Here is a 57329-nt window from a genome sequence, read left to right as displayed (position 1 = left end):
TGAGTGAAATTTTTTTACGCAGTCTGCGAAAATCTGTCCCTGCCTGCCTCCCTCCTCGTAAAAATCCGAAACCTTTCTCTGCTAATTAAAAACGTGATATATATCTCATAATAAAAAGTAACAATTATATAACATTCCGTTCACTAAAAAATACCATTCATCATTGATAAATTCATCAGATCCTTGGCAGGGGTACAATTCTAATGGCTGATAGCAGTGTAACTGAGAATGGGGTGCTGAAGGACAGCGACACCCGTCGTCGTATATGGGCAATCGTAGGTGCATCATCGGGGAATCTGGTCGAATGGTTTGATTTCTATATCTACTCTTTCTGTTCTCTCTATTTTGCTCATATCTTTTTTCCTTCAGGAAATACCACCACGCAACTTTTACAGACCGCGGGGGTTTTCGCCGCAGGCTTTCTGATGCGGCCCATTGGCGGATGGATGTTTGGCCGGATAGCCGATAAGCACGGACGTAAAAAGTCCATGCTATTGTCAGTATGCATGATGTGTATGGGATCGCTGGTGATCGCCTGTCTACCCGGGTATGAAACCATTGGCACCTGGGCCCCTGCGCTGTTACTGCTTGCCAGGTTATTCCAGGGGTTGTCTGTTGGCGGTGAATATGGCACCAGTGCGACCTACATGAGTGAAGTCGCCGTAGAAGGTAAGAAAGGGTTTTATGCCTCATTCCAGTACGTGACCTTAATTGGTGGGCAACTTCTGGCATTGCTGGTTGTGGTGATATTACAGCAAACGTTAGAAGACTCAGCGCTCAGAGCATGGGGCTGGCGTATTCCCTTTGCGCTGGGAGCCGTACTGGCGATTGTCGCGCTCTGGTTACGTCGTCAGTTAGATGAAACCTCAAAACAGGATGTGCGTGCGCTGAAAGAAGCAGGCTCCCTGAAAGGGCTATGGCGTAACCGCAAAGCCTTCGTGATGGTGCTCGGATTTACTGCCGCAGGTTCGTTATGTTTCTATACCTTTACCACCTACATGCAGAAGTACCTGGTGAACACGGCAGGTATGCATGCCAACGTGGCCAGCGGTATAATGACGGCAGCGCTGTGCGTGTTTATGCTGGTACAACCGCTGTTCGGCGCGTTGTCAGATAAAATTGGCCGACGTACCTCGATGCTGTGTTTTGGCGCATTAGCCACGTTGTTTACCGTTCCTATTCTGACGGCATTGCAGAATGTGACCTCCCCGTATATGGCATTTGGTCTGGTCATGTGTGCCTTGCTGATCGTCAGTTTCTACACTTCAATCAGTGGTATTCTGAAGGCCGAAATGTTCCCGGCACAGGTTCGCGCGTTGGGGGTTGGATTGTCTTATGCAGTGGCGAATGCCTTGTTTGGTGGATCGGCTGAATATGTTGCGCTGTCGCTGAAGTCTGTTGGCATGGAAACCACATTCTTCTGGTACGTCACCGCTCTGGCCGTGGTTGCATTTTTTGTCTCATTACTGCTGCACCGCAAAGGTAAAGGCCTGCGCCTCTAATGGTGGGCCATTTGCCAGACGGCATAGCCGGTGGATGCGCCAGCGACATCCCAGGCAAAATCTTTCCAACTCCAACCGCTTCCTGTGGGGCGACTGTCCCACAGTTCTTTCGATGCGCCAAGGCTAATCGAGAACATGAAACCGATGGTAGCGCTGCGATCGGGGCTGTTTCCCTGATGCTGAGCGTACTCGTTACCGGCAGCGGCCAGCATGGCTGAGGCAATGAAGTGTTGCGCTTTATCTTGTCCACTCCAGTTGTCGTTTGCCATATGGCTACAACCAGAAAGCGTCAGGATACTGGTGAGAATAAACAGGCGCACCGTTGTCTCCATAGGAAAAACCCCGTCAATGACGGGGTTCAGGTTACAGAATACGGCTGATTAATCTATCGATTCGGATACGGCGAAGTCGACGAATAAGTTTACGGACTTTGACCGGGTAGTCGGCAATACTCTGCAGATCTCGATAGTGCTTAACGGCGGTCGTGTGTCTGCGGATGAGCTCCAGCTCTTTTTCTCGCTGAGGAGTCAATTCCTGCTTAGGATCGTGGATTAGGATGGCATTTTCCAGATCCAGGCGCCAGGCGCGAGGGTTAAGGTTGTTGCCGGTGAGCAGCATCCATTTATCATCCACCCACATGCCTTTCAGATGATAAGTATTGTCATCATCTTTCCATAAGCGTACGACCAGCTGATCGGTATTAACATAATACTGCAGTCGGCTCAGGAAGCGGCGCAGGTTAATTTCATACAGATAGGGCAGCGCGCCGATAATCTTAAACGGCTCATCTTCCGGGATGAAAAAGTCGTTAGCGGTCTTATCGCCCACGATAATTTCAACTTTTTTCCCTTCACGCAGAAGCTGGATAATATTGCGCACCAGTATGGCAGGCAGGTTGAAATAAGGGGTACAGATTGTGAGTTTCTGCTCCGCGCAGGGCATAAGATGGAAAATGGTCTTATTCAGCAGACTGGATTTTCCGAGCCCAACCAGAGGGGTCACTGAAAGCTGTTCGTTATCCGCATTTCCCTGGAAATGGAATGACGCATCACGTAGTTCCTGACGATACAGGCGGATGTCGTTTTTAATTTCCGGGCTTTTAGGGCGATTGGTATCATCAAGACGATTCACGCCGCGACCGTTCATCAGGTTCTGCGTGACCCAGTCAAACATGATGTCAGCCATTTGCGCATTGCGAATCAACTGATAGCGATCGTAGCGATATTTATCATGCTGGTGCAGGTAAACATCGTTCAGGCTGGCACCGCTATACAGGACGCTATCATCAATGATAAAGCCTTTGAAATGCAGAACGCCGAGCGCTTCACGAGTGTTAATCGGTACGCCGTAGACCGGAATATCGATCCCCGGGTTTTCTTGCGCCATTCGGCAATACCAGTCAGCGTTGGTATTGGACGCTGCTGCGCCAATGCGTCCACGCTGGGCACGATGCCAGTCGACAAGCACCCGGATATTAAGCTCAGGACGCTGCCGCTTAGCCGCATAAAGCGCGTCGAGGATGCCTTTGCCACCGTCGTCCTGTTCCAGATACAGGGCGATGATGCAAATACGTCGCGTCGCGCTGGCTATTTTCTCCAGCAGAGTCTCCCTGAAATTAGCGGGAGCATAAAAGAAATCTACATCATCAACTGATTGAGAAATCTTAGGTAGTTGGGCAAGGTGTTGTTGATGTTTATTACGCTTAAATTTTGACAACATCACAGTGCATTTCTTCTCTGTTCATTGAAGGGTCCTCTGTGCTATGCAGACGACATAAGCGAGCAATGATAACACCAGTGCCCGTTAAAGTGGTCAACATTTCCAGTACCTTACTCACGATTCCTCATATTGGGCCAGATTAAGCGTTAGCCCAACAATTCCCTCTTCGAGCTGGATGTCTACAGCAAACCCGAGTTTTCGGGCCAGGGCGACCATCCCCCGATTGTTCGGCATCGTAATACCATTTAGACGTCTCAGTCCGTGATCTCGGGTATAGGCAATTAATTTTTCCATTAATCGCCGCCCGAGTCCCAGTCCTTTGAGATCCGATCGCACCAGCACGGCAAATTCGGCATCGACGTTATCTGGATCGGAAATGGCGCGCGTTACGCCGAGGATCTCTTCAGTGTTATCACTGCAACGTACCGCCACAAAGGCCATTTCCCGATCGTAGTCGATCTGCGTCATATTGGCTAAATCTTCATGGGTAAATTCATTGATCTCACTGAAATAACGGTAATATAGATCTTCTTTCGTCACCTGCGAAATGAACTGCTGCAGATGGGGTTCATCCTCCGGCAGAATAGGGCGAAACAGACAGCGTTCGCCGTTCTTCATCTCGACCCACTCTTCAAGTTGATGAGGATAGGGACGCACGGCCAGTCTGCTTTCGTTGTCGCCCGTGAAGGGGGCTATGTCCAGCGTAACATCGAGGGCGGTAAATTCACCCGCAGAGGCCAGTAGCGGGTGGATATCCAGACGTTGAATTTCCGGGCAATCGACGATCAGATTGGACACCTGAACCAGAAGCTGGCTTAAACCTGCGACGTCTAAGGGACGTAGCGCACTGCGGGCGCGGATCTTTTTATTTTTGATCCCCTGGATCACCAGATAACGCGCGAGGTTCATGTTCAGCGGCGGTAATGCCACCACAGCTTGCTCTTCCGGCCGCCACTCTACGCCACCTTCTCCCAACATAATGAGCGGTCCAAATACCGGATCGTGTTCGACAACCACGCGCAGTTCCTGAGCTCCCGCGCGATTAGCCATACTCTGGACGAGCAAACCGTGGATGCGCGCCTGAGGCCAGGCCATTTTCACCCGATCAAAAATCGCATTAGCGGCCTGCTGCACTTCGGTTGCCGTTCGCAGGTAGAGCATAACCCCCTGAACTTCTGATTTATGCGGGATATCAGGAGAACGTAGCTTGAGCGCTACCGGATAACCAATTTGCTCGGCGATGTGTACAGCTTCTGCGCTGTCGCTGGCAATCCAGGTGGGCAGCGTGTGCAAGCCATAGGCGTGCAAAATAGGCTGAACTTCATGCGTATCCAGCGATGTCGCCCCGTCAGCAATCGCCCGCTGTAACAGACTATGCGCCTCGGCGGTGTTGGCCGTTAGGTTGTCGGGGAGCACCGGCGTTTCACGCAACTGCTTCTGGTTACGTCGATATTCAACCATATGCATAAACGCGGTGATGGTGCCTTCCGGTGTACGATAGGTGGGTAATCCCGCTTCACTAAACAACCTGCGGGCTTCCTGGGATGAAAACTCTCCGCACCAGTTAGTGAGTAAGGAGACAAATTTGCCTCGCGGATGCTGTTTCACCGCTTCGATTAGCGCCTGCGCGCTTTCGGTGCCAGGTGCGGCTGCGCTGGGCGAATGGATGACCATCAGGGCGTCAAAATCCTGACTGGCGAGTAAAATATCCAGAGTTTTAACGTAATGCTCGCTGTTGGCGTCGTCGCGCAGATCCAGCGGGTTGGCAATATCAATGTGGACGGGTAACGCATCGCGTAATTTCTGGCAGGTCTCTTCACTAAGCGTGGCCAGTTTGCCGTTTCGCGACCATAGCTCATCTAAAGCCAGTGCGGCAGGTGCGGCACCGTTGCTGATGATCATCAGCCTGTCGCCACGTAAGGGGCGCATGTGGCTGAGGGTTTCTACCGCTGAGAAAAGCTCGTGCGTGTCCTGCACGCGCAGCAGACCGGCACGTTGGATGGCGGCGTCCCAGGCTGGGTCCATCCCGGAGCTGGTATGCAGCAAACGCTGAGCCGCCGGGCTGCGACCGCTTTTAATCACCAAAATAGGTTTGTTGCGCGATGCACTACGTGCCGCCGAGACGAAGCGGCGGGCATCGCTCAAATGTTCGAGGTAGAGCAAAATCGCACTGGTTTTACTGTCGCGGGCCAGGTAATCAAGCAGCTCATCAACGTCAATATCCAGGCTGTCACCCAGGGCAATAAAATAGGAAAAGCCCATTTCTCTCTGTTGCGCCCAGTCAAGAATCGTATTAGATACGGCGGCAGACTGAGAGATAAACGCCAATTTACCGCGTTTAATCGGTACCGGTGAAAAACTGGCGTTAAGCCCCTGCCAGGGGGCGAGAAGCCCCAGACTGTTGGGGCCGAGCAGACGTATTTTATAGCGTGAAGCACAGGCCAGCAGTTCCGCGTGCTGCGCCGCGGGTGCTGACAAAATAATACAGGTTTTGCAGCCTTTCTCGCCCAGCTCCTCCAGCAGCGCCAGGTTGCGGCTGGCATTGGTGCACAAGACGGCGAGATCGGGAGAAAAAGGCAGACTGGCGATAGTGGGCCAGGCCAGCACGCCCAACACCGCTTTCCAGGCAGGTGTCACCGGTAAAACCGGTCCGTTGAAACCTCCGGCCAGTAAGTTACGCATCATCAGGTAACCCGCACGATTGGGCTTCATTGACGCCCCAATCACCGCAATGGATTTTGGTCGCAGTAGCGCTTCCAGACCACGTTGACTCATATCGGCTTCCTTAATGACACCAGTGACCGAATGATTTTAAACGCTTTCTGTCGAGTCTGCTGTGACGCTTCCCTGATGTTGGGTTTTTCCTGCCAGGTAGCGAGTTTTAAAAAGCGTGAAGTGCTCGCCTAATCCTTCGGCTGCCTGCGTGTCTCCAGCCAGATCCAGTAAGGCAATCGCCACTTCGGCGGTGCAATATTGCCCCTCGGCATGCACCTCGCGCAGGTGGTAAGCGGAAAGGCGTGATAAATCGACGGAGATTACCGGTAAGTTATCGAGATACGGGCTTTTGCGGAACATTTTGCGCGCTTCCGGCCAGGTGCCATCGAGCATAATGAATAGTGGTGGCTTACCCGTCGGTGGCGTGAAAATGACCTCACGGCCCTCATCGGCATAAGATGCCGGGAATACCACCATCGGCTGATAATCCGGGTTTTTCACTAGCTCAAGCAATGCTGACGGCGGCTCGGTGCGAGACCACTGAAACGCGGCGGTATCCGGCAGAATATCGGCAATCAACCGCCCGGTGTTGCTTGGCTTCATCGGTTCAGTGTCAAACATCACCAGGCAAAAACGGCTGTTCGCCTGGACAGGTCTCAGTGTTTCGCACAGGCACAGTTTCAGCGGCAGTAAGCAGCGCTGACAGCGGCGAATACGGTTACCTCGGGCAAGAAAAGGGCGCGTGGCGCGCGCAAGGCGCTCGGCACGTAACTGGAGAACAGCGTTATTGGTCATCGGGAAGCACGTTGAAAAACGCTATTGTCGCAGAGGACAAAACGGGGCACAAGGTGTGCCCCGCAGAGATTATAATGATTCGTTAAGCCAGCTATCAAACGGGGCTTTAGGCACTGCGCCATTGAGCATATCGACGACTTCACCTTTCTTGAATATCATAATGGTCGGAATACTGCGGATGCCGAAACGAGCGCTGAGTTCGCGTTCAGCTTCGGTATTCACTTTAACAAAACGTACTTTACCGCTACGCTCTTCTGCGACATCTTCAAAAATGGGGGCGAAGTTACGGCATGGGCCACACCATGGCGCCCAGAAATCGACCACCACCGGAAGATCGTCTTTTAACAGCTTATCCAGCGTAGCACCGGTCGCATTGATCACCTCACCGTCAAACAGGTCGTGACCGCAGCGTCCGCATTTTGCCGTATCCTGAATGCGATCTTCGGGGATGCGGTTGATAGCCTGGCAGCTGGTACAAACGGTATTCATAACTAACCTCTGGATGAGTAGGGTGGACTTCGCGGCAATCACGCCGATATGTTTCTGTTATGTTACATATTATCGGAGAGACTGTTTTAAACAGCAATGCGTTTTATTCAATGAGTACAATAGTCATAAGCTTTTAAATGAAATAATGGCTAACGACGTGCACATCGGGTAATCTGCGCGCTTCGCGCAGAGCAGGTGGAGAAAAGAAATGAGCGACGAACTGAAGAACAAAAACGGCAAGGTCAAAGTGATGTACGTCCGCAGTGACGATGACTCGGACAAGCGCACCCAAAATCCACGTACCGGTAAAGGCGGCGGTCGCCCAGGTACTTCCCGAGCCGAAGGCGGTCGTCGCCCTGCCCGTGATGACAGAAAGGGTCCGAACAGTGAACGTGGCCGTGAACGGGGTCGTGACCGCGATGTTGAACGCGACCGTAAACGTGAAGACTCACCGTGGCGTACCGTATCCCGCGCGCCGAGCGATGACGTAGCGGAAAAAGCCGATCACGGTGGGATCAGCGGCAAGAGCTTTATCGATCCTGAGGTATTACGTCGTCAGCGTGCGGAAGAAACCCGCGTTTACGGCGAGAATGCCTGTCAGGCGCTGTTCCAGAGCCGTCCGGACGCCATTGTCCGCGCCTGGTTTGTCCAGAGCGTGACGCCACGATTTAAAGAAGCATTACGCTGGATGGCGGCAAATCGCAAAGCCTACCACGTGGTTGACGAAGCCGAACTGGCGAAAGCTTCCGGTACTGAACACCACGGCGGCGTGTGTTTCCTGATTAAAAAACGTAACGGTACAACCGTTAAACAGTGGGTTGGTCAGGCGGGGGCGCAGGATTGCGTACTGGCGCTGGAAGATATCGCCAACCCGCATAACCTGGGCGGCATGATGCGCAGCTGCGCTCATTTCGGTGTGAAAGGCGTCGTGGTTCAGGATGCCGCGCTGCTGGAATCCGGTGCGGCTATCCGTACCGCGGAAGGCGGTGCCGAGCACGTGCAACCGATCACTGGCGACAGTATTGTTGATGTGCTGGATGATTTCCGCAAAGCAGGCTACACGGTCGTGATGACTTCCAGCGACAAAGGTAAGCCGTTGTTCAACACCACGCTGCCAGAAAAAATGGTGCTGGTGTTAGGCCGCGAACGTGATGCGCTGCCGGAGGCGGCATGTTCTGCAGATGATCTGTGCGTCGCCATCGACGGTACGGGCAATGTAGAAACGCTCAACGTCTCCGTTGCGACGGGCGTCCTGCTCGCGGAGTGGTGGCGTCAGAACAAAGCCTGATAGTAAAAATGCCAGCGAATTGCTGGCATTTTTTTACTCGCTCTCAGCCGGCAGTACCGGCATCCAGTCGATCGGTTTTTCACCGCGTTTTTCCAGCCACTCATTTGCCAGAACAAAGTGGTTGCAGCCAAAGAATCCGCGGTGTGCCGAGAGCGGAGACGGATGCGGCGCTTTCAGAATATGGTGACGCTGTGCGTCAATAATGGCCCCTTTCTTCTGCGCGTGCGCGCCCCAGAGTAAAAACACCACGCCTTCACGGTGCTCGTTAATCAGGCTAATGACTTTATCCGTAAAGGTTTCCCAGCCCAGACTGGCATGCGAATGAGCCTGTCCGGCCCGGACGGTAAGGACGGTGTTCAGTAACAGTACCCCCTGACGAGCCCAGCTTTCCAGATACCCGTGCGTGGGGCGTGTAAAGCCAGGGACCGTCGCTTCCAGCTCTTTATACATATTCAGTAATGACGGTGGGGTGGCAATGCCCGGGCGCACAGAAAACGCGAGGCCATGTGCCTGGCCGGGACCGTGGTATGGGTCCTGGCCCAGGATGACTACCTTTACATCGCCAAGCTCAGTAAAGCGAAATGCGTTAAACACATCTTTTTGCGGGGGGTAAATCGTCATACCCGACTGGCGTTCACCGGCAACGGTATGCAAAGTGTTAACAAAATAGGGTTGCTGTTTCTCATCGGTCAGCACATCGTGCCAGGTTAATTCGGTAGTCATCTCGCTCTCCTGCGAATTTCATTCCCCCTAGCTTAACTGCTTCTCTCTGGGGCGCAAAATTCTCTACGCTTCTCAAGGGACTACCCCTTAAAGATAGTTGAAAATTTATGTAAAAATTTTATCTGCACACATGGCGTAAGTTGATGTAAAACAATAAAATCCACTCATCACCACTTAGTGCGTGTGGTTTTTGTTGATTTAAATCAAGGAATCAAGGGGGTGCGAGGGGTATATATACACTCAAGCAACAATGGTTTTACCAATTGGCCGCGCGACGGCCAACCGAGATCAAATAATTTTGCCGGGGAGGCATCAACATGATTACAGGTATCCAGATTACTAAAGCTGCAAATGACGACCTGCTGAACTCTTTCTGGCTGCTGGACAGCGAAAAAGGCGAAGCACGCTGCATCGTTGCGAAAGCAGGTTTCTCTGCTGATGAAGTCGTTGCCGTCAGTAAACTGGGCGAAATCGAATACCGTGAAGTACCGGTAGACGTGCAGCCGGAAGTACGCGTGGAAGGTGGTCAGCACCTGAACGTTAACGTTCTGCGTCGTGAAACGCTGGAAGATGCGGTTAAGCATCCGGAAAAATACCCGCAGCTGACAATTCGTGTTTCTGGTTATGCAGTGCGTTTCAACTCACTGACTCCAGAACAGCAGCGCGACGTTATTGCCCGTACCTTTACTGAGAGCCTGTAAGGCTCGCGGGGTCATACCCCGGTAATCAGATAATAAAAAAGCGGAACATGCCAGTGCATGTTCCGCTTTTTTTGTCGTTGAAAGAAGGTAAAAAATGCCGGGTTCATTAATCCGGCATACGCTTTACTCTTTGTCAGACTGCGGCGCGGCAGCTGCGCTCGGCTTACGACGCTTGCCGATATTTTTGGCGTCGCGGTGACGTTTCTTCACGCGCGGCTTCTCTTTATCTTTCTCTTTTTTCTCGGCGCGTTTCGCCAGCACTTTCTTAGATGGCTTACCGTTCGATTTCTCACTTGGCGCGCGCGTTGTTGGACGCAGTTCGTCAATCACGCGCGGCTTCAGCGGCTCGTCGACATAGCGACTCGCTTTGCCGAGCAGCAGGTGGTCGTGTGCTTCAACCAGAGAAATGGCGGTGCCTTTACGGCCCGCGCGACCGGTACGGCCAATACGGTGCAAATAGGCATCGCCACTGCGCGGCATGTCGTAGTTAAACACGTGGCTGACGTCAGGTATGTCGATACCGCGTGCCGCAACATCGGTGGCAACCAGCACATTCACACGACCATCGGTCAGACGTTTGATCGCTTCGTTACGCTTGCTTTGTACCATCTCGCCTTCGAGATAGCAGTTGTTGATCCCCGCCTGGCGCAGCCAGCCAGCCAGTTCGTGCACACGCTCGCGTTTACGCACAAAGACAATGGAGCGGGTCGCATCAGGTTGTTTTAACAGGTGGATCAGCAACGCCGTTTTATGTTCAATATCATCGGCACGGTAGTACCACTGATGGATCTTCTTGCGTTCGCGGGTGGACGGATCCGCAGAAACCTCGACCGGATCTTCCAGCAGACGCTCGGCAAAATCTTTAACCGCATTGCCTTCCAGCGTGGCAGAGAACAGCATAGTTTGCTTACGCCAACGGGTTTCACCAGCAATATGCTCGATATCCTGCGCGAAGCCCATGTCCAGCATACGGTCGGCTTCATCGAGGATCAGCGTTTCGACCGCGTGGCAGTCGAAGTTCTCTTCTTTAATGTATTGCAGCAGACGTCCGGTGGTCGCGACCACAATGTCCTGGTTTTCGCTGAACACTTCCATGTGGTTCATATAGGCCACGCCGCCGGTAATGGTGGCGACATCCAGGTGCGTATTCTTCGCCAGTTCACGGGCGTGATCGGCAACTTGCATTGCCAGTTCGCGGGTCGGTGTCAGAATTAAAACGCGCGGCGGGCCCGATTTTTTGCGCGGGAAGTCGAGCAGGTGCTGCAACACTGGCAGCAAATATGCCGCCGTTTTACCGGTGCCTGTCGGCGCAGAACCGAGTACATCACGGCCATCGAGCGCAGGTGGAATGGCGGCTGCCTGAATAGCTGTCGGGCGAGTGAAACCTTTTTCCTGGAGGGCATCCAGAAGGCTTTCATCGAGTTCAAGTTCGGAAAAAGTCGTTACAGTCATGTTCTACCTCTGTGTGGGGCGCTGATTATAGACGTTACGGCTGCAATCTTCATCTGTTTGTATGGATATACCTTCTCAGGTATTGTTTTTATCCTATGTTATCGTTTTTTTTCCAGTAAGGTTGTTTTTCATGTCCCAGTCTACCTCCGTGCTTCGACGTAATGGGTTTACCTTTAAGCAGTTTTTTGTGGCACACGATCGTTGTGCAATGAAGGTCGGGACTGATGGTATTTTATTGGGGGCCTGGGCTCCTGTCGCAGGTGTAAAGCGGATCCTTGATATTGGCACCGGGAGCGGCCTGTTGGCGCTGATGTTGGCCCAGCGCACTGATGAAAAAGTCATCATTGACGCCGTGGAGCTGGATGTCGATGCGGCGCAACAGGCAGAGGAAAACATCGCGCAATCTCCGTGGGGGCAGCGTATCCGGGTCCATACTGAAGACGCTCAACGGTGGTTACCTCGCCAGACCGTACGTTTTGATCTGATTATCAGTAACCCGCCTTATTATGAGCAGGGCGTAGAGTGCGGGACACCACAGCGTGAGCAGGCACGTTATACCACGACGCTCGATCACGCGGCGTTATTAACGCTGGCGGCGGACAGTATTACTGAAGAGGGTTTTTTTTGCGTGGTACTGCCGGAGCAGATTGGCAACGCTTTTACCCGGCAGGCATTAAGTATGGGATGGCATCTGCGTCTGCGTACGGATGTGGCAGAAACCGAAGCCCGGCTACCGCATCGGGTACTGCTGGCTTTCTCCCCGCAAACCGGGGAGTGCTTTAGCGACAGATTAGTGATCCGTGGGCCAGACCAGCGTTACTCAGAAGGTTACACCGCGCTGACCCAGGCATTTTATTTGTTTATGTGATGGCTAAGCGGCGAAAGAATTGAAGGGCCGGATTCAGGTAACTGCTCTGGATAATCCAGCGTGTAGTGCAGGCCCCGGCTCTCTTTACGCATCATTGCGCAGCGCACAATCAGCTCGGCAACCTGCACCAGATTGCGCAGCTCCAGTAAATTGTTCGACACGCGGAAATGGGCGTAATACTCATCGATTTCCTGTTGCAGCATGGTGATACGCCGCAGGGCGCGCTCCAGACGTTTGGTGGTGCGCACAATGCCAACGTAATCCCACATAAATAACCGCAGTTCATGCCAGTTATGTTGGATGACAACCAGCTCATCCGGGTTTTCTACCCGGCTTTCATCCCAGCCTGGTAGCGTGCTGACACTGCGGGCGTAGGGCATTCTACGATCAATATCTTCAGCTGCAGACCAGCCGTATACCAGACATTCCAGTAGTGAGTTAGATGCCATACGGTTTGCGCCATGCAGACCGGTGTAGCTCACTTCGCCGATGGCATATAGACCGTCGACGTCAGTCCGGCCAAAATCATCGACCATCACGCCGCCGCAGGTATAGTGCGCGGCCGGCACGATCGGCACTGGCTCTTTTGTCAGGTCGATCCCAAGACCCAGCAGCTTTTCATAAATCATCGGGAAATGCTGGCGGACAAATTCTTCGGGTTTATGGCTAATGTCGAGGAACATGCAGTCCGCACCCAGACGCTTCATTTCATGATCGATAGCACGAGCGACGATATCGCGCGGTGCCAGTTCGCCACGCACATCAAAGTCGGGCATAAAGCGTGAGCCGTCCGGGCGCTTCAGGTGGGCACCTTCGCCACGCAGCGCTTCAGTCAGCAGAAAATTGCGTGCCTGAGGGTGATACAGCGCGGTGGGGTGAAACTGATTAAATTCAAGGTTGGCGACGCGACATCCAGCGCGCCAGGCCATCGCGATTCCATCACCTGAGGAGATATCCGGATTGGTGGTGTACTGATACACCTTCGATGCGCCTCCGGTGGCCAGCACGACCGATTTTGCATGGCAGGTTTCGACGGCTTCCTTATTACGGTTCCAGATCCATGCGCCAACTACCCGGCGCGTGCCCGGTAGGCCGATTTTATCGGAGATGATCAGGTCAACGGCGTTGCTACGCTCCAGAACCTGGATATTGGGATGGTTTTGCGCCTGGCTGACCAGCGTGGTTTCAACTTCTTTGCCGGTGGCATCTGCCGCATGCAGGATGCGTCGGTGGCTATGGCCGCCTTCGCGAGTCAGGTGATAGCTCTCTTCACCGTTGGGCTGAACCTGCGTATCAAACAAGACACCTTGATCAATGAGCCACTGGACACATGTTCGTGCATTGCTGGCGACGAACTCAACCGCATGGCGATCGCACAATCCCGCGCCTGCAATCAGCGTATCCTCGACGTGAGAATCGATACTGTCGGTTTCATCGAAAACGGCGGCAATGCCGCCCTGGGCATAGAATGTAGAGCCTTCACTCACAGGCCCCTTACTCAGGACAATAACCTGGTGTTTCTCAGCCAGGCGCAGAGCCAGTGAGAGTCCGGCAGCTCCGCTGCCAATAATCAGCACATCACAGGATAATTCAGGCGTCGTATTCATGATTTTTGTTTAATTTACTAAACAGTGTTTGGTCACCATAGCACCACAATGCGCGAAACTGCACGTTTTATTTTTGAATGTGTTGCAATGGCTAAACATAAAGAAAATTCATTGCGCGGGGTAAAATATGAAAAATATTTTGTGTAGCAGGCCGTTAGCGTCAGATTAGGAGATGAAATAAAGCGCCCGTTGGGTTACTCTGCAAGCGGTTTAATGGGCATTTCTGTACAGATAGTGCGTTGATCGGGTTATGTAGACTTATAATGAGAGATAAGACCTGTCTACATCATGACAAACAAAAACAAATGCGTAACGGAACTTTACGAAACTTGAGCACTCTAAGTCGTTGCTTGCTCATATTGCAGCTGATGGAGTGGCGTTTCGAAAGCGCGTGGAAATTTGGTTTGGGGAGACTTTACCTCGGATGAGCGAGCAGTTAACGGACCAGGTCCTGGTAGAACGGGTCCAGAAGGGAGATCAGAAAGCCTTTAATTTACTGGTAGTTCGCTATCAGCATAAGGTGGCGAGTCTGGTTTCCCGCTATGTACCGTCGGGCGATGTTCCCGACGTCGTACAAGAAGCATTTATCAAGGCCTATCGTGCGCTGGACTCGTTCCGGGGAGATAGTGCTTTTTATACCTGGCTGTATCGTATCGCAGTCAATACAGCGAAGAATTACCTGGTCGCTCAGGGGCGTCGTCCACCTTCCAGTGATATAGATGCAATTGAAGCAGAAAATTACGAAAGTGGCGGTGCGCTGAAAGAAATTTCGAACCCTGAGAACTTAATGTTGTCAGAAGAACTGAGACAGATAGTTTTCCGAACTATTGAGTCCCTCCCGGAAGATTTACGCATGGCAATAACCTTGCGGGAGCTGGATGGCCTGAGCTATGAAGAGATAGCCGCTATCATGGATTGTCCGGTGGGTACGGTGCGTTCTCGTATCTTCCGAGCGAGGGAAGCTATTGATAATAAAGTTCAACCGCTTATCAGGCGTTGACGGTAGCGGGATACTGGAAAAGGTATTAGGCATGCAGAAAGAAAAACTTTCCGCTTTAATGGATGGCGAAACGCTGGATACTGAGTTACTCAAAGAGCTGACTCACGACCCGGAAATGCAAAAAACCTGGGAGAGTTATCACCTGATTCGTGATTCCATGCGAGGTGATACTGCCGACGTTCTCCATTTCGATATTTCCGACCGCGTAATGGCAGCTATCGCAGATGAGCCAGTACGTCAGACGGCGCCACTGATTCCTGAGGCCCAGCCAGCACCGCATCAGTGGCAGAAAATGCCATTCTGGAAGAAAATGCGTCCGTGGGCTGCTCAGCTCACTCAAATGGGTGTGGCTGCGTGCGTATCGCTTGCAGTTATTGTTGGTGTCCAGCACTATAATGGGCAATCTGAAACGTCCCAGCAGCCCGAAACGCCGGTATTTAATACATTACCGATGATGGGTAAAGCCAGTCCGGTGAGCTTGGGTGTACCTTCTGATGCGACGGCCAGCAGTGGCGGTCAGCAACAGCAGGTGCAGGAGCAGCGTCGTCGTATCAATGCTATGTTGCAGGATTACGAACTGCAGCGCCGACTGCACTCCGAACAGCTTCAGTTTGAGCAGGCACAAACACAGCAAGCAGCTGTACAGGTGCCAGGAATTCAAACTTTAGGAACGCAATCGCAGTAATGAAGCAACTTTGGTTTGCCATGTCACTTGTGGCTGGTAGCCTGTTCTTCTCTGTCAACGCCTCGGCCACACCTGCGTCCGGGGCGTTATTGCAGCAGATGAATCTGGCCAGCCAGTCGCTCACCTATGAGCTGTCATTCGTCAGCATCAATAAACAGGGTGTTGAATCCCTACGTTATCGCCATGCTCGCCTGGATAACCGCCCGCTTGCGCAACTATTGCAATTGGATGGACCACGCCGGGAAGTCGTACAACGTGGAAATGAAATCAGCTATTTTGAGCCTGGGCTTGAGCCGTTCACGTTGAACGGTGATTACATCGTTGATTCTCTGCCATCCCTGATTTACACCGACTTCAAACGTCTTACACCCTACTATGATTTTATCTCGGTAGGCCGGACCCGTATTGCCGACAGGCTTTGTGAAGTGATCCGCGTCGTGGCGCGTGACGGTACCCGTTACAGCTATATCGTCTGGATGGATACCGAAACCAAGTTGCCGATGCGCGTCGATCTTCTCGACCGGGATGGTGAAACGCTGGAACAGTTCCGCGTGATCGCTTTTACCGTGAATAGCAGTGTCGGCGACAGCATGCAGACGCTGGCAAAAGCCAACCTGCCGCCGTTACTGTCCGTTCCTGTGGGTGAGAAAACCAACTTCAACTGGAGTCCATCGTGGTTGCCACAAGGATTCAGTGAAGTTTCCAGCAGCCGTCGTCCTCTGCCGACGATGGACAATATGCCGATTGAATCACGTCTTTATTCTGATGGTTTGTTCAGCTTCTCTGTGAATGTGAACCGCGCACAGCAAAACAGTGCCGATCAGCTCCTGCGTACCGGACGCCGCACGGTCAGTACCAGTGTGAGAGATAATGCCGAAATCACTATCGTCGGTGAACTTCCGCCGCAAACGGCGAAGCGCATCGCGGACAATATCAAGTTCAGGGCTGCACAATGATCAAAGAGTGGGCAACAGTTGTTTCCTGGCAAAATGGCCTGGCGACGGTCAGCTGTGACGTCAAAGCGTCGTGCAGCAGCTGTGCCTCAAGGGCAGGATGCGGAAGCCGCGTACTGAATAAACTGGGGCCGCAGACAACGCACACTATCGTGGTTCCCAGCGTTGAACCGCTGACTTCCGGCCAGAAAGTTGAATTAGGTATTGCCGAAGGCAGTCTGTTGGGCTCCGCAATGCTGGTTTATATGTCTCCGCTGGCGGGATTATTTGTTTTTGCTGCCTTGTTCCAGGTGCTGTTTGGCAGCGATATCGCTGCGTTAAGCGGTGCGATACTGGGCGGTGTGGGTGGATTCCTGATTGCTCGCGGTTATTCGCGCAAACTGGCTGAACGTGAAGCCTGGCAGCCGGTGATTCTCAACGTAGCTCTCCCGCCTGACCTTCTTCGCGTCGAAACACACCAGTGATATACATGCCTGATGGCGCTGCGCTTATCAGGCTTACATGACAGTTACTACGTAGGCCAGATAAGGCACTTACGCCGTACTTCAGTAAAAGTTTCACTGACTTTGCTAAGTTGTTTCCAGTTCCCGCTATCCTTGCTCTATGAACATTTCCTCGCCTCCGCGTTGTAGTGTAGAATGCGGCGTTTCACTTAAACCGACGTTAAGCTCAGAACAGCGACTTCTCAAAGCCTGCCCAGGCAGGCGTAAGGCACAATAATTACACTATATGAAGAACATACGTAACTTTTCAATCATAGCTCACATCGACCACGGTAAATCGACGCTGTCTGACCGTATTATCCAGATCTGCGGTGGCCTGTCTGACCGTGAAATGGAAGCGCAGGTTCTCGACTCGATGGATCTTGAGCGTGAGCGCGGTATTACTATCAAAGCGCAGAGCGTGACGCTCGACTTCAAAGCATCTGATGGTGAAACCTACCAGCTTAACTTTATCGATACTCCGGGCCATGTGGACTTCTCGTATGAAGTTTCCCGCTCGCTTGCCGCCTGCGAAGGTGCTCTGCTGGTGGTTGACGCCGGGCAGGGTGTTGAAGCGCAAACACTGGCTAACTGCTATACCGCCCTGGAAATGGATCTCGAGGTGGTGCCGGTACTGAACAAAATTGACCTGCCGGCCGCCGATCCTGAGCGTGTAGCGGAAGAGATTGAAGATATCGTCGGTATCGATGCGACAGATGCGGTTCGCTGCTCGGCGAAAACCGGCGTCGGCGTGACCGACGTTCTGGAACGTCTGGTGCGCGAGATCCCGCCGCCGGAAGGTGACCCGGAAGGTCCGCTGCAGGCGCTGATCATCGACTCATGGTTCGATAACTATCTGGGCGTGGTCTCGCTGGTGCGTATTAAAAACGGCACCATGCGTAAAGGCGATAAAATCAAAGTGATGAGCACCGGGCAGGTGTATAACGCTGACCGTCTGGGGATCTTCACGCCGAAACAAGTTGACCGTACCGAACTCAAATGCGGTGAAGTGGGCTGGCTGGTTTGTGCGATTAAAGACATCCTCGGCGCCCCGGTTGGTGATACGCTGACTCAGGCACGTAATCCGGCAGATAAAGCACTGCCAGGTTTTAAAAAGGTCAAACCGCAGGTTTACGCGGGTCTGTTCCCTGTCAGCTCTGACGACTACGAAAACTTCCGCGATGCGTTAGGTAAGCTAAGCCTGAACGATGCCTCCCTGTTCTACGAACCGGAAAGCTCTACCGCGCTGGGCTTCGGCTTCCGCTGTGGCTTCCTCGGTCTGTTGCATATGGAGATCATTCAGGAGCGTCTGGAACGTGAATACGATCTGGACCTGATCACCACTGCACCGACCGTAGTGTACGAAGTCGAAACTACGGGCAAAGAGACTATCTATGTCGACAGCCCGTCAAAACTGCCGCCACTGAACAATATCTATGAACTGCGTGAGCCGATCGCCGAGTGTCATATGCTGCTGCCTCAGGCATATCTCGGCAACGTTATCACGCTGTGTATCGAGAAGCGCGGCGTACAGACCAATATGGTTTACCACGGTAACCAGGTTGCACTGACCTATGAAATTCCGATGGCGGAAGTGGTGCTCGACTTCTTCGACCGCCTGAAGTCAACGTCTCGTGGCTATGCGTCACTGGACTACAACTTCAAACGCTTCCAGACCTCTGACATGGTGCGTGTTGATGTTCTGATCAACAACGAACGTGTTGATGCGCTGGCGCTGATCACCCACCGTGATAACTCGCAGAGTCGTGGCCGTGAGCTGGTGGAAAAGATGAAAGAGCTGATCCCGCGCCAGCAGTTTGATATCGCGATTCAGGCAGCCATTGGTACGCACATCATTGCGCGTTCAACGGTTAAACAGCTGCGTAAAAACGTCCTGGCCAAGTGCTATGGCGGTGATATCAGCCGTAAGAAAAAGCTGCTGCAGAAACAGAAAGAAGGTAAAAAACGCATGAAGCAGATCGGTAACGTCGAACTGCCTCAGGAAGCGTTCCTCGCCATTCTGCATGTTGGTAAAGACAGCAAATAATCCTAAGGAGTTGGCATGGCGAATATGTTTGCCCTGATTCTGGTGATTGCCACACTGGTGACGGGCATTTTATGGTGCGTAGATAAGTTTATCTTTGCGCCAAAACGCCGGGAGCGTCAGGCCGCTGCACAAGCCGCTGCGGGTGATTCACTGGATAACGCAACGCTGAAAAAAGTTGCTCCTAAGCCGGGCTGGCTGGAAACTGGGGCATCCGTGTTCCCGGTACTGGCGATTGTGCTGGTGGTGCGCTCATTTATTTATGAGCCATTCCAGATCCCATCGGGTTCGATGATGCCTACGCTGTTAATTGGTGACTTTATTCTGGTGGAGAAATTTGCCTACGGAATTAAAGATCCGATTTATCAGAAAACACTGATCGAAACGGGCCATCCGAAACGCGGAGATGTTGTGGTATTTAAATACCCGGAAGATCCGCGCCTGGACTATATCAAACGCGCTGTCGGTTTACCGGGAGACAAAGTGACGTACGATCCGGTGGCGAAAGAGGTCACGATCCAGCCAGGATGCAGCTCCGGTCAGGCGTGTGAAAACGCGTTGCCGGTCACGTACTCTGATGTTCAGCCGAGTGATTTCGTGCAGACGTTTGCACGTCGTAACGGCGGTGAAGCGACCAGCGGTTTCTTTGAACTTCCGCTGAGCGAAACGAAAGATAACGGTATTCGCCTGACCGAGCGTAAAGAGACGCTGGGCGAGGTGACGCACCGCATTCTGACCGTGCCAATCGCGCAGGATCAGGTGGGGATGTACTACCGCCAGCCGGGTCAGCAACTGGCGACCTGGATTGTTCCGCCGGGACACTACTTCATGATGGGTGATAACCGCGACAACAGCGCGGATAGCCGTTACTGGGGATTTGTACCGGAAGCGAATCTGGTGGGTAAAGCGACCGGCATCTGGATGAGTTTCGACAAGCAAGAAGGTGAATGGCCGACCGGTGTTCGTTTAAGCCGTATTGGTGGCATTCATTAATTGCTAATAATCGTTCACGTTGTCGTCATAATGACGGCAGCGTGAATTATTTCTCGGATAAATTCCCGCAGACTAACGACATCCCTTGTCGTTGTGTATAGAATATTCCCCCGTAGTTTTAGGTTGGCACCGTCAGGTTGCCACGGCACACGAAACAGCGTTGATTCGTATACAAGAGCATTCAGGCGAGGCAGAAATAGCTAACCGAATGACGTATATCAGGTCTGTTTCGTGTGCTGGATTGTTGACGCATTCATTTATTGGTATCGCATGAACCCCATCGTAATTAATCGGCTTCAACGGAAGCTGGGCTACACTTTTAATCATCAGGAGCTGTTGCAGCAGGCATTAACTCACCGCAGTGCCAGCAGCAAACATAACGAGCGTTTAGAATTTTTAGGCGACTCCATTTTGAGCTTTGTTATCGCCAATGCGTTGTATCATCGTTTCCCGCGTGTGGACGAAGGTGATATGAGCCGCATGCGCGCCACGCTGGTGCGCGGCAATACGCTGGCTGAATTAGCCCGTGAGTTTGATCTCGGCGAATGTTTACGTTTGGGGCCGGGCGAACTGAAAAGCGGCGGCTTCCGTCGTGAATCTATTCTGGCTGATACCGTCGAAGCACTGATCGGCGGCGTCTTCCTCGACAGTGATATTCAGACTGTTGAGCAACTGATCCTTAACTGGTATCAAACCCGCCTGGATGAAATTAGCCCGGGCGACAAACAAAAAGATCCTAAAACGCGTTTGCAGGAATATTTGCAGGGTCGCCACCTGCCGCTGCCGTCTTACTTGGTAGTACAGGTCCGTGGCGAAGCGCACGATCAAGAATTTACTATCCACTGCCAGGTTAGCGGCCTGAGTGAACCGGTGGTTGGCACAGGTTCGAGCCGTCGTAAGGCTGAGCAGGCTGCCGCCGAACAGGCGTTGAAAAAACTGGAGCTGGAATGAGCGAAGAGAAAACTTACTGCGGATTTATTGCCATCGTCGGTCGTCCGAACGTCGGTAAATCCACCCTGTTGAATAATCTGCTTGGGCAGAAGATTTCCATTACCTCACGTAAGGCGCAGACAACACGTCACCGTATTGTTGGCATCCATACCGAAGGCGCGTATCAGGCGATTTATGTTGATACCCCTGGCCTGCATATGGAAGAAAAACGCGCCATTAACCGCCTGATGAACAAAGCAGCTAGCAGTTCTATTGGTGACGTTGAACTGGTTATTTTCGTTGTGGAAGGCACGCGTTGGACGCCGGACGACGAAATGGTGCTGAACAAACTGCGTGACGGTAAAGCTCCTGTGATCCTGGCGATCAACAAAGTTGATAACGTACAGGAAAAAGCCGATCTGCTGCCGCACCTGCAGTTCCTGGCAAGCCAGATGAACTTCCTCGACATTGTGCCGATATCTGCCGAAACCGGCATGAATGTCGATACCGTTGCGGGCATCGTGCGTAAGCATTTGCCGGAAGCGATTCATCACTTCCCGGAAGATTACATTACCGACCGCTCGCAGCGCTTTATGGCCTCTGAAATCATCCGTGAAAAGCTGATGCGTTTCCTCGGCGCTGAGCTGCCGTATTCCGTGACCGTTGAGATTGAGCGCTTTATCCCTAACGAACGTGGCGGCTATGATATCAATGGCCTGATCCTTGTCGAACGCGAAGGGCAGAAGAAGATGGTAATTGGCAACAAAGGGGCCAAAATTAAAACCATCGGTATTGAAGCACGTAAAGACATGCAGGAAATGTTTGAAGCGCCTGTGCACCTTGAACTGTGGGTGAAAGTGAAATCTGGCTGGGCCGATGACGAACGCGCGCTGCGCAGTCTCGGTTACGGCGACGACGTCTAAACCCTTCCTCTGAAAGACGACGAGTATTATGATGGATGGATGGCAACGCGCATTTGTCCTGCATAGTCGCCCCTGGAGCGAAACCAGTTTAGTTCTGGACGTCTTCACGGAAGAGTCGGGTCGCGTGCGCCTTGTGGCTAAAGGCGCACGTTCCAAACGCTCCAATCTGAAAGGCGCACTCCAGCCTTTTACCCCATTATTACTTCGCTTTGGTGGACGTGGTGAGGTCAAAACCCTACGTAGCGCTGAAGCCGTCTCTCTGGCACTCCCGCTTAGCGGAATCACGCTGTACAGCGGTCTGTATATCAACGAACTCATTTCTCGCGTGCTTGAGTATGAGACCCGCTTTTCTGAACTCTTCTTCGATTACCTGAACTGCATCCAGGCGCTGGCAGGCACATCCGGTTCACCAGAGCCCGCCCTGCGTCGCTTTGAGCTGGCGTTGCTCGGTCATCTGGGCTACGGCGTGGATTTTGCCCACTGTGCGGGCAGCGGTGAGCCGGTGGACGATACCATGACCTATCGCTATCGGGAGGAAAAAGGGTTTATCGCCAGCATTGTTATTGATAACAACACCTTTACCGGACGCCATCTCAAAGCGCTTGCGTCGCGTGAATTTCCGGATGCCGATACGTTACGTGCCGCGAAACGCTTTACCCGCATGGCGTTAAAGCCGTATCTTGGTGGTAAGCCCCTAAAGAGCCGCGAATTATTCCGGCAGTTTATGCCGAAGCGAAAATAAAAAACGAGGATTGTCATGGCCGAATTACTGTTAGGCGTCAACATTGACCACATTGCCACTTTACGTAACGCACGCGGCACCGCATACCCGGACCCGGTTCAGGCGGCATTTATCGTTGAGCAAGCGGGGGCGGACGGTATTACCGTTCATCTGCGTGAAGACCGTCGTCATATTACCGACAGAGATGTCCGCATCCTGCGTCAAACGCTGGATACGCGTATGAATCTGGAAATGGCTGTGACAGAAGAAATGCTGTCCATCGCGGTTGAAACAAAACCACATTTTTGCTGCCTGGTGCCAGAAAAGCGTCAGGAAGTCACCACCGAAGGCGGCCTCGACGTCGCGGGTCAGCGCGACAAAATGCGTGACGCCTGCAAGCGTCTGGCGGATGCGGGGATCCTGGTCTCGCTGTTTATCGATGCCGATGAAGAACAAATTAAAGCGGCTGCTGAGGTTGGCGCGCCGTACATTGAAATTCACACCGGCTGCTATGCTGATGCGAAAACTGACGCAGAACAAGCCAGCGAACTGGCACGTATCGCCAAAGCTGCGACCTTTGCTGCCAGCCTGGGTCTGAAGGTGAACGCTGGTCATGGCCTGACTTACCATAACGTCAAAGCCATTGCGCGGATCCCGGAAATGCACGAGCTGAACATTGGTCATGCGATCATCGGGCGTGCAGTAATGAGCGGTCTGAAAGACGCCGTGGTGGAAATGAAACGTCTGATGCTGGAAGCGCGTGGCTAATGGCGATTCTGGGATTAGGCACCGATATCGTGGAGATTGCCCGCATTGAAGCGGTGATCTCCCGTTCCGGCGATCGTCTGGCCAGGCGCGTCCTCAGTGACAATGAATGGGCCATCTGGGAAACGCATCAGCAGCCGGTGCGTTTTCTGGCGAAGCGCTTTGCAGTGAAAGAAGCTGCGGCAAAAGCCTTTGGTACCGGCATTCGCAACGGGCTGGCATTTAATCAGTTCGAAGTGTTTAACGATGAACTCGGCAAGCCACGTCTGCGGTTATGGGGAGAGGCGTTAAAACTGGCGGAGAAGCTCGGTGTTATGCATATGCACGTGACGCTGGCCGATGAACGTCACTACGCCTGCGCCACGGTCATTATTGAGAGTTAAAGCTTGTCTGCGTGATGCATTAACACAAACTTATCCCACAGCTGTTCTTCTGTTTCGAGATGTGCCGGATCCTTCAAAATGGTATTGGGGATCGGGCACACCTTCTGGCAGGTTGGTGTGTCGTAATGACCAACGCATTCCGTACATTTATCGCTGTTAATCTCGTAAATGCTGTCACCCATTGAAATGGCCTCGTTCGGGCATTCGGGTTCGCACATATCGCAATTGATACACTTTTTAGTGATTAACAGGGCCATCAGGAAACTCTCAAAACATCACAAATCGGGCGGGCATTATACGCGCATTCTTTGCTCAGACCAGTTTTTTTACCAGCGCTTCGCTGTGGCGAATCCGTTCCGGGGCATGCTCGAGATCCTGCTGCACCAGTGCCATAAACAATAAATCGGTTAGCATCATTTGTGCATGCGTTGATGAAATCGCGGCGCTGCGCGTCGCCTGTTCTTCGGCAATGGTGTACAGGCAACGAGTGGCACGCTGCTGCAGGGCATTGGGAGTAAAACCGGTGATGGCGAGGATTTTTGCCCCGGTGCGTAATGTTTCATCTGCGGCCAGATTCAGTTCTCGCCGTTCTCCACTATACGAAATAGCCAGCAAAAGATCGTTTGGATCCAGCGCCTGTACGGTCGCCAGCAGGGCATGCATATCGCGTTCAACGACTGCATTAAATCCAATCTTCAATAGCTTCCAGGCAAAATTTTGCGCCACCAGGCCAGAGGCACCAATCCCGGTGAGGATAATGCGTCGGGCAGATCGTAGCATCGTGACGCTCTCCATCAATTTCTCCTCGCTATTGATGTCCAGAGAGGCATGCATTGCCGCCACGTTCTCCTGAATTAGCTTCTCACCCACCAGTCGAATGGGGTCGTCACCGCGGATTTGATTGTGCACCGGAACCGAATGCGGATTGGGATTACTGGCCAGAGCTTCGCTGATGGCCAGTTTGAGCGCCGGAAAGCCTTTAAATCCCATTTTTTGTGCGAACTTCACGACGCTGGACTGGCTAACACCGGCTTCAAAGGCCAGTTGTTGTGAGCTGAGATGACGTGCATTATCCGGCTGTGCAAGAAGATAATCCGCAAGTTTTTTATCGCTCTGCGCGAGGTCCGGGTAACGCTGACGAATGCGAATCAAACAGTTCATGCTGTCTCCTGGCGAAAACGTGTTGGCGATTACAAAACAAAATTTCACTCGCCTGGGTGAATATAATATTCCATTATGGCGGATTGTTATGAATTAAAAATTCCTAAGGAACAAAAAATGAATCTCGGTGCATTAGTGTCAGAAACCCGCAATCCACAAACGATGGATCTTGATGCGTTATCCACACTTGAGCTGGTACATCGTTTTAATCAACAGGATACGCTGGTAGCGGAAGCAGTAAAAGCGACACTGTCTGAAGTTGCGCAGGCGGTCGATGCTGCTGCGCAGGCGCTAAAAGCAGGTGGGCGGATTATTTACATGGGGGCGGGGACCAGCGGGCGTCTTGGTGTGCTGGATGCCTCAGAATGTCCACCGACGTTTGGCGTACCGCACGGACTGGTGGTTGGACTGATTGCCGGTGGGCCAGGGGCGTTGTTAAAGGCGGTTGAAGGCGCAGAAGATAATTCGCAGCTTGGAGAAGACGACCTGCGGGCGCTGAATCTGACCGCACAGGATCTGGTTGTCGGTCTGGCGGCATCTGGCCGTACACCGTATGTCATTGGCGGCCTGAAATATGCGCATGCGGTGGGCTGCACGACGGTAGCGATTTCCTGTAATCCGGACTCGCCGATTGCCCGCGAAGCGGATATCGCCATCTCTGTAGTGGTCGGCCCGGAGGCGCTGACAGGCTCAACCCGCCTGAAATCGGGCACCGCGCAGAAACTGGTGCTAAATATGATTTCCACCGGTGCGATGGTGAAGTTTGGCAAGGTGTATCAGAACCTGATGGTGGATATGAAAGCGACCAACGCCAAGCTGGTCGATCGGGCGTGTCGTATGGTGGTGGAAGCTACCGGTATTACGCGTGAAGAAGCTGAAACGTTACTGAAGCAGACTGACTTTGACGTTAAGCCCGCTATTTTGATGGCGCTGACCGGGTTAGACGCAACGGCAGCCAGGGCAAAACTCTCCGCTCACCAGGGGTTTTTACGCGCGGCGTTAGAACACTAATAGGTGTATATGGATAAAATGGCGGCGCTTGCCAGCGATATTCTGCTGGGGAGTGGCGGAGAAAAAATATTCTGCGCCAGGAAACTGTAGACCGCGTCAGGGTAGAATTCCAGGATGACGAGTAACTGAACATTCCCCGGCAGAGGCAGCTATCCGGCGTCAACGGCTATGTGAAGCAGGGGGCGTAAGTACCAGTAATTGTTGGTCAGATTGACGCTGCAATTGCTATTCTGATGAAAACCCGCAACGTGCGGCTGAGAAAAGTGATCAAAGGGGCGATACGATAGGGGGACTGGGCATTGGCGAGCCGTTGATTTCTGGCGTGATGTTGCCGCTGACGATTGTTGCCGGAAAAGTGATGTTCTATCTGTTAGGCTATCTGGTAGCGGTTATCGCCGGGTTCTTGTTTACCTGGCTATTGGGGTTCAACGATCCAGAGGACTAAGGTTTGACCAATCACGAGCGTCGCGTTGTTTTTTTTGATTTGGACGGTACGTTACACCAGCAGGATATGTTCGGTAGTTTTCTGCGTTATCTGCTGCGCCGCCAACCGTTGAATGCGCTGCTTGTACTGCCACTGTTACCGATTATCGCGGTGGCGATGTTGATCAAAGGACGCGCCGCCCGTTGGCCAATGAGTTTGCTCCTGTGGGGGTGCACTTTTGGTCGACGTGAAGCGCGCCTTAAAGCCCACCAAGCTGATTTTGTGCGTTGGTTTCGCCATCACGTGACGGCGTTTCCGCTGGTGCAGCAGCGCCTGACGACCTATCTGTTAAGCTCTGACGCGGATATTTGGCTGATCACCGGTTCCCCGCAGTCGCTGGTCGAGCAGGTTTACTTCGACACCCCGTGGCTGCCACGGGTGAATCTTATCGCCAGTCAAATGGCGCGCGGTTACGGTGGCTGGGTGCTGCCTTTACGCTGCCTCGGCCATGAGAAAGTCACCCAACTGGAACGCCAGATTGGCGCCCCGCTGGCGCTGTATAGCGGATATAGCGACAGTAAGCAGGACAATCCGCTGCTCTCGTTCTGCCAGCATCGCTGGCGCGTCACACCGCGTGGAGAGCTGCAGCAACTCGAATAGAGTAAACGATAGCGTCTGTGTATAATGCGCCCGCTTTGATTACTGGAGTTCTGCCTTTGTCTGATGTTGAATTTAGCCACGAACACTGGATGCGTCATGCGTTAACGCTGGCAAAACGCGCCTGGGATGAGCGTGAGGTTCCGGTGGGCGCGGTTCTGGTGCATAACAATCATGTGATTGGCGAAGGCTGGAACCGGCCGATTGGTCACCACGATCCCACCGCTCACGCGGAAATCATGGCGCTGCGTCAGGGCGGGCTGGTCCTGCAAAATTACCGTTTACTGGATGCCACACTGTACGTCACCCTTGAGCCATGCGTGATGTGTGCGGGTGCAATGGTACACAGCCGTATCGGTCGGGTGGTATTTGGTGCGCGTGATGCGAAAACGGGGGCCGCGGGTTCGTTAATGGATGTACTGCATCATCCGGGCATGAATCACCGGGTTGAGGTGACAGAAGGCATATTGCGTGATGAATGCGCCACGCTGCTCAGTGACTTCTTCCGTATGCGTCGTCAGGAAATTAAAGCTCTGAAAAAGTCAGCCACGGAGTGATTGCAGCGGTAGGCCGGATAAGGCTTTTAAGCCGCCATCCGGCATGAGTATGCTACTACTTTTCCTCCTTCTTCTGCGGGGAAAACAGCAGTGAAGGGGTGTGCGTCAGATAGTTCGACGAGGTTTGCGAGAGAAACGCAGAGAGCGGGAATTTCTCTTTCCCTAACAGCTCCGCTGGCGAAACCGCCGGATAATCCTGCGCCAGTTGCTGCGTTTCGATCGCCTGCTTTTCTTTCTCCTGCAGGTACCCCACCAGGCTTATCTGATACTTACGGATATTCTCTACGTAGGCATAGGCTTCGTGGCCGCGCGCATAGCCATAGGTCAGTTTTTTGTACCAGGGCTTTTGGCTGAGCAGCGGCAAGCGCTGTTTTACGTCGGCCCAGCTGTCCGGGTTGCCTTTGGTTTTTACCGTCAGCGCGCGGGCATCCAGCATATGCGCATACCCCATATTATAGGCGGCAAGCGCAAACCAGATCCGTTCTCCCTCAGGGACGGTATCCGGAACTTTACTCATCATATCCTGCAGATAGCGCGCGCCCCCGCTGATGCTTTGCTCGGCGTCGGTTCGGTCAGTTAATCCCAGACTCTGGGCAGTATTTTTAGTCAGCATCATCAGACCACGTACACCCGTTGGGGAGGTGGCCTGTGCATCCCAGTGCGATTCCTGATAAGAGATGGCTGCCAGCAGTCGCCAGTCTATCTCCTGCGCATATTTCTCAAACAGTGGTTTGAGATCTGGTAATACGCTATCGACTGCCCGTAAAAAAGTACGGGTATCGACATAGTCAAAATCATTGCCATGCCCGAGATATTTTTCTTCCAGCCGTGCCAGTAACCCGTCTTCATTGATGGTATTAAAGAAATCCAGCAGGGCAGCGGAGAGCGTATTGTCGTTATCCAGCGGGCTAAACCAGGTTACCGGCTGTTCGTCGGAAACATCCAGCGCCACGGCCAGTTCAGGATGTACGCGCTGGTACAGGCTTATCGCCACAGAATCGGCAATGGTGTAGTCCAGCTTACCGTTGATGACATCATCAAGCAGTTCCGTGGTGCCCTTTTTGTCATCGACCTTCCAGCTTAGTTCAGGATATTTTGTCTCTTTCAGGTGTTGCAGGTCATTCACCACCACGTGCCCGGGGGCGATAGTCAGTTGTTTATCGGTCACGCTGGCCAGGGTGCGCGGACGATATTGCCCGACCCGATACACCAGTTGCTGGGAAACCGAGTAGTAGGTGGGGCCGGGTTGGTAATTTTTAACCCGTTCACTGTTATACACCAGACCGGCGGCGAGCAGATCGGCTTCGCCGTTATCGAGGTCGTCAAAAAGTTGGCTGATGTTCTGGCGCACCGTGATTTTTAACTTCACGCCTAAATAGCGGGCAAACTGTTGGGCCAGCTCATAATCCAGCCCGAAACGTTTCCCGGTAAGGGTGGAATGCGTTAACGGAGAGTCAATGGTACTGACGCGCAGCTCTCCCCGCGATTGAATGGCGGCGATACGATTGTCGGCTTTACCGAACCAGGGAATAGATGGCCACAAGGCCGCTGCCAGCAGCAACGTCAAAATGCCGATAAACAGATAATTAATCTTTAATTTTTTCAATTAGTTAATTCTCTGAACCGTGCGTTGTTTCAGTCTGCTATGGTCGTGATTAGGACGTGAATTCATCATCAATGAGCGGCATTTTGCTTAAACTTGCGTCAATTGGCAACTCATTCAGAATGGCGGCCGCATTAGATGATAACTACAGGTTGTGATTTTATTTCGACGCAAACGGTTTCGTCGGCGCGGCAGATTCTTTATAATGATGCCCGTTTCCCCCCTTGCGCACACTTATAAGCGCCTCCGGCGCTTCGAAGACGAGAGACTTATGATGGAAATTCTGCGTGGTTCGCCTGCACTGTCTGCATTCCGTATTAACAAATTGCTGGCGCGTTTTCAGGCGGCCAATCTTCAGGTCCACACGATTTACGCCGAGTATGTCCATTTTGCTGACCTGAATGCCCCGTTAAACGAGGATGAGCACGCGCAACTTGCACGCTTATTGCAATACGGTCCAAGTCTCAGCAGCCGCACCCCAGAGGGCAAGCTGCTGCTGGTAACGCCTCGCCCGGGCACCATCTCCCCCTGGTCTTCTAAAGCGACTGACATTGCCCACAATTGCGGCTTGCAGCAGATTAGCCGTCTGGAACGTGGCGTTGCCTGGTATGTTGAAGCTTCCACGCTGAGCGCAGAACAATGGCAGGAAGTGGCTGCCGCGCTGCACGACCGCATGATGGAAACGGTTTTCTCTGCGCTGGACGATGCACAAGCGCTGTTTGCTCATCACCAGCCGGCGCCGGTTTCCAGCGTTGACCTGCTGGGTGCTGGCCGTCAGGCGCTGATCGACGCGAACCTGCGTCTGGGTCTGGCACTGGCAGACGATGAAATCGACTATTTACAGGATGCGTTTATCAAACTGGGACGCAACCCGAACGACATCGAGTTGTACATGTTTGCGCAGGCTAACTCTGAGCACTGCCGCCATAAAATTTTTAACGCCGACTGGGTCATCGACGGTAAACCGCAGCCGAAGTCGCTGTTCAAGATGATTAAAAACACCTTCGAAACCACGCCGGATCACGTCTTGTCAGCCTATAAAGATAACGCGGCGGTGATGGAAGGTTCTGAGGTCGGGCGCTACTTCGCTGACCATCAAACCGGTCGTTACGATTTCCATCAGGAGCCTGCGCATATCCTGATGAAGGTCGAAACCCACAACCACCCGACCGCAATCTCTCCGTGGCCGGGCGCAGCAACTGGCTCCGGCGGTGAAATCCGCGATGAGGGTGCCACCGGACGCGGTGCGAAGCCGAAAGCCGGGCTGGTGGGTTTCTCCGTGTCCAACCTGCGTATACCTGGCTTTGAACAGCCGTGGGAAGAAGATTTTGGTAAACCGGATCGTATCGTTACCGCACTGGATATCATGACCGAAGGCCCGTTGGGCGGCGCGGCGTTTAACAACGAATTTGGTCGTCCGGCGTTGACTGGCTACTTCCGTACCTATGAAGAGAAAGTGAACAGCCACAACGGTGAAGAGCTGCGCGGCTATCATAAACCGATCATGCTGGCAGGTGGGATCGGCAATATCCGCGCCGATCACGTGCAGAAAGGTGAGATTGTCGTTGGTGCGAAGCTTATCGTTCTCGGCGGTCCGGCAATGAATATCGGGCTTGGCGGCGGGGCGGCTTCTTCAATGGCCTCCGGCCAGTCCGATGCCGATCTGGATTTCGCTTCCGTACAGCGCGACAACCCGGAAATGGAACGCCGCTGTCAGGAAGTTATTGACCGCTGCTGGCAGATGGGGGATGCGAACCCGATTCTGTTCATCCACGACGTGGGTGCGGGCGGTCTGTCTAATGCGATGCCTGAGCTGGTCAGCGACGGCGGGCGCGGCGGTAAATTTGAGCTGCGCGATATCTTAAGCGATGAGCCAGGCATGAGCCCGCTGGAGATCTGGTGTAACGAATCTCAGGAGCGTTACGTCCTGGCGGTTGCTGCCGATCAGTTGCCGCTGTTTGACGAACTGTGTAAGCGCGAGCGCGCACCGTATGCGGTGATCGGTGAGGCCACCGAAGAGCAGCATCTTTCGATGAATGACCGTCATTTCGATAATCAACCGATCGATCTACCGCTTGATGTACTGCTGGGCAAAACACCAAAAATGACCCGCGATGTGCAAACGCTGAAAGCGAAGGGCGAGCAGCTTGCGCGGGAGCAGATTACGCTGGCCGATGCGGTCAACCGCGTGCTGCACCTGCCCGCCGTCGCAGAAAAAACGTTCCTCGTAACCATCGGCGACCGTACTGTCACCGGCATGGTAGCGCGCGACCAAATGGTCGGGCCGTGGCAGATCCCGGTGGCGAACTGCGCGGTGACCACCGCCAGCCTGGATAGCTATTATGGTGAAGCGATGTCTCTCGGTGAGCGTGCGCCGGTTGCGCTGCTGGACTTCTCTGCCTCTGCCCGTCTGGCAGTGGGGGAAGCGCTGACCAACATTGCGGCGACGCAGATTGGCGATATTAAACGAATCAAGCTCTCCGCCAACTGGATGGCCGCAGCCGGTCACCCTGGCGAAGATGCCGGGTTGTACGAAGCGGTCAAAGCGGTAGGGGAAGAGCTATGCCCGGCGCTTGGCCTGACCATCCCGGTGGGTAAAGACTCCATGTCGATGAAAACCCGCTGGCAGGAAGGCAACGAACAGCGCGAAATGACCTCGCCGCTGTCGCTGGTGATCACCGCGTTTGCCCGTGTGGAAGATGTCCGTCACACCATCACCCCTGAACTCTCAACCGAAGACAACGCCCTGCTGCTGATTGACCTCGGTCTGGGTCATAACGCGTTGGGTGCGACTGCCCTGGCGCAGGTCTATCGCCAACTGGGCGACAAACCGGCGGATGTCCGCAACGTTGCGCAGCTGAAAGGCTTCTATGATGCCATGCAGGCGCTGGTTGCTGCGCGTAAGCTGTTGGCCTACCACGACCGTTCTGACGGTGGTCTGCTGGTGACGCTGGCGGAGATGGCCTTTACCGGTCACTGCGGTATTCAGGCGGATATCAGCACGCTCGGCGATGACCGCCTGGCGGCACTGTTTAACGAAGAGTTAGGCGCGGTGATTCAGGTTCGCGCGGCGGATCGTGAGGCGGTAGAAGCGCTGCTGGCACAGCATGGCCTCGGTGACTGCGTTCACTATGTTGGCCAGGCTGAAGCCAGCGACCGTTTTGTGATTACTGCCAACGGTCAGACGGTGTTCAGCGAAAGCCGCTCCACGCTGCGTATGTGGTGGGCCGAAACCACCTGGCAGATGCAGCGTCTGCGCGACAACCCGGAATGTGCCGATCAGGAGCATGACGCCAAAGCCAACGATGCCGATCCAGGCCTTAACGTAAAACTGTCGTTTGATATCAACGAAGACGTTGCAGCCCCGTATATTGCGACCGGCGCACGCCCCAAAGTGGCCGTGCTGCGCGAGCAGGGCGTTAACTCCCACGTTGAAATGGCTGCGGCGTTCCACCGTGCGGGCTTTGATGCCATCGACGTTCACATGAGCGATCTGCTGGGTGGGCGCATTGGTCTGGGGAATTTCCAGGCGCTGGTGGCCTGTGGCGGCTTCTCTTACGGTGACGTATTAGGTGCCGGTGAAGGTTGGGCGAAATCCATTCTGTTCAACAACCGCGTGCGTGATGAGTTTGAAACCTTCTTCCATCGCCCGCAGACGCTGGCGCTTGGGGTGTGTAACGGCTGTCAGATGATGTCTAACCTGCGTGAACTGATCCCGGGCAGCGACCTGTGGCCACGCTTTGTGCGTAACCACTCCGATCGCTTCGAAGCGCGCTTTAGTCTGGTAGAAGTCGCCAGCAGCCCATCTTTGCTGCTGCAAAGTATGGAAGGCTCACGTATGCCAATCGCCGTTTCTCACGGTGAAGGTCATGTCGAAGTGCGTGACGGTGCGCATCTGGCTGCGCTTGAAAGCAAAGGGCTGGTGGCGTTGCGTTTCGTCGACAACTTCGGCAAGGTCACCGAAACCTATCCGGCTAACCCGAACGGTTCGCCAAATGGGATCACCGCGGTGACTACCGAAAATGGCCGCGTAACGATCATGATGCCGCACCCGGAACGCGTGTTCCGTACCGTGAGCAACTCCTGGCACCCGGAAAATTGGGGTGAGGACAGCCCGTGGATGCGCATCTTCCGTAACGCGCGTAAACAACTTGGCTAATGCGCCCGAGTGATGTCCCTGGCCCCTCCACGTGAGGGGCTTTTTTATGTTGTAGGCCGGATAAGGCGTTTACGCCGTCATCCGGCAATGTGCGCGATACTGCCTGATGGCGCTGCGCTTATCAGGCCTACGGGGAAGAGCGGTTGTAGGCTGGATAAGGCGTTTACGCCGCCATCCGGCAATAAACTCAGTGCTTGCGCCGCAAAATTAAAGTGTCGGGAATTCCCGACATCGAGGGTAGGGTAGCGTCGTCAAAAAGAGACATTTAATTAATTGATTTATAAGTGTTTTGTGTTTAAGTGCTACAGGTGTTGCTAATTAGCGACACATGGCGCAAAAAACGGTCAAAATCATTCATCGCTCAAATAAGTATATTTTGTATATTTATCATTGTGTTAATAATTTGTTTTGATTATTGGCACGCTTGCTGCATAATACTAAGCAGTGGCTCATTCACCTTCTTATGTCAGCCCCTTCGGGACGCGCTACATAAACTTCGAATGACGCACAACAAGGTGCCTGCCGTCCAACTTCTGATATTAGCCTCGCTATATCAAACTCCGGGCGAAACGTCGAGTTAGGCACCGCCTTATTCCATAACAAAGCCGGGTAAATCCCGGCTTTGTTGTATCTGGCGTTCCCCTCAGTTAGCATCTTCTTATTCGTTTCCGTTGAGAGTAACGCCTTGAAGCGCTGGTCTGTTTTCCCCCGGTCTTTACGTCAGTTGGTTACGCTGGCATTTTTGCTGATCCTGCTGCCCTTGTTAGTTCTGGCCTGGCAGGCGTGGCAAAGTCTGAATACCCTGAGCGCCCAGGCGGCGATGACTAACCGCACCACGCTGATTGACGCCCGGCGGAGCGAGGCGATGACCAACGCGGCGCTGGAGATGGAACGTAGTTATCGGCAATACTGCGTGTTAGATGACCCGACGTTGGCGAAGGTTTATCAGGGACAGCGTAAACGCTACAGCGATATGCTGGATGCCCATGCGGGCGTGTTGCCGGACGTTAAGCTCTATCAGGCGCTGCGCCAGGATCTGAACGATCTCGCGCAGTTGCAATGTCAAAACAGCGGCCCCGACAGCGTGGCGGCAGCGCGCCTTGAGGCCTTTGCCAGTGCCAATACTGAGATGGTGCAGGCCACGCGCACCGTGGTCTTCTCGCGCGGCCAGCAGCTGCAGCAAGAAATTGCTGAACGTGGTCAATTCTTTGGCTGGCAGGCGCTGGTGCTGTTTCTCGTCAGTCTGACGATGGTACTGCTGTTCACGCGGATGATTATCGGTCCGGTAAAAGCCATTGAACGGATGATCAACCGTCTGGGGGAAGGCCGCTCGCTGGGTGATACCGTGTCGTTTACCGGTCCGCGAGAGCTGCGATCGGTGGGGCAGCGTATTGTCTGGCTAAGTGAACGCCTCTCGTGGCTTGAATCTCAGCGACATCAATTTTTACGCCATCTCTCGCACGAACTCAAAACGCCGTTAGCGAGCATGCGTGAGGGAACTGAACTGCTGGCCGATCAGGTCGTTGGCCCGCTGACGCCGGAACAAAAAGAAGTTGTCGGGATCCTCGATGACAGCAGCCGCAATCTGCAAAAACTGATTGAACAACTGCTTGATTACAACCGCAAGCTGGCTGATGACGTGATCGAACTGGAAAGAGTTGAAATCGCGCCGCTCGTCGAGAGGGTGGTTTCTGCACATAGTCTGCCCGCGCGCGCCAAAATGATACATACTGATGTGGCGCTGGTAGAAAGCGCCTGTCTGGCAGAGCCAGTGCTGTTAACGAGCGTGCTGGACAATCTTTATTCCAATGCGGTGCACTATGGTGCTGAATCCGGTACCATTTGTATTCGCAGCATGTTGCATGGCACGACGGTGTACATTGACGTAATGAATACCGGTACGCCGATTCCGCAAGCAGAAAAGACCATGATCTTCGAGCCTTTTTTCCAGGGGAGCCATCAGCGAAAAGGGGCGGTAAAAGGAAGCGGATTGGGGCTCAGCATCGCCAGGGATTGTATCCGCCGTATGCGGGGAGAACTGTACCTGGTCGACGATCATGCGCAAGGCGTTTGTTTCCGCATAGAGCTGCCGCTATCTGCAACGAAAAACCATTAAAATGAATCTAAGTTTGGTGAGTATGCCACACGTTGTTGTCCGAATGCTTAAACGACATTTTTTCCGCCGCGTATTATTGCTGAGTTTGCCGTGCCTGGTGCTGGCGGGGTGCGTACCACACTCGGTGGATCATATTATCGGCGATCCCTCGCAGGAAAAAATCCCGCCCTATCAGCTGGCGGATTACCTTTCAACCGAGTGCGTGGATATCTGGTCGCTACAGGGGCAGACTACAGATACCAATCCCCTGTACTGGCTGCGAGCCATGGATTGTGCCGATCGTCTGATGCCGGTTCAGGCCCGTAGCGAGGCCAGTACCCAGTTGACGGACACCTGGCAGGGCGCATTTAAGCGCGGGATCCTGCTCGCCAGCGCTAATATCACACCGCCAGAAAGACGGGACGTGGTGACGCGACTTGATGCGCTCAGCCCACAAATTCCGGCGCAGGTACGACCGCTGTATCATGTCTGGTTTAGCGGGCAAACTCTGCAGCTACAGTTAGCTGAAGAGCGCATGCGCTACAGCAAACTTCAACAGGCGTCAGACAGCGATCTTGATACGCTGCGTCAACAGCAACAGCTTTTGCAGGCGCAGCTCGATCTCACTACCCGCAAACTGGAAAATCTGACTGATATTGAACGCCAGCTTTCAACGCGTAAGCCTGCCGGTAGTTACAATCCTGATGCGCTGCATGGGAATGATAAACTTACCACACCTGACGACGCCGTCGGCTCAGCGTCCTCGAACGATGAGGTAACGCCATGATAAGCCGTAAGCCCGCGCATTTATTGCTGGTCGATGACGATCCGGGATTATTAAAATTACTCGGCATGCGTTTAACCAGCGAAGGTTACAGCGTCGTGACCGCAGAAAGCGGCCAGGAAGGGTTACGGGTGCTTAACCGTGAGAAAGTTGATCTGGTTATCAGCGATCTGCGTATGGATGAAATGGACGGCATGCAGTTGTTTACCGAAATCCAGAAAGTCCAGCCGGGCATGCCGGTGATTATTCTGACTGCGCATGGTTCAATTCCGGACGCCGTGGCAGCGACCCAGCAAGGTGTTTTTAGCTTTCTCACCAAGCCGGTCGATAAAGACGCGTTATATAACGCCATTGACGGGGCACTGGAACAATCTGCTCCGGCGACTGATGACGGATGGCGCGAATCGATAATCACCCGCAGCCCGTTGATGCTGCGCCTGTTAGAGCAGGCTCGTATGGTGGCACAATCGGACGTCAGCGTATTGATCAACGGCCAAAGCGGTACCGGTAAAGAAATTTTTGCTCAGGCTATCCATAATGCCAGCCCGCGCGGCAGCAAACCTTTTATTGCAATTAACTGCGGCGCATTGCCGGAACAACTGCTCGAGTCTGAGCTGTTTGGTCATGCGCGTGGCGCGTTTACCGGTGCGGTGAGCAATCGTGAAGGGCTATTTCAGGCCGCCGAGGGTGGGACCCTGTTTCTGGATGAGATAGGTGACATGCCCGCACCGTTGCAGGTTAAATTGCTGCGCGTGTTGCAGGAGCGAAAAGTCCGCCCCCTTGGTAGTAATCGTGATATCGACATTGATGTGCGGATTGTCTCCGCGACGCACCGCGACTTACCCAAGGCGATGGCGCGTGGCGAATTCCGCGAGGATCTCTACTATCGCCTCAATGTGGTGAGTCTAAAGATCCCGCCTCTGGCTGAGCGTGCGGAAGACATTCCCCTGTTGGCTAACCATCTGCTGCGTCAGTCAGCAGAACGGCACAAACCGTTTGTGCGTGCATTTTCAACCGATGCCATGAAGCGTTTAATGACCGCCAGTTGGCCGGGCAACGTGCGCCAACTGGTCAACGTAATTGAACAATGCGTGGCGCTCACCTCATCGCCAGTGATTAGTGACGCGCTGGTGGAGCAGGCGCTGGAAGGTGAAAATACCGCCTTGCCAACCTTTGTTGAAGCGCGTAACCAGTTTGAACTGAACTACCTGCGTAAGCTGCTGCAAATAACCAAAGGCAACGTGACCCACGCAGCGCGAATGGCGGGGCGCAACCGCACCGAATTCTATAAATTGCTTTCTCGACACGAGCTGGATGCAAACGACTTTAAAGAGTAGCACCGTAAATACGACTGATTTATGATACGGTGGGCAGCCGGTTACGCGATAAAAACGACAGGAAAACCATGAAAAAGATTGATGCGATTATTAAACCCTTCAAGCTCGACGACGTCCGCGAAGCGCTGGCAGAAGTGGGCATTACCGGTATGACCGTAACGGAAGTGAAAGGCTTTGGCCGTCAGAAGGGCCATACCGAGCTGTACCGTGGTGCGGAGTACATGGTGGATTTTCTGCCGAAGGTAAAAATTGAAATTGTGGTTACCGACGACATCGTGGATACCTGTGTCGATACCATTATTCGCACGGCTCAAACGGGTAAAATTGGCGACGGTAAGATTTTTGTCTTTGACGTGGCTCGCGTGGTGCGTATTCGTACTGGCGAAGAAGACGACGCGGCAATTTAAGCCGCGCCGTGCTTGCCGGATGGCGGTGTGAACACTTCATCCGGCCTACAAAATCCTGTAGGCCTGATAAGCGCAGCGCCATCAGACATGACGTAATTACAGGACTTTATGCGGGCCGAAGCATTCGTAATGAATGTTTTCGTTCTTCACGCCCAGACCGACCAGCTGCTTCGCGGCAAACTGCATAAAGCCGACCGGACCACACAGATAAAACTGCATCGCCGGGTCGCTGATTGCGCCTTCCAGTTTATTCAGATCCATCAAGCCCACGCTGTCATACGCGCCTTTTTCACGGTCTGCTTCATTCGGTTCACGATACCAGGTGTGGGCGCTAAAGCGCGGCAGTGAGTTGCCCAGCTCATTCACTTCATCAGCAAAGGCGTGCACATCGCCGTTTTCTGCCGCGTGGAACCAGTTTACCTGCGCCGTGTGTCCGGCTTTCGCCAGCGTATCCAGCATTGCCAGCATCGGGGTCTGACCAACGCCTGCGGAAATCAGCGACACCGGAGTATCGGTGGCGACATCCATAAAGAAATCGCCTGCCGGTGCGGCTAAATGAACGATGTCACCGACTTTCGCATGGTTATGCAGCCAGCTTGAAACCTGACCGCCGTCTTCACGCTTAACGGCAATGCGGTAGCCCTTGCCATCCGGTTTGCGGGTCAGAGAGTACTGACGAATTTCCTGATGCGGGAAACCTTCCGGCTTCAGCCAGACGCCCAGATACTGCCCCGGATGGTATTCAGCCACCGCACCGCCGTCGACCGGCTCAAACTCAAAGCTGGTGATTAATGCGCTACGCGGGGTTTTTGCCACAATGCGGAAAGGACGAGTACCTTCCCAGCCGCCGTTTTTATTGGCGTTTTCACTGTAAATCTGCGCTTCGCGATTGATGAAGACGTTAGCCAGCACACCATACGCTTTGCCCCACGCGTCCAGCACTTCCTGCCCCGGGCTGAACATCTCGTCCAGTGTTGCCAGCAGGTGACCACCCACGATGTTGTACTGCTCGGGCTGAATCTGGAAGCTGGTATGCTTCTGGGCAATTTTCTCGACCGCAGGCAACAGCGCCGCCAGGTTGTCGATATTGCTGGCGTAAGCGGCGATGGCGTTAAACAACGCTTCACGCTGATCGCCATTACGCTGGTTACTCATGTTGAAAATTTCTTTGAGTTCAGGGTTATGCGTAAACATGCGATCGTAGAAATGGGCGGTCAGTTTCGGGCCGGTTTCGACCAGCAGGGGAATAGTGGCTTTCACTGTAGCGATGGTTTGTGCGTCAAGCATACGGTCTTCCTTTATCTGAGGCTTTAATGATGTATGTCAAATACATCTTATAAAAAATACCCCTGCATTGTAAATGGTTCTTTGTAACTTTGCGTTGTAAAGGTTACAACTTGAAAAATCTGCATCACAAACCTGAAAAGAAATCCGTTGAAATTTGCCATGTCATTATTCTCCAAAGCCTTGTGTGCTGTGAAGGTAATCGTTTGCGTAAAATCCTTTGTCAAGACCTGTTATCGAAGATTGATTCGGTTATACTGTTGGCCGTCGTCCAACAGGACTGCCTTTTTAGGCCGAAATTCTATTGTTAGCTGAGTCAGGAGATGCGGATGTTAAAGCGTGAAATGAACATTGCCGATTATGATGCCGAACTGTGGCAGGCTATGGAGCAGGAAAAAGTACGTCAGGAAGAGCACATCGAACTGATCGCCTCCGAAAACTACACCAGCCCGCGTGTCATGCAGGCGCAGGGTTCTCAGCTGACCAACAAATACGCTGAAGGTTATCCGGGCAAGCGCTACTACGGCGGTTGCGAATATGTGGATATCGTTGAGCAACTGGCGATTGACCGCGCGAAAGAGCTGTTTGGCGCAGACTACGCTAACGTCCAGCCGCACTCGGGTTCTCAGGCTAACTTCGCGGTCTACACTGCGTTGCTGCAGCCGGGCGATACCGTTCTGGGTATGAACCTGGCGCAAGGCGGTCACCTGACTCACGGTTCCCCGGTCAACTTCTCCGGCAAGCTGTACAACATCGTCCCTTACGGCATCGATGAATCCGGCAAGATTGACTACGAAGACATGGCTAAGCAGGCTCAGGCCCACAAACCGAAGATGATTATCGGTGGCTTCTCTGCGTACTCCGGTGTGGTTGATTGGGCAAAAATGCGTGAAATCGCTGACAGCATCGGTGCATACCTGTTCGTCGACATGGCGCACGTTGCCGGTCTGATTGCTGCAGGCGTATACCCGAACCCGGTTCCGCATGCACACGTTGTTACCACTACGACCCACAAAACCCTGGCGGGTCCGCGTGGCGGCCTGATCCTGGCAAAAGACGGCAGCGAAGAGCTGTACAAAAAACTGAACTCCGCTGTGTTCCCAAGCGCACAGGGCGGCCCGCTGATGCACGTGATCGCGGCAAAAGCTGTGGCGCTGAAAGAAGCGATGGAGCCAGAGTTCAAAGTTTACCAGCAGCAGGTTGCGAAAAACGCCAAAGCGATGGTTGAAGTGTTCCTGAACCGCGGCTACAAAGTGGTTTCTGGCGGCACTGAAAACCACCTGTTCCTGCTGGATCTGGTCGACAAAAACTTGACCGGTAAAGAAGCCGATGCGGCGCTGGGCCGTGCGAACATCACGGTTAACAAAAACAGCGTACCGAACGATCCGAAGAGCCCGTTCGTGACCTCCGGTGTGCGTATTGGTTCTCCGGCAGTGACCCGTCGCGGCTTTAAAGAAGCGGAAGTGAAAGAACTGGCTGGCTGGATGTGTGACATTCTGGACAACATCAATGATGAAGCCACTATCGAACGCATTAAAGCCAAAGTGCTGGATATCTGCGCTCGCTTCCCGGTTTACGCATAAGTCATACGGATTGCCGGATGGCGGTGTAAACACCTTATCCGGCCTACATATGAGTTACTTGTAGGCCGGATAAACGCAGTGCCATCCGGCAGCAGCTATATTGACTTAAGCAAGATTGTTTCATCGATTAAAGCCGCCACTGGCGGCTTTTTCTTTGTCTGAATCCACTTGCGCAGCTGCCGCATTTCTCGTCCCTGGTTGAGCGTTACCGCGCCGACTATCACCTCGTTTTGCAGGTTAAACCAGATAGCCTTGCCGTCATCTGAATCGCCGCGAACGACCCAGCTATCACCACGCATATCGCCAATAAACTGCAGATTGTCGCTGAACTGATCGGTCCAGAACCAGGGCGGAGGTAGCATCGGGAGCGTTAGCCCCAGCATGGCTGCCGCGGCAGTTTGCGCCTGATTATTGGCGTTTTCCCAGCTTTCGCAACGTTGCAGCGTACCGTCTGGTAAACGCTGTACTGCCACATCCCCGGCGGCAAAAATGTTCGGGTCCACGGTTCTGCACGACGCATCGATGATAATGCCGTTTGCCACATCAAGACCCGCCTCACGGGCAAGCCCGTCGTTGGCGACAATCCCGATACCGTAGATCACGCTATCAACCTGAAGCTGTTCGCCACGTTGCAGCGTGAGGGCGATGCGTTCTCCGCCCGCCACCTGTTCAATCGCATTATTCAGCAGCAAATGTACGCCAGCCTGCTGGTGGCGAGCGGTCAGATAACGTTGTATCGGCGGCGGAGCGTTGCGACCCATCACCGTGGCGGCCAGTTCAATGACGGTGACCTGACAACCACGCTGCGTGGCGCTGGCAGCCAGCTCAAGTCCGATGGTTCCGGCTCCGACAATGGCGATCGATTGCCCGGGACTGAGCGCGTTTCGCAGACGCGCCGCATCCCCGGCGTGGCGCAGCGTGAAGCCACGGTCACCGAGCGTATCCAGCAACGGGAACGGGCGCGCCGCTGCACCTGTGGCAATCAGTAATTGATCCCACGGGTAGGTCTGTCCGTCAGCCAGTACCAGCGTTTGCGTTTCTCGCCCGAGCGTTTGAACGGTGACGCCCAGATGCAGCTGAACATTATTATCCCGCCACCAGTCCGCGCTCAGCACCGGCTGCAGCTGCGGCGCGTCGTCTAACAACATGGCTTTGGAAAGTGGAGGGCGTTCGTAGGGCAGATGCGGCTCATCGGAAAACAGATGGACCTCGCCGTCAAACCCCTGTTGACGCAGTGCGGCTGCCGCCATTGCCGCGGCCTGTCCGCCGCCGACAATGGCGATGATATTGTAGTACATAATGCCTCCTCAGAGATCCAGTCCGGCGGCAACGTGACGAATCCCACGAATGCCCAGCCCGGCGTCGGCATTGATCATCACGCCGCTTAGCGTGCGGTTATTGCGCCGTGACGCCAGCATCACATACGGGCCGGTAAAATCTTCCGGCTCCGGGAAAAACTGCAGCGGCAAAATAGCGGCAATTTTTTCCGGCGTTAGCGACTGCATAATCGATGTATCGCTCTGACCCAGCGCCTGCGGGCCGCGCAGGTCGGTCGCCATACCGCATGGCCCCACGCCGTTGACGCGAACTTTGGGTGCCAGCTCGTAGGCTAACTGGCGAATCAGACCGGTTGCTGCATGCTTGCTGGCGGTATACAGCGGACCGCCGCCGCCGGGGTACCATGCCGCGTTGGACAGGGTAAAAATGATGCTGCCTTCGCTGGCGATAAGCGCGGGGGCGCAGGCTTTGGCCCCCAACAGATAACCCAGCACGTTGACATTGAATAACTCGTGAAAACCGGTCTCCAGCGCCTCGGCAGAGGTGTTTACCAGCGAGGCGTTATGATCCCAGATTCCCGCATTGCCGATAAAGCAATCGAGCGTACCGTACCGCGTGAGAATGTTCTCCACCGCGTGCTGATAGTCGTCGTAGCAGGTGACATTCCCCTCCACCGCCAGCACATGTTCACCAAAACGCTGGCGCAGGTAGGCGACTTTGGCGGCGGAGAGCTCCAGCGTCGCGACCCGTGCACCTTCTTCAATAAAGCGCTCGACCAGCGCCAGGCCCAGGCCGGAACCGCCGCCGGTAATAAAGACGACGTTATCGCGTAAATCGCTCATCAGGTCCCCTCAGGCATATCAATAAATACCTCGCCGCCTTCCACGTGCACCGCATAAGTGGTCAGCGGATCGGTGGCGGGCAGGCACAACGCTTTGCCGGTTTTCAGGCAGAAACTGGCGGCGTGCAGTGGGCACTCCACGGTGGCATCGTCTTCCTGATACCCTTCCGACATCGAGGCATTACCGTGGCTGCAGCGGTCGTTAATGGCATAAAACGCACCGCCAACGTTAAACAACGCGATGACCGGCGAGGTGTCGAGCCGCAGCGCTTCACCTTCCGGCAAATCCCCTACGGGGCAGGCAAATACACGATTCATCAGAACAGTACACTCAGGTTATGGGAGGAGATCACCGCCTGATCCAGCACGATCTCACGCTCCAGTAAACGCCACTCATCGCCCGGCAAGCGGCGTACTTTGTCTACGCGCATGCCAACGTATAAGGTTTCATCCCGCTCTTTTTGCGCGCGAGACAGCAGGTAGTTCAGCCGGACGCGAAACACATCGGGAACGTCGGTTTCACTGACCTGACAGTTAGTGATCAGATGCCGGGTGCGCGACGGCGGCTCTTCCGCCCAGGCCATGCCGGTTTCCAGACGTGCAATGCGGCGCTCGAGCTGATCTTTGTTGTCGTTGAAAATCCAGGTGGTCGGCGGCTGCACCCCTTTGCGGCGGTCGCGAGTCTGGGCATTCACCGTCGTACGCATGGTGTAACGGATCTCGTCGTCAAGCTGCGCCAGCCAGTCGCGAAACTTCCAGTCATCCAGCAAGCTGGCTTCGTGGTAGAGAAACTGGGTAATGCGATGATGCAGTTCCAGAGAAACTAACGCGCTCATTTCATTACCTCCTGCTGGTAAGCGGTGGTTTTTTCCTGCACTTCCTGCCAGCTTTCGCTGCTTAGCAAATCGGCCCAACGCTGGTACATGCCGCGTGCGGCGGTTTCCGAGAAGATGTAGTTGGTGATCCCCGGAATGCCGTCTTCACGACGTTTTTCCTGACCTAAGCCCATTTCCAGACACAGCTGGCTGTTCCGCGCGCGGTGGCCTTTGAGCAGCTTCTGGATCTCGCACCAGTTTTCTGAATCATCTTGTTCAAGAAAACCGGCCGGGCCGAAGGCGCGCGTGGCGCTGTTTTCAAAGGCCGCTTTAACCTCATCGGAAGCGGCTTTGTCTGCGATACAGAACGCCCATACTTCAACCTGGTCCGGCCCGCGAGGGTGCCAGATACGCAGCGTGGCGGTACCGTTCAGCCAGGACAGAGTCGGGAAAATGTTGTTATGACCCGCCAGACGCAGGGCGCGAACCTTGCCCAGACGCTGCTCGGCTTCGGGGTAAGTGTCGCGGTAGTAGCTGGAGACGTCGCCGTCGACCCAGACGTTGGCATCGGGATTTTCAGTAAAGAAAAATCCGCTGCCGTGCCCGTCCTGACCGAACTGCAGTGCATCTTTGGCTGTTTCCCATACCGGACGTGCGGTTTGCCCGTCGCCGAGGCGTTTATCACTGCCGTCATCTTTGGCGCCGAGCACCTGCACGGCAGAAGCGTGGCTGAACAGCGCGTGATACTGGTCGCTGGCGAACTGCTCAGCGGGGAATTTCCAGTTGCAGTCGATCACCCATTTCTGTACGCCGCCAACGATTTCAGTGCCGCCTTCGCGACGATCCAGTACGCCGTCCAGGTACCAGGCGATGTCGCCGAGATAATCACGCAGCGCAGGCGCGGTGGTGTCCCAGTTGCCGAAGATTAGCCCCTTGTAGCTCTCGACGCCGGGCACTTCGTTCAGCCCCCAATGGGACTTGCACAGCCCTTGCGGGTAGGCGCGTGGCTCCAGCGGCACGTCAATCAGCTCGCCGTTAATGCCGTAAGACCAACCGTGATACGGACAGGTAAAAGCGCGGGTATTGCCGCAGTCGGCGTAGCTGACACGCATGGCGCGGTGTCGGCACTGATTGAGAAAGGCTTTGATGCTGCCGTCTTTTTGTCGCACGACCACCACCGCATCCTCGCCCATCCAGGTATTGAAAAAGTCACCCGGCTTCGGGATCTGACTTTCGTGAGCGAGAAACAGCCAGCAGCGTCCGAAGATGCGTTCCAGTTCCAGTTGGTAAATATCAGGGTCGGTATAAATCCGTGGGGTTACGCGACCATTTTGCGTGTCGATCAGTGAGTAGATGTCTAAATTTGAGGGTGTGGTCATATTTTTTAATCCCGAAAGCTAAGATGTATTGACCTTCTTTTTTTGTACCCCAAGGATGTTGCTGGTTAGTTATCAATCTGTGAAATAGTAAATTTCTACCAGCTGAGACGTTTTTTCGATAACAAGGAGCAGGGTATGGAACTGAGGCACTTACGCTATTTCGTCGCGGTGGCGCAGGCGCTGAATTTCACCCGTGCGGCAGAGAAGTTGCATACCTCTCAGCCGTCGTTAAGCAGCCAGATCCGCGATCTGGAAGCCTGCATCGGGGTGACGCTGCTGGTGCGGGATAAACGCAAAGTCGCGCTGACGGCAGCAGGGGAATGCTTTTTGCAGGATGCGCAGGCGATCCTTGAACAGGCGGAAAATGCCAAAATTCGCGCCCGTAAGGCGGTGCAGGAAGACCGTCATTTCTCAATTGGGTTTGTCCCTTCCGCGGAGGTGAATCTGCTGCCGAAGGTTCTGCCGCTGTTTCGTTTAAAACAACCGGACACGCATATTGAACTGGTGAGCCTGATAACCACTGAGCAGGAAGAGAAAATCCTGCGCGGCGAGCTGGATGTTGGCTTAATGCGCCATCCGATTTACAGCCCGGAACTCGACTATCTGGAACTGATTCATGAACCGCTGGTCGTGGTACTGCCGGTTAACCACCCGTTAGCCAGCGAGAAAACGATTTCAGCCCAGCAGCTGAACGGCGTGAAGTTTGTCAGTACCGATCCGGCCTATTCCGGCGCGTTGGCGAAGATTGTCAAAGCGTGGTTTCAACAGCAGGAAAGCCAACCCAATATTGTGCAGGTCGCCACCAATATTCTGGTGACTATGAACCTGGTTGGTATGGGGCTGGGGGTGACTTTGATACCCGGTTATATGAATAATTTTAATACCGGCCAGGTGGTTTTTCGCCCTATTGCCGGTGATGTACCGACCATCGCGTTGCTAATGGCCTGGAAAAAGGGCGAGTTGAAGCCCGCCCTAAGGGATTTTATTGAGCTGGCGCAGCGTAGCCAGCTAGCGCCGGTTGAGGCCGTAGGCTGAAAACTGGCGATGTCCGGCCCAGATGCCGTTGGTTAATCCTTGATAGACGATTCGCAGAAAGCGCGTTTCTACGTCGAACTCATCCTCGTGTGTCTGTTGGGCCGTAACCTGATGGGTTTTATTCACCACGACGTCCCATCTTTCGCCGTCCAGTGAACTCTGGATGACATAGGCGTAAACGGCGTTTTCGTTGAAAACAATTTTGCTGGACGTGACGGGCAAAACGCTGCCGAAATCCACCTGCCAATAATGTCCCGCCTCGGCGTCGGCGGCGATCCATGATGTTGATGGGTTGCCGTCATTGCCGCGTAAAGGCCCATAGTTCATTGACTTCATACTATCGGTATGTGCGGGTTGCCCTAAGGCCAGATCCGTTTTGGCTTCCTCGTCAGGGTTAGCCGTCGTGAACAGCGCGCGAATTTCCGCAATACCTAGTTGGGCGCATGGCATGAAGTCAGCAGAGGCCAGATAACGGTAAAGCGCATTTTTTAGCTGCTCGCTAACGCCATTAGGTGAATTGGCCTCAATATTTAGCGTACAGACCATCAGCCGACCCTGTCCCACCCGGCATTCGAAGAGGTTAGTGCTTTTGTGATTATGGAAAAAGTTAGGCGTCAGTAGCGTTAAGGGAGCGCAGCATTCCAGTGAATCAATATTCATCGCAAAGCTATTTTCCAGCAATGATTTCCATTCTAGAGTCGCATAGTTTTCACAAGGGAAATAGCGGCTAAACAACGGGTGTTGATTATCAATGACCATCCCACAGGGATCTTTACTGGCAAAATGTACCGGGCTCCAGAAGACCGGGAACCAGGTGCTGGTTGCAAGCTGCGCCACCTGATTTGGCGTGGGCAGCAGCAGGATATTGTCCCCATTCTGCAAACGCGCCTCTACGGCTTCAGACCATTCATTACACAGATTTATTGATGCTGGCAGTGAGGTTGATTCAGTCTTGCCATAGACCCAAATATCCCATTGATTTTGGTAAGGAGTGTCACGAATTTCAGCTTTGACCTGCAGCGCCTGCCTTCCTGTGACTTGACTGAAAGGGGTAGCATAAATCGTCAGCGGCTGCTTCAGCAGCCCGAGGGGCACTTCGTCAATATAGATGTCCTGGGTAAACAGTACCTGTTGATTTTCACCAATAATATGTACTTGTAGCGTCACCTGATGAAGCGGCTCTGCGCCATAATGAGCAATTTGTACCTCCGCGACAAAATCATCATTGTTGGTATAGAACAGCGTGGGCATCATCACTAGTGGTACGGTTTCACAGCAAAAATAGCGGAAGGTTTCTGCGGGGACAATATTTTTACTGGCATAAAACGCGTCAAGAAGACCGACGGTTGCGGTACTCTGCCCCGGAAAATCATGCAGACTCAGCAACTGTATGCCACCCATATTTCGGGTGCGCAGTGCGGCTTCTATTTCCATTTTATACAGTAACAAAGCCAGCTTGCCGGATGAGTGAACAAAGTCATTAAGGTACGGCAGCAGATTTTTTTGCTCGAGGTCATCACGAATACGCTGCAAATTCACTGGCGTTAAACAGCCCGTATAATGGGGAATTTCGGCCACGTTAGGGTAAACAACGTATTGTCCCACCTCGTGAGAAATCACCGGTATCTGCTGGGCCTGGATCCCGGTCGAAAAATTCAGCGTGGTGGTTTCTGCCAGTTGGTCGAGAAAATATTGCCCGCGAACCCCTATTCCCGCTGATGATTGGGTGATGAAGAGATCGTCCTCTTCTGCGACCGTACGATCCCAGTTGCTGGTGAGGGTATAGAGGATCTGGGGCTGAATGTTTTTTAGCCGCTGCACGATGTCACGCAAAAGCTGAAAATCACCGTTTAATTCGTTGCCATTACTGAAAATACAAAATGAAGGGTGAATGGACCATGTACTGATAATTCGTTCTGCCTCTTCGGGAAGCCAGTGGTAATGTTCGGGATGTTTACCGACCGGAAAATCCATCCAGTTATCCATCCATACCGGACCTTCAACCTGAAGATAGAGTCCTTCGCGGTCAGCGCAGATAAAGGCCGCCTCGGGCGGGCACCAGGAGTGAAAGCGGACGTGGTTAAGTCCATGGTTTTTCAACTGCTTGAACACCTGTGTCCATTCAGTTTCCGTTGTTGGCGGATAGCCGGTAAGTGGATATATACAGCAGTCGATATTGCCGCGTAAGAAACGGGGGGTACCGTTAATTTTTAACACGCCATCGCGGCTGTTGAGTTGACGGAATCCGGTTGTTTTTTCTACTACGGCGCTGACGGAAGATACGTCAGCGAGGTTCTGAATTTCAACCGCTAATCTATACTGCTGTGGTGTAAATTCGTCCCACAATATGACGTGGTCGGCGAGTAAAAAATTGAGGGTAATCGTTGGTTGATCGGGCTTAGTCTGTAGAGATTGGACTTCTTGCTGAACGACGCGGCCACCCAGTTCGCGAAGGGTCAAAGTGAGCATGATATTCTGCCAGCCAGCAATGACCAGCTCTTTGCCGATGCGAATTTGTGTCTGACGGCTTTGGCTATCCATGGTCACCAGCAGATGATTCAGACGATGGCGGTCCTGAATTTGTAGCTCAACTTTACCGACCATGCCGTTCCAGATAGTTTGCGTTTGATCGGTGCGAGCGCTGGGCCAATCGCCGATATTCTGGATATCTCGATTGTCGATTCTCAGCGTAATCTGCTGCGTTTTTCCTTCGCTGATATAGCGAGTGATATCAAATTCATGCGGGATCGAGAGGCTATCCTGGCGACCCACGTGAACACCATCGATCCACAGCTGTGTTTCACCCATAATGCGTTCGAGAAACAAAATAATGTGCTTATCGACATGGCTGTCTGTCAGGCAAATATCCGTTTGATACCAGACCGCCCCTTGGTACGTATATTCAGTTCTCAGGCATTGTACGGCTTCTTTCGTTAGGCCTGGTGCGAGTACGTGATGCTCGCCCAGTTTGTGTTCAGCACAGGTACCGGGAATGCGAAAGCCAGTAATGTCTAAGCGGTTTTCGAACCATTTATCATCGATTCCAGTATCCTGAGGGTCTATTTTAACGCGCCACTCGCCCTGTAGATTTACTGTCTTTCCATCATGTAGCAGCATATTTTTTCCTTCGTGGGTTGAACTCATCTGGAAAGAAGGCGGCTTTTATCCCCTGGATAAATACCGCCTTTTGCAGGTCATTTAGCGAGTTTCTTTTAGTATCTTGTCGCATTTTTCATTGTATGCCTGACCGTTGCCGGTCATTGCCGCCTGGATGCACTCCTGATACGCCATGGGAGAGAGGGGGTCATCGTTGCTGTGCGTCTGCGGCGCAGGCGATGAACTGGCACATCCAGCAAGGAAGAGGGCGACGAATATCGGTAGGTACTTTTTCATGATCTATCCCTATTGTTATTTTTCACTGCGATAAAGGGTGAATAACAGAGCTTGCGAAGGATCGTCTTGCCAGTTTTTGCCTCCATCGGAAGTACGGCGAAGCATGCCACCGGTGTCGTGTGCCTTGTTGCTGCTGAGCGTGCCGTAGCTGTTTGTGCCAATCGTATCGCTGGGCGAGGAGTCCTGTGAGCTGAATATCATGGCGTACTGTTTGTGAGTATCAAGCCCCGTCAATCGTGGCCACAGTGAAAAAATAGCTGGCTCAGCAGGCAGGTTAAACGGTGGGAGGGAAGCGCTGAACAGCGTTTTCTCCGCTGTACCGTGCGCATCAAGTTGCACAATTTGCACCCGGAAATTATCGCCTGGCACCGCGTTGACGTAGTTTTCGAACAGCCAGAAGTCAATTTTTGGCAACGAGGAGTGGTTGAGGGTGAAGGTCTGCATTAGCTGATTTGGCCCTTGCAGATCAAAGCGCTTCTCTCCGGTCTGAGGGCTATCGTTCACAATATGCATCGACGGTACCGCTGAGACAGCGTGATAGGCCTTGAGCTGTGGCACCTTCACTTTGCCCTTGTGAGCCAGATAGCTCAGGCGGATCTGGGTGGCATTGACCGCAGAGAAGGCAAGGGTGCGATTATCACCAACTAAATATCCCCGGCTCAACGGATACCACTGCGTCCCGTCAGACCATGACAGCGTGTAGTTACGTATGACGAACGGCGCAGGTTCCTGAATAACCAACTGATTCAGGCGGGTAGGTCGCGGGAAGGTTAAGGTAAAGTTGTTCTCCCCTGTACTCAGCGTCAGCCCTTTAGCCAGATTACGCGGCAACGAAATATCGGGCTGCGTGGCGTGGCTAAAGTGCAGGATCGCCGTCTCGCCCGCCGCGAGCTGATAATGAATATCGGCGGTTTTTTGCTGCCAGCGTACGCCATCGTACAGGCTACTGACCTGCCATGGTGCCTGACCTGTCAGCCCTAACTCAGACGCTGACAATTGCCATGCTTTTTCTGTATCGCTCCAGTTGGTGAAAGCGACATAGACACTGCTATCGCTTGCCCGCTGTACCAGTACTTCCGGGCTATGTTCACCCTGATGATAAACGTTATTTAGCTTAAGCGGACGGGCAGCGATGCCACTGGACGCCAGCGTCAGCAGCGATTTATTCTCCAGCCACGCGCTGCGGTCTTCATCGACAAACGGCAGATTATCGCCCACCAGCCAGTGCCCACCATCCATCGCTACAGCGGTTGCCAGGCGTAGCGCAGCACGCTGTCCGGAACGGGCATCGCCCTGTAGCAACTGTTCCGGCACAAACATATCCGCATCGTTGTAACGGTACAACGTGCCGTTGCTCCACCAGGACAGCGCGCTATTAAACGCCTGGCGTTCGATACCGCTATAGTCAGCCACCCCCAGCGAAGTGTCACAGGCGGCACGTCGGCCTTGGGTAAACGCGGCGGGTAGCAAAGGGGAAATTGACGCATCAAGGAATATTGGCCGGCCGGCTTTTAATACCTCGTCACGCATAATCTGCATCCCGAGGCGGTAGTTTTGAATGCCGTTCACGTGTGGGTCATGGTGCTGGCCTTCATACAGCCCCATATCGAGAAAATCGAGTTTGATATAGTCAAAGCCCCAGTCGATATAGTTTTTGATATTGCGCCGCACAATGTACTGCGCCGCCGGGTGCGACATATCCAGCGCATAGCTGCCGAGATAGGTTTTGATAAGCTTGCCGTCTTTATCTTTCAGGCAGGCGTCCCGGTGGGTATATCCCGTATTATCGACCGGCAGATCCAGCCAGTTTTCATAGATGGCAAAAGGCGTCAGGTAACCGCCCGCCTTAAGCCCTTTCTGGTGCACGTTGTTGGTGAAGGTGGTCATTCCTTGCGGATAGCCATCAGGCTGAAAACCGCCGTCCATATTGATGTATTCATAACCGAGCGGTTTGAGGTGCTGGGCGATGTAGTCAGTCATGGCGTACATATCGCGGGCTTTGCCGTAGCTGTCGTGGGAATAGAAGGCGTTAAAGCCCACCGGCACCTTGCCCTGCCAGTGCATCCTTGGTTCGCCTTGATTGTAGACGGTGCCGTAGGTCTCCAGCCCGTCGCGGTAATCGGAGAAGTAGCCGATAAAAAACATATCGGAGGCAACTTGCGTGCCGCGCTGCTCGCCACCCCAGTTGTATAGCGCAAAGTGACTTAACGGCGCATTGGCACGTATCGCTTCGCCCAGTTGCTGGCTGCTTTTCCATTTCTGTACCGTCGCCGCCCCGGCCACCAGACCGTGGCGATTGTCGTTATCAAACAGCGCCGTTACCCAGTGGCTGATGCCATTGAACTTCACCATCGGTTCCTGTGGGTTGGCGAACCGGTCAGTGCCGTTCTGGCTCAGGCCAAATCGGTCAACCGGAGCGACGCCAAAGTCAAAATTGTTGGTGTAGGGCGTGGTGTAAATGCGTTTATCGTGACCCTCGCCGATATCCGCAAAGGCAGCGGTAATTGGCGTGAGCTGGGTGACTGTCAGCGGCGTTGGTGCGGAGACGGCCATGTCGCTGAGTAACCAGGGTTGATTATCGAAGAACCAGAAATCGTTGGTCAGCGTGCGTCCATCGGCGAAGCGGGCGGTCAGCACCAGCTTGTTACCCTGACCCCAGCGTCTGTCGTTTACGGTTTGCCATTCGGGCGTGCGCTGGCTGGGCTGCTGACTGTTTAGCGTCAACCCTTGTAGCTGCGCTTCGCTGTGAAAACCGCTAACCAGCGGGGTGTCGCGCCACAGTATGTCGCCTTCGCCCGCGTTGAGGTTATAACGCAACGTATAATCACCATGCTGAACGGTGATCTCATTACCCTGCTGGCTGAACTGCGCCGCGTGGACGCAGGGGAGCAGGGCGACAAGCAGTAGCCCGGCCCATTTCAGTTGTTTATTCATCGAATTCTCACTTTGCGTCCGGATTAGAAGATAGTGAACGGTGCGATCACGTTGAATTTAATATCAATTTCATCCTGGAACATGTTGTTGTAGCCGTTGCTGTAATTCGGGTTGCTGCCGTGGTTGTCGTAGTCGATGTAATGGAGGTTAAACAGCGTTCCTTTGAGGCGACCGGTTTGCACGGTGTGGGCGATGTTAAGCGTCCATGCGGACTCGTCGATACTCTGGTTCTGGTCTGCCAGTTCGCCGTTAACGGTACAACTGGTACATGGCTTGGCGTTCCAGCCGTAAACATAGCCGACACCGATGGCCCAGCCGGGGAGATCGTAGTTTTTCAGATCGTAAGTGACAGCAGCGAAAGCAGAGGTTTCTCCGTTGGCGTCAAAGTCAGAAGCCGCGTCCCACCAGATATCCAGACGACCGTTGGAGCTGGCGTAAGCCGGGGTAATACGTTGCAGGAAGAAGCCCTGATTACCTTCCGCTTTAACGGTCTGTGCTTCCAGACGGAAGTCCAGAGTATCGACGGTATAACCGAGAGTGACCCCCTGTAACCATGCCAGACCGGAGTATTCATCATTGATGGAACCGTAGGCGCCTGGCGTGCCGTCACCCACCTTATCTTTTGCGCCATAAAACTGATAGCTGGTGCGCAGCATATTGCCCGCAACCGGGAAGCTGTAAGACACTTTTCCCATATACTGATCCATAAAACCTTCAGCCTGTGCCCATGATGCTTCCAGCAGCAGGTTATTTTTAAAGTCGTATTTCACCCCCAGCGCCTGTACGTAGTCGATTTTGGTTTTATTATCGGCGGCGCGGAATTCATACATTTCGGTATACCACGGGGCTTTATATTTATCTGACCATAAATAAGAACTGGAGAGTGCGCCATATTTTCCAAAATCCCAGGAACCGCCAACTTCGCTTCCCTGATAAGCGCCAGGAACAAAGCCCCAGTGCACAGCTAATAGAGTTTGTCCGGATGGCTGGATATAACCGGAGCGCATCCAGTAATCGTCATATTTTAGTTTCATCGCGGCTTTGTAGAGATTAAAACCTCCCTTGTCGCCGGACCAGTCTTCGCCCCAACGTTGATTGGCCGAGCTAAGACTGATTTCGTTTGGGTGAGCGCCGTTGCCGGTCGCCAGGTTGGCAGCGGCAAAACCTGCCACATCGAAACCAATAAAATCAGCCGCGTAGCCGGAAATAAAATCGAGGTTGGCGTTAAAGGTGCCGTGATGGAGGTCTTCCACATAATCGCCGTAGGTGGCGCTGCCCGGTGTCATATCGCGTTTATCGCGATAGCGTTGGGAATAATAGATCCCGCCGGTTAAATGCGAGTCATCCCAGAATCCAGCAGCCTGTACCGAATCAATAAAAAAAGGTGAAATGAAAACGACACTAATAAGACTAAGCAGAGGAATATTATTGTTTTTAGACATGAGGAAGTCCTTCTTCATAGCGAAGAATAAAAAGGTTGTTTTATTAGATGGGGGCATTGCCCCCACATTTTTATATGACTATATACGCGTCAGATGCCAGATGCGGCTGGTGTAGTCGCGGCTTAGCGGCGGATTAATCCACATCCCGCGATACAGCAACTCGTCGCCGCCAACCGGGTTATCACCCTCATCAATGCGATAACTTGCACTTTCATCCAGACCGGCAAGACGCAACAGGCGTAGTGGTGCGGAGGCCTGACTGACCAGAGAAAAAGCCATCACTAACGCTTCGCTTTGATCGGGTGCAACAAACATCCACGCGGCGAAATCGGCGTTATCCCACGGGCTGAGCAGCCGCCAGAAGGTGCCGAACTGCAATAGTTTGCGATGTTGCTTGTAGAAGGCAATTTGCTGTTTCACCGCGTTGTCACGTTCGCTATCGCTGCGCATTAAGTCCAGCATCAGGCCGTAGTTACCGCTCATGGCTACCGCACCGCGCATATCCATGGTTGTGCTGCGGCCCATCTGGTGATTGGGCACCTCTGATACGTGGGCGCACTGCATAATTGGCGGGTAGAGCAGGCTGGTAGAGTACTGAATATGCACGCGTGAAGCGGCATCGGTGTTATCGCTCACCCAGGCCTGTGGCATGTAGTAGAGCATACCAGGGTCAAATCGACCGCCACCGCCTGCGCAGCATTCAAACAGAATATGCGGAAAACGGGTCGTTAGCGCGTCAAGCAGGGCGTAAACGCCGAGAATATAGCGGTGGGCCGTTTCCTGCTGGCAGGCCGGATGTGCGGTACTGGAGCCGACTTCGGTCATATTGCGGTTCATGTCCCACTTGATGTAATCAATGGGATGGCTGGCAAGAAACTCACTCATTTGGGTGAGAATATTGTCGCGTACTTCTTCGCGCCCCAGATCCAGGATGTATTGGTTACGACCTTCGGACAAAGGCTGCTCACCCGCGTTGAGTATCCAGTCTGGATGCTGGCTGAATAGCTCGCTGCGTCGGGAGATCATCTCTGGCTCAAACCACAGGCCAAACTTCATTTCCATCGCGTGAACGCTATCAATCAGCGGCCTTAGCCCTTGCGGAAATTTCTGCGTGTTAACAAACCAATCGCCTAACGATGAGGTATCCCCGTTACGTTCGCCAAACCAGCCGTCGTCCAGCATCAATAATTCCACCCCCAGTGCTTTAGCATTGGCGGCAAATTTCAGCAGCTTCTGCTCATTGAAATCAAAGTAGGTAGACTCCCAGTTATTCGCGAGGATGGGGCGAGACTGGTGGCGATGTGGTCCGCGTGCCAGATTGTCGCGATACAGATCATGCAGCGCCTGCGACAGGCCGTTTAAGCCTTTATCGCTCCAGGCCAGTATCGCTTCAGGCGTCTGGAACTGTTCGCCCGATGCCAGCCGCCAGCCGAAGCCGTGTGGGTTAATACCCAGCAGCAGACGAGTCTGGCTGTAGGCGTCTACTTCGGTACGAGCGGTAAAGTTGCCACTATAAGCCAGATGTATTCCGCAGGCTTCACCCTGCATTTCGGTGGTTTCTGGACGCACTAGACCAATGAATGGCTGTTGATGGGTGCTGCTGGCACCACGCTTGCTATCGAGAACGTTGATGCCGGGGTTCAGCGGCTGACGATGCCACTGACGTTCGCGGGCCCAGGCCCCAGGAAACTGGATCTGCTGCCAGCGGGCATCCGGTAAATCAATGCCGCAGCTTAGAGCCCGCAGTATACGCAGTGGCTGTGTCGAACGATTGGTTAGCATTGCGGCGCGGGTGATGACCGGATGCTGACGGAAAATCGTATAGCACAGCTCAACTTCCAACTGTGTTAGCGGGTCGGCAAGGGTGATAAACAACGTTTCGGCATCGTTATCGTCTTCCACCCAAGTGGCAGGCAGGTCGGTTAACTCCGGTTTACCCGCGACAATGCGGTGTGAAACATAGTGTAGATTGCTGACCTGATGCCCATCGGCATGGCGCACCTCAAAGGCTGGCTCACGATAATCTCCCGCACCGTGCCCTGGATATTCCTGAGGGGCGGTATCCAGAGAAAAGGATCTGTCTGGCCATCCGGCTGGCGTTGGCGAAAATGAGGAACGATCCTGCGCCGGATAGTCGTACCCTTGACTCCATGCGCTAAGCCGCTTGCCCCAATAGCCGTGCGTCAGATAACGACCATGGGCGATAGCCATCACGTAGCTAATGCTGCCATTTTGTAGGTGAAAAGTCTGTGTGCTTTCGTTCCAGCTAATCATGGCATCACTTCCTGCGCTGTTTTATTGCGGTTGTGAATATCATCGAGAATTTCGAAAAAGCGTTTTTCCGTAATTTCATATTTCGCCAGAGGAAATAGGCTTAATATAGTGAGAACGCCTGGGATTAAAGTGAAGAATAATCCAATCCATAACGCAGCTTGTGGTGTTTGAATCGCATGCGGAACATATCCGGCCCATGATAAACAAAATCCACCAATTGCTCCGCCGATTGCGCCGGAAAGCTTGGTCTTGAAGATATTAAGAGAAAAAACCATTCCTTCAGAACGATTACCGCTGACCCATTCACCATATTCGACACAGTCTGCCACCATCGAATAAAGCGCAATTTGACCAACGCCTCCGAAGAAGGGCGCTAATGTACCGATGATAAATATCACCGGAATATTGCTCTGGAAGAAAAACAGGCACATACAAGAAAGGGACATTAAGAAACTGCTATAAATTGCGGTGTTCTTTTTACCTATTTTAGCTGAGATAAATGGTGAGGCTATGGCACCGGCAACCTGTGCAATTTGAGATACCGTCAGAAATGCCGCGAGTGCGACTTCAGCATTTAAATTATAAATAAAGAAATATAGTTGAAAAGTGCCACGGATGATGCCGATAAGTTCCAGCATAAACATGCCGATTAACAGATATCGTAATGGGCGGTTTTGTTTCAATAGCGTCCAGAAACCTTTAAAACTTTGCCTCTCTTTACGCGGAACGGTATGTTTTTCTTTCACGCCAAAGAACGTTATTAACATACAAATCAGGAAAATGGCACTGAAAATAAGCGATACTCCCCACCAGCTACCAACAAATTTTACCAGCCATAACGTGGAGGCACTGACTGTCAAAAAGCCAAAGGTAGCAATGGTTCTTGGGATGGTAATGACTTTTGTGCGCTCGGTTGGATCCTGCGTAATAGCTGCCGAAAGTGACCAATAAGGAATATCAATAACTGCGAAGCAAACGCTCCATAATATATATGTGGCATATGCGTAAACTAATTTCCCAGCCTCGGAAAAATCAGGGCTAATAAAACAGGCTACGGTTGTCAATGAAACAAGAATACTGCCTACAAGTATCCATGGACGAAATTTACCCATTTTTGTATGAGTGTTGTCTACCAGGA

General features: G+C 53.3%; 49 protein-coding genes and 1 pseudogene. 27 read left to right on the top strand and 23 right to left on the bottom strand.

Annotated features, from left to right (window positions below):
• Positions 1-203: 203 nt before the first annotated feature.
• Positions 204-1502: an MFS transporter gene (locus IMQ48_RS21035; RefSeq protein WP_196210518.1), complete on the top strand. Its 1299-nt coding sequence runs from the start codon at positions 204-206 to the stop codon at positions 1500-1502.
• Here IMQ48_RS21035 and IMQ48_RS21030 read toward each other — a convergent pair.
• From IMQ48_RS21030 to trxC, 5 genes are all read right to left on the bottom strand, one after another.
• Complete coding sequence (locus IMQ48_RS21030) at positions 1499-1834, bottom strand: YfiM family lipoprotein (RefSeq protein WP_230326504.1); 336 nt, start codon at positions 1832-1834, stop codon at positions 1499-1501. The genes IMQ48_RS21035 and IMQ48_RS21030 overlap by 4 nt on opposite strands.
• Before the next feature lie 31 nt (positions 1835-1865).
• Positions 1866-3221, bottom strand: coding sequence for a CDP-diacylglycerol--serine O-phosphatidyltransferase (gene pssA, locus IMQ48_RS21025; protein WP_196210522.1), 1356 nt, complete (start codon positions 3219-3221; stop codon positions 1866-1868).
• 114 nt (positions 3222-3335) lie between these two features.
• Positions 3336-5996 (bottom strand): protein lysine acetyltransferase, encoded by a 2661-nt coding sequence (gene pat / locus IMQ48_RS21020; RefSeq protein WP_196210517.1) that lies wholly within the window; start codon positions 5994-5996, stop codon positions 3336-3338.
• Positions 5997-6032: 36 nt separating this feature from the next.
• The gene (gene tapT, locus IMQ48_RS21015) at positions 6033-6731 is read right to left on the bottom strand and encodes a tRNA-uridine aminocarboxypropyltransferase (RefSeq protein ID WP_196210516.1); all 699 of its coding nucleotides are present in this window, start codon (positions 6729-6731) and stop codon (positions 6033-6035) included.
• 69 nt (positions 6732-6800) lie between these two features.
• A complete protein-coding gene (trxC, locus tag IMQ48_RS21010; protein WP_196210515.1) occupies positions 6801-7220 on the bottom strand; it encodes a thioredoxin TrxC in 420 nt (139 codons plus the stop codon).
• A 208-nt stretch (positions 7221-7428) separates the two neighbouring features.
• Here trxC and IMQ48_RS21005 point away from each other — a divergent pair, with 208 nt between their 5' ends.
• Positions 7429-8508 carry a tRNA/rRNA methyltransferase gene (locus tag IMQ48_RS21005; protein WP_196210514.1) on the top strand — a complete coding sequence of 360 codons (1080 nt, stop codon included), beginning with the start codon at positions 7429-7431 and terminating at the stop codon, positions 8506-8508.
• Between the two features lie 33 nt (positions 8509-8541).
• Here IMQ48_RS21005 and ung read toward each other — a convergent pair whose 3' ends face one another.
• On the bottom strand, positions 8542-9231 hold the full coding sequence (gene ung, locus IMQ48_RS21000; RefSeq protein ID WP_196210513.1) for a uracil-DNA glycosylase: 690 nt from the start codon (positions 9229-9231) through the stop codon (positions 8542-8544).
• A gap of 317 nt (positions 9232-9548) precedes the next feature.
• Here ung and grcA point away from each other — a divergent pair, with 317 nt between their 5' ends.
• Complete coding sequence (gene grcA, locus IMQ48_RS20995) at positions 9549-9932, top strand: autonomous glycyl radical cofactor GrcA (protein WP_096756118.1); 384 nt, start codon at positions 9549-9551, stop codon at positions 9930-9932.
• 123 nt (positions 9933-10055) lie between these two features.
• Here the strand turns inward: grcA and srmB are convergent, their stop codons facing one another.
• Positions 10056-11384, bottom strand: coding sequence for an ATP-dependent RNA helicase SrmB (gene srmB / locus IMQ48_RS20990; protein WP_196210512.1), 1329 nt, complete (start codon positions 11382-11384; stop codon positions 10056-10058).
• A gap of 130 nt (positions 11385-11514) precedes the next feature.
• On the opposite strand from srmB, the gene trmN reads away from it, so the two are divergent.
• A complete protein-coding gene (trmN, locus tag IMQ48_RS20985; protein WP_196210511.1) occupies positions 11515-12252 on the top strand; it encodes a tRNA(1)(Val) (adenine(37)-N(6))-methyltransferase TrmN in 738 nt (245 codons plus the stop codon).
• Here trmN and nadB read toward each other — a convergent pair.
• Positions 12237-13859, bottom strand: coding sequence for an L-aspartate oxidase (nadB, locus tag IMQ48_RS20980; protein WP_196210510.1), 1623 nt, complete (start codon positions 13857-13859; stop codon positions 12237-12239). The two genes, trmN and nadB, sit on opposite strands and share 16 nt — an antisense overlap.
• A 263-nt stretch (positions 13860-14122) precedes the next feature.
• Here nadB and rseD point away from each other — a divergent pair, with 263 nt between their 5' ends.
• The 12 genes from rseD (at position 14123) to acpS (ending at position 23738) form a co-directional block, all read left to right on the top strand.
• A complete protein-coding gene (gene rseD / locus IMQ48_RS20975; RefSeq protein WP_137398945.1) occupies positions 14123-14287 on the top strand; it encodes a rpoE leader peptide RseD in 165 nt (54 codons plus the stop codon).
• Complete coding sequence (gene rpoE, locus IMQ48_RS20970; RefSeq protein ID WP_003037573.1) at positions 14284-14859, top strand: RNA polymerase sigma factor RpoE; 576 nt, start codon at positions 14284-14286, stop codon at positions 14857-14859. The genes rseD and rpoE overlap by 4 nt, the downstream gene beginning before the upstream one ends.
• A 31-nt stretch (positions 14860-14890) precedes the next feature.
• Positions 14891-15544: an anti-sigma-E factor RseA gene (gene rseA / locus IMQ48_RS20965; RefSeq protein WP_196210509.1), complete on the top strand. Its 654-nt coding sequence runs from the start codon at positions 14891-14893 to the stop codon at positions 15542-15544.
• On the top strand, positions 15544-16500 hold the full coding sequence (gene rseB, locus IMQ48_RS20960) for a sigma-E factor regulatory protein RseB (RefSeq protein ID WP_096756123.1): 957 nt from the start codon (positions 15544-15546) through the stop codon (positions 16498-16500). The genes rseA and rseB overlap by 1 nt, the downstream gene beginning before the upstream one ends.
• Positions 16497-16961, top strand: a complete 465-nt coding sequence (rseC, locus tag IMQ48_RS20955; protein WP_196210508.1) for a SoxR-reducing system protein RseC — start codon at positions 16497-16499, stop codon at positions 16959-16961. Before rseB ends, rseC begins: the two co-directional genes overlap by 4 nt.
• Positions 16962-17226: 265 nt before the next feature.
• On the top strand, positions 17227-19026 hold the full coding sequence (lepA, locus tag IMQ48_RS20950; RefSeq protein WP_196210507.1) for a translation elongation factor 4: 1800 nt from the start codon (positions 17227-17229) through the stop codon (positions 19024-19026).
• A gap of 15 nt (positions 19027-19041) precedes the next feature.
• Entirely contained in the window at positions 19042-20016 is a 975-nt protein-coding gene (gene lepB, locus IMQ48_RS20945; protein WP_196210506.1) for a signal peptidase I, read from the top strand.
• A 270-nt stretch (positions 20017-20286) separates the two neighbouring features.
• Entirely contained in the window at positions 20287-20967 is a 681-nt protein-coding gene (gene rnc, locus IMQ48_RS20940; protein ID WP_003037579.1) for a ribonuclease III, read from the top strand.
• Entirely contained in the window at positions 20964-21869 is a 906-nt protein-coding gene (gene era / locus IMQ48_RS20935) for a GTPase Era (RefSeq protein WP_196210505.1), read from the top strand. Before rnc ends, era begins: the two co-directional genes overlap by 4 nt.
• A gap of 31 nt (positions 21870-21900) precedes the next feature.
• Positions 21901-22611, top strand: coding sequence for a DNA repair protein RecO (recO, locus tag IMQ48_RS20930; RefSeq protein ID WP_196210521.1), 711 nt, complete (start codon positions 21901-21903; stop codon positions 22609-22611).
• Between the two features lie 15 nt (positions 22612-22626).
• Positions 22627-23358: a pyridoxine 5'-phosphate synthase gene (gene pdxJ / locus IMQ48_RS20925; RefSeq protein ID WP_196210504.1), complete on the top strand. Its 732-nt coding sequence runs from the start codon at positions 22627-22629 to the stop codon at positions 23356-23358.
• Positions 23358-23738 carry a holo-ACP synthase gene (gene acpS, locus IMQ48_RS20920; RefSeq protein WP_135324724.1) on the top strand — a complete coding sequence of 127 codons (381 nt, stop codon included), beginning with the start codon at positions 23358-23360 and terminating at the stop codon, positions 23736-23738. The genes pdxJ and acpS overlap by 1 nt, the downstream gene beginning before the upstream one ends.
• Here the strand turns inward: acpS and IMQ48_RS20915 are convergent.
• Both IMQ48_RS20915 and IMQ48_RS20910 read right to left on the bottom strand, forming a co-directional pair.
• A complete protein-coding gene (locus tag IMQ48_RS20915) occupies positions 23735-23995 on the bottom strand; it encodes a YfhL family 4Fe-4S dicluster ferredoxin (RefSeq protein ID WP_196210503.1) in 261 nt (86 codons plus the stop codon). The two genes, acpS and IMQ48_RS20915, sit on opposite strands and share 4 nt — an antisense overlap.
• Before the next feature lie 55 nt (positions 23996-24050).
• On the bottom strand, positions 24051-24899 hold the full coding sequence (locus IMQ48_RS20910) for a MurR/RpiR family transcriptional regulator (protein WP_196210502.1): 849 nt from the start codon (positions 24897-24899) through the stop codon (positions 24051-24053).
• 117 nt (positions 24900-25016) lie between these two features.
• Here IMQ48_RS20910 and murQ point away from each other — a divergent pair, with 117 nt between their 5' ends.
• The 4 genes and pseudogenes from murQ to tadA all read left to right on the top strand — a co-directional run bounded on the left by murQ (position 25017) and on the right by tadA (position 27548).
• Complete coding sequence (gene murQ / locus IMQ48_RS20905; protein ID WP_196210501.1) at positions 25017-25910, top strand: N-acetylmuramic acid 6-phosphate etherase; 894 nt, start codon at positions 25017-25019, stop codon at positions 25908-25910.
• 200 nt (positions 25911-26110) lie between these two features.
• Positions 26111-26355 (top strand): annotated as a pseudogene (locus IMQ48_RS20900) (PTS sugar transporter subunit IIC); the annotation flags it as partial.
• Positions 26356-26358: 3 nt separating this feature from the next.
• Positions 26359-26994: a phosphatidylglycerophosphatase C gene (gene yfhb, locus IMQ48_RS20895; protein WP_096756134.1), complete on the top strand. Its 636-nt coding sequence runs from the start codon at positions 26359-26361 to the stop codon at positions 26992-26994.
• A 17-nt stretch (positions 26995-27011) separates the two neighbouring features.
• Entirely contained in the window at positions 27012-27548 is a 537-nt protein-coding gene (gene tadA, locus IMQ48_RS20890; RefSeq protein ID WP_196210500.1) for a tRNA adenosine(34) deaminase TadA, read from the top strand.
• A gap of 55 nt (positions 27549-27603) precedes the next feature.
• Here tadA and mltF read toward each other — a convergent pair whose 3' ends face one another.
• Entirely contained in the window at positions 27604-29154 is a 1551-nt protein-coding gene (gene mltF / locus IMQ48_RS20885) for a membrane-bound lytic murein transglycosylase MltF (RefSeq protein WP_196210499.1), read from the bottom strand.
• A gap of 268 nt (positions 29155-29422) precedes the next feature.
• Here mltF and purL point away from each other — a divergent pair, with 268 nt between their 5' ends.
• From purL to glnB, 5 genes are all read left to right on the top strand, one after another.
• Positions 29423-33310, top strand: a complete 3888-nt coding sequence (gene purL / locus IMQ48_RS20880; protein WP_196210498.1) for a phosphoribosylformylglycinamidine synthase — start codon at positions 29423-29425, stop codon at positions 33308-33310.
• Between the two features lie 685 nt (positions 33311-33995).
• Positions 33996-35426 carry a two component system sensor histidine kinase QseE/GlrK gene (qseE, locus tag IMQ48_RS20875; RefSeq protein ID WP_196210497.1) on the top strand — a complete coding sequence of 477 codons (1431 nt, stop codon included), beginning with the start codon at positions 33996-33998 and terminating at the stop codon, positions 35424-35426.
• Between the two features lie 22 nt (positions 35427-35448).
• Positions 35449-36192, top strand: coding sequence for a two-component system QseEF-associated lipoprotein QseG (qseG, locus tag IMQ48_RS20870; RefSeq protein WP_196210520.1), 744 nt, complete (start codon positions 35449-35451; stop codon positions 36190-36192).
• On the top strand, positions 36192-37526 hold the full coding sequence (gene glrR / locus IMQ48_RS20865) for a two-component system response regulator GlrR (protein ID WP_370551872.1): 1335 nt from the start codon (positions 36192-36194) through the stop codon (positions 37524-37526). Before qseG ends, glrR begins: the two co-directional genes overlap by 1 nt.
• A 68-nt stretch (positions 37527-37594) precedes the next feature.
• Positions 37595-37933 (top strand): nitrogen regulatory protein P-II, encoded by a 339-nt coding sequence (gene glnB, locus IMQ48_RS20860; RefSeq protein WP_002438074.1) that lies wholly within the window; start codon positions 37595-37597, stop codon positions 37931-37933.
• 96 nt (positions 37934-38029) lie between these two features.
• Here glnB and hmpA read toward each other — a convergent pair whose 3' ends face one another.
• Positions 38030-39220: an NO-inducible flavohemoprotein gene (gene hmpA / locus IMQ48_RS20855; protein WP_196210495.1), complete on the bottom strand. Its 1191-nt coding sequence runs from the start codon at positions 39218-39220 to the stop codon at positions 38030-38032.
• Between the two features lie 326 nt (positions 39221-39546).
• Here hmpA and glyA point away from each other — a divergent pair, with 326 nt between their 5' ends.
• Positions 39547-40800: a serine hydroxymethyltransferase gene (glyA, locus tag IMQ48_RS20850; RefSeq protein ID WP_115257762.1), complete on the top strand. Its 1254-nt coding sequence runs from the start codon at positions 39547-39549 to the stop codon at positions 40798-40800.
• A gap of 95 nt (positions 40801-40895) precedes the next feature.
• Here the strand turns inward: glyA and hcaD are convergent, their stop codons facing one another.
• The 5 genes from hcaD to hcaE are packed head-to-tail and all read right to left on the bottom strand — an operon-like array spanning position 40896 to position 45113.
• Complete coding sequence (gene hcaD, locus IMQ48_RS20845; RefSeq protein WP_196210494.1) at positions 40896-42098, bottom strand: phenylpropionate dioxygenase ferredoxin reductase subunit; 1203 nt, start codon at positions 42096-42098, stop codon at positions 40896-40898.
• A 9-nt stretch (positions 42099-42107) separates the two neighbouring features.
• The gene (hcaB, locus tag IMQ48_RS20840) at positions 42108-42920 is read right to left on the bottom strand and encodes a 3-phenylpropionate-dihydrodiol/cinnamic acid-dihydrodiol dehydrogenase (protein WP_196210493.1); all 813 of its coding nucleotides are present in this window, start codon (positions 42918-42920) and stop codon (positions 42108-42110) included.
• Complete coding sequence (gene hcaC, locus IMQ48_RS20835; protein WP_196210492.1) at positions 42920-43237, bottom strand: 3-phenylpropionate/cinnamic acid dioxygenase ferredoxin subunit; 318 nt, start codon at positions 43235-43237, stop codon at positions 42920-42922. Before hcaC ends, hcaB begins: the two co-directional genes overlap by 1 nt.
• Positions 43237-43755, bottom strand: coding sequence for a 3-phenylpropionate/cinnamic acid dioxygenase subunit beta (hcaF, locus tag IMQ48_RS20830; protein ID WP_096756146.1), 519 nt, complete (start codon positions 43753-43755; stop codon positions 43237-43239). Before hcaF ends, hcaC begins: the two co-directional genes overlap by 1 nt.
• Positions 43752-45113: a 3-phenylpropionate/cinnamic acid dioxygenase subunit alpha gene (gene hcaE / locus IMQ48_RS20825; RefSeq protein WP_196210491.1), complete on the bottom strand. Its 1362-nt coding sequence runs from the start codon at positions 45111-45113 to the stop codon at positions 43752-43754. Before hcaE ends, hcaF begins: the two co-directional genes overlap by 4 nt.
• Before the next feature lie 135 nt (positions 45114-45248).
• On the opposite strand from hcaE, the gene hcaR reads away from it, so the two are divergent.
• Positions 45249-46148, top strand: coding sequence for a DNA-binding transcriptional regulator HcaR (gene hcaR, locus IMQ48_RS20820; RefSeq protein WP_196210490.1), 900 nt, complete (start codon positions 45249-45251; stop codon positions 46146-46148).
• Here hcaR and IMQ48_RS20815 read toward each other — a convergent pair.
• From IMQ48_RS20815 to IMQ48_RS20790, 6 genes are all read right to left on the bottom strand, one after another.
• Positions 46122-49265: a discoidin domain-containing protein gene (locus IMQ48_RS20815; protein WP_196210489.1), complete on the bottom strand. Its 3144-nt coding sequence runs from the start codon at positions 49263-49265 to the stop codon at positions 46122-46124. The two genes, hcaR and IMQ48_RS20815, sit on opposite strands and share 27 nt — an antisense overlap.
• 81 nt (positions 49266-49346) lie before the next feature.
• Positions 49347-49541 carry a ChiQ/YbfN family lipoprotein gene (gene chiQ / locus IMQ48_RS20810; protein WP_196210488.1) on the bottom strand — a complete coding sequence of 65 codons (195 nt, stop codon included), beginning with the start codon at positions 49539-49541 and terminating at the stop codon, positions 49347-49349.
• A 15-nt stretch (positions 49542-49556) separates the two neighbouring features.
• Positions 49557-52475: a hypothetical protein gene (locus tag IMQ48_RS20805; RefSeq protein WP_196210487.1), complete on the bottom strand. Its 2919-nt coding sequence runs from the start codon at positions 52473-52475 to the stop codon at positions 49557-49559.
• A gap of 23 nt (positions 52476-52498) precedes the next feature.
• Positions 52499-53917: an OprD family outer membrane porin gene (locus IMQ48_RS20800; protein WP_230326503.1), complete on the bottom strand. Its 1419-nt coding sequence runs from the start codon at positions 53915-53917 to the stop codon at positions 52499-52501.
• Positions 53918-53995: 78 nt separating this feature from the next.
• Positions 53996-56191, bottom strand: coding sequence for an alpha-galactosidase (locus tag IMQ48_RS20795; RefSeq protein WP_196210486.1), 2196 nt, complete (start codon positions 56189-56191; stop codon positions 53996-53998).
• A partial coding sequence (locus tag IMQ48_RS20790; protein ID WP_196210485.1) for an MFS transporter occupies positions 56188-57329 on the bottom strand: 1142 nt, incomplete at its 5' end. The genes IMQ48_RS20795 and IMQ48_RS20790, both read right to left, overlap by 4 nt.

It is taken from the genome of Citrobacter sp. Res13-Sevr-PEB04-36 (assembly GCF_015672735.1).
Classification (GTDB): Bacteria; Pseudomonadota; Gammaproteobacteria; order Enterobacterales; family Enterobacteriaceae; genus Citrobacter.
This window is presented reverse-complemented; position numbering and strand designations above follow the sequence as displayed.

Coding starts and splice junctions, on each gene's coding strand:
- IMQ48_RS20915 (WP_196210503.1), bottom strand. CDS start 23,995: ATGGCCCTGTTAATCACTAAAAAGTGTATCAATTGCGATATGTGCGAA.
- hcaC (WP_196210492.1), bottom strand. CDS start 43,237: ATGAATCGTGTATTTGCCTGCCCCGTAGGGGATTTGCCGGAAGGTGAA.
- tapT (WP_196210516.1), bottom strand. CDS start 6,731: ATGACCAATAACGCTGTTCTCCAGTTACGTGCCGAGCGCCTTGCGCGC.
- IMQ48_RS21005 (WP_196210514.1), top strand. CDS start 7,429: ATGAGCGACGAACTGAAGAACAAAAACGGCAAGGTCAAAGTGATGTAC.
- IMQ48_RS20800 (WP_230326503.1), bottom strand. CDS start 53,917: ATGTCTAAAAACAATAATATTCCTCTGCTTAGTCTTATTAGTGTCGTT.
- pdxJ (WP_196210504.1), top strand. CDS start 22,627: ATGGCCGAATTACTGTTAGGCGTCAACATTGACCACATTGCCACTTTA.
- rpoE (WP_003037573.1), top strand. CDS start 14,284: ATGAGCGAGCAGTTAACGGACCAGGTCCTGGTAGAACGGGTCCAGAAG.
- IMQ48_RS21035 (WP_196210518.1), top strand. CDS start 204: ATGGCTGATAGCAGTGTAACTGAGAATGGGGTGCTGAAGGACAGCGAC.
- lepB (WP_196210506.1), top strand. CDS start 19,042: ATGGCGAATATGTTTGCCCTGATTCTGGTGATTGCCACACTGGTGACG.
- rnc (WP_003037579.1), top strand. CDS start 20,287: ATGAACCCCATCGTAATTAATCGGCTTCAACGGAAGCTGGGCTACACT.
- qseG (WP_196210520.1), top strand. CDS start 35,449: ATGCCACACGTTGTTGTCCGAATGCTTAAACGACATTTTTTCCGCCGC.
- rseC (WP_196210508.1), top strand. CDS start 16,497: ATGATCAAAGAGTGGGCAACAGTTGTTTCCTGGCAAAATGGCCTGGCG.
- era (WP_196210505.1), top strand. CDS start 20,964: ATGAGCGAAGAGAAAACTTACTGCGGATTTATTGCCATCGTCGGTCGT.
- rseB (WP_096756123.1), top strand. CDS start 15,544: ATGAAGCAACTTTGGTTTGCCATGTCACTTGTGGCTGGTAGCCTGTTC.
- hcaD (WP_196210494.1), bottom strand. CDS start 42,098: ATGTACTACAATATCATCGCCATTGTCGGCGGCGGACAGGCCGCGGCA.
- IMQ48_RS20910 (WP_196210502.1), bottom strand. CDS start 24,899: ATGAACTGTTTGATTCGCATTCGTCAGCGTTACCCGGACCTCGCGCAG.
- ung (WP_196210513.1), bottom strand. CDS start 9,231: ATGACTACCGAATTAACCTGGCACGATGTGCTGACCGATGAGAAACAG.
- hcaE (WP_196210491.1), bottom strand. CDS start 45,113: ATGACCACACCCTCAAATTTAGACATCTACTCACTGATCGACACGCAA.
- rseA (WP_196210509.1), top strand. CDS start 14,891: ATGCAGAAAGAAAAACTTTCCGCTTTAATGGATGGCGAAACGCTGGAT.
- acpS (WP_135324724.1), top strand. CDS start 23,358: ATGGCGATTCTGGGATTAGGCACCGATATCGTGGAGATTGCCCGCATT.
- IMQ48_RS20805 (WP_196210487.1), bottom strand. CDS start 52,475: ATGAATAAACAACTGAAATGGGCCGGGCTACTGCTTGTCGCCCTGCTC.
- purL (WP_196210498.1), top strand. CDS start 29,423: ATGATGGAAATTCTGCGTGGTTCGCCTGCACTGTCTGCATTCCGTATT.
- hcaR (WP_196210490.1), top strand. CDS start 45,249: ATGGAACTGAGGCACTTACGCTATTTCGTCGCGGTGGCGCAGGCGCTG.
- IMQ48_RS20815 (WP_196210489.1), bottom strand. CDS start 49,265: ATGCTGCTACATGATGGAAAGACAGTAAATCTACAGGGCGAGTGGCGC.
- hmpA (WP_196210495.1), bottom strand. CDS start 39,220: ATGCTTGACGCACAAACCATCGCTACAGTGAAAGCCACTATTCCCCTG.
- trxC (WP_196210515.1), bottom strand. CDS start 7,220: ATGAATACCGTTTGTACCAGCTGCCAGGCTATCAACCGCATCCCCGAA.
- srmB (WP_196210512.1), bottom strand. CDS start 11,384: ATGACTGTAACGACTTTTTCCGAACTTGAACTCGATGAAAGCCTTCTG.
- hcaB (WP_196210493.1), bottom strand. CDS start 42,920: ATGAGCGATTTACGCGATAACGTCGTCTTTATTACCGGCGGCGGTTCC.
- lepA (WP_196210507.1), top strand. CDS start 17,227: ATGAAGAACATACGTAACTTTTCAATCATAGCTCACATCGACCACGGT.
- trmN (WP_196210511.1), top strand. CDS start 11,515: ATGTCCCAGTCTACCTCCGTGCTTCGACGTAATGGGTTTACCTTTAAG.
- IMQ48_RS20795 (WP_196210486.1), bottom strand. CDS start 56,191: ATGATTAGCTGGAACGAAAGCACACAGACTTTTCACCTACAAAATGGC.
- pat (WP_196210517.1), bottom strand. CDS start 5,996: ATGAGTCAACGTGGTCTGGAAGCGCTACTGCGACCAAAATCCATTGCG.
- chiQ (WP_196210488.1), bottom strand. CDS start 49,541: ATGAAAAAGTACCTACCGATATTCGTCGCCCTCTTCCTTGCTGGATGT.
- hcaF (WP_096756146.1), bottom strand. CDS start 43,755: ATGAGCGCGTTAGTTTCTCTGGAACTGCATCATCGCATTACCCAGTTT.
- grcA (WP_096756118.1), top strand. CDS start 9,549: ATGATTACAGGTATCCAGATTACTAAAGCTGCAAATGACGACCTGCTG.
- murQ (WP_196210501.1), top strand. CDS start 25,017: ATGAATCTCGGTGCATTAGTGTCAGAAACCCGCAATCCACAAACGATG.
- glyA (WP_115257762.1), top strand. CDS start 39,547: ATGTTAAAGCGTGAAATGAACATTGCCGATTATGATGCCGAACTGTGG.
- pssA (WP_196210522.1), bottom strand. CDS start 3,221: ATGTTGTCAAAATTTAAGCGTAATAAACATCAACAACACCTTGCCCAA.
- nadB (WP_196210510.1), bottom strand. CDS start 13,859: ATGAATACGACGCCTGAATTATCCTGTGATGTGCTGATTATTGGCAGC.
- recO (WP_196210521.1), top strand. CDS start 21,901: ATGGATGGATGGCAACGCGCATTTGTCCTGCATAGTCGCCCCTGGAGC.
- IMQ48_RS21030 (WP_230326504.1), bottom strand. CDS start 1,834: ATGGAGACAACGGTGCGCCTGTTTATTCTCACCAGTATCCTGACGCTT.
- rseD (WP_137398945.1), top strand. CDS start 14,123: ATGAGAGATAAGACCTGTCTACATCATGACAAACAAAAACAAATGCGT.
- glnB (WP_002438074.1), top strand. CDS start 37,595: ATGAAAAAGATTGATGCGATTATTAAACCCTTCAAGCTCGACGACGTC.